Below are 57671 nucleotides of genomic sequence, written 5' to 3'. Positions count from 1 at the left end.
GCGGGTGGGCGGCGCGCGCATCAGCACCCGTCACGCCAACTTCATCACCGTCGCCCCGCAGGCCTCCGCGGCCGACGTCCGCGCCCTGATCCTCCGCGCACAGCGGCGCGTGCACGAGACTGCAGGTGTCCAGCTGCGCACCGAGGTCGTGCTCGCAGGGTTCGATGATGGTCCAGGCCGTGGTGCGCCACCCGGTCCGCCCGCGGAGGTGACGACATGACCGCGACCGCCAAGTCCGGCCACATGGATGCCCGCATCCGCGCCCGCCGCGCGCGGGTGCGTGCCGACGCCGTGCGCCGTCGCCAGCGGCGCACGCTCAGCCTGTTCGTGCTGCTCGTGCTGATCGCCGGCGTCGCGGTCGTTCTGCGGTCGCCGTTGTTCGACATCAGTGGCATCCGCGTCGAGGGCGTCTCCGGCCGACGGGCGCGGACCGTCGAGCGCACGGCGGCGCTCGAGTCCGGGCAGCACCTGCTGACGGCGCCGCTCGACGAGGCCCGCGCGCGTGTCGAGGACCTGCCGTGGGTCAACGAGGCCGTGGTCCGGCGGTCTCCGCCGTCGACCGTCGCGATCGAGGTGACGCCCCGCACGCCGCTGCTGACCGTCGAGACCGACGGCGCGTCGTGGAAGGTCGACGACGAAGCCGTGCTGGTCGACGGCGGTCGCGTGAAGGACGCGCCGGTGATCGTGCTGGACGACACGGCGCTGCCGGAGCTCGGCCGGCCGATCGACGACCCGTACGTGCGTGACGCAGTCGAGGTGCACACCCATCTGCCCGGCTGGCTGCGTCGCAAGGTCACCGCGTACGAGGTGACCGACGACCACAGGCTGGTCCTGCAGCTGCGCGTACCTCCACGTGACCCGGACGACGGTGAGCCGATCACGGTCGGGGTGCGGTTCGGCACAGCGCGGGACCTCGCGCTGAAGGTCGAGGTGATCCGCGTCCTGCTGCCCGAAGCGGTCGAGGGCGGCGGATCCCTGGACGTCCGGGCACCCGCCAACCCCGTCGTAGTTCCCTCGACGTGATTCGCGGTCGAGGTTCCTTGCAACCAGGGAGGTGCTTACGTATGGTCTCGGCCAATCGATAGGTTGACATAACACTAACCCTTTACCTCAGGGTGAGCGTTCTAAGGACGGACCCGCGCACCTGACAGGACCGGAAGGAGCTGCCGTGGCGGCACCTCAGAACTACCTCGCGGTGATCAAGGTCGTCGGCATCGGCGGCGGCGGCGTCAACGCGGTCAACCGCATGATCGAGGCGGGACTCAAGGGCGTCGAGTTCATCGCGATCAACACCGATGCCCAGGCACTGCTGATGTCCGATGCCGACGTCAAACTCGACGTCGGCCGGGAGCTGACCCGCGGGCTGGGAGCGGGCAGCGACCCCGATATCGGCCGCAAGGCGGCCGAGGAGCACCGTGACGACCTTGAGGAGGTGCTCAAGGGCGCCGACATGGTCTTCGTCACCGCCGGAGAGGGAGGTGGCACCGGCACCGGCGGCGCACCGATCGTGGCGGACGTCGCCAAGGGCGTCGGCGCGCTGACGATCGGCGTGGTGACCCGGCCGTTCGCGTTCGAGGGGCGGCGGCGCAGCCTCCAGGCCGAGCAGGGGATCGACAACCTGCGCGAGGCCGTCGACACGCTGATCGTGATCCCAAACGACCGTCTGCTCGAGATCTCCGACGCGCAGACCACCATGCTCCAGGCGTTCCGGCTTGCAGACGATGTGCTGCTGCAGGGCGTCGCGGGCATCACCGACCTGATCACAACACCGGGGCTGATCAACACCGACTTCGCCGACGTCAAGGCGATCATGCAGGATGCCGGCAGCGCGCTGATGGGCATCGGCCATGCGCGCGGTGACCACCGATCGTCGGAGGCCGCCAAGATGGCGGTCAGCTCGCCGCTGCTCGAGGCGTCGATCGAGGGCGCGCACGGTGTGCTGCTGACGATCGCCGGCGGCAGCGACCTCGGGCTGCACGAGGTCAACGAGGCGGCGGAGATCATCGCTGACGCGGCCGACGACGACGCGAACATCATCTTCGGCACCGTCATCGACGACGCGCTCGGCGACGAGGTGAAGGTCACGGTGATCGCCGCCGGCTTCGCGGGGGAGAACGCGCGCCGTCACGAGCTCGTCCGCCCGGTCCCCGCCTCGGCGTCGAACCGCAACGAACACCGGGCAGCCCAGGTCGGGTCGACGCCCGAGCGGTCCGCATCGCAGCCGGTGTCGGAGCGCGACGCCGAGCCCTCGCCGGCGACCAACGGCGTCGCCCGCGGCACGATCGGCGGCGATGCCCAGGGCCGTCCGCGGTCGCGGCCGCCGATCGTGATCGACGCCGACGACGACCTCGACATCCCCAGCTTCCTCAAGCGCTGAGGGGAAGGCGTTGTCGTGCCGTCCACGCTGACCGGGGTGACCAGAGCGGATCCGTCGATCCGCTTCGCGTTCTCCGCTGCGCCCGACGGCAACGTCTCGCTGGCGGTCGGAGCGCCGGACGCCGCGGCACGCCCCCGGCTGGCGGACGCGGTCGGCGCGGCGCCCGACGACTTGGTGTTCATGCAGCAGGTGCACGACTCGGCTGTCGCCGTCGTGGATGTGGACGACCGCGGACGCGGGCTGCACGCCCACGACGACAGCCTGCCGTCGGTCGACGCGCTGGTGACGACCGATGAAGGTGTCGCGCTGGTCGTGCAGGTGGCCGACTGCGTGCCGGTGCTGCTGGCCGACCCGGGCCACGCCGTCGGCGCGGTGCACGCGGGCCGCGGTGGTGTGACCAGCGGCGTCGTGGGTGCGGCGGTGACCGCCATGGCACCGGCCGACCCGACGCGCCTCGAGGCCGTGGTGGGTCCCGCGATCGGCGGGTGCTGCTACGAGGTTGAGCAGGAGCTCGCCGACGACGTGACGGCGCTGGTGCCGGAGGCCGCGGCGACCACGACGTGGGGCACGCCGTCGCTGGACCTTCCGGCGGCCGTCGCGGCGCAGCTCGCCGCGATGGGCGTCGGCACCGTGCGGCGCTTCGGCGGCTGCACGCGGTGCACGCCCTGCCGCTGGTACAGCCATCGCCGGGAGCCGGGCGCCGGCCGGCAGGCGGGCATCGTCGTCCGTGGGCAGCGACATGCATGATGACGAGCGCGATGGGCGCCGTCGGCGACGATGGACGGGTGGCGGCGCGGCTTGCGGCGGTGCGACGGCGCATCGCGACCGCGGCGCGCGCCGCGGGGCGGCTGCCCGACGACGTCCGGCTTGTGGCGGTCAGCAAGTTCCACCCCCTCGACCGGATCCGGGCCGCCTTCGACGCGGGACAGCTCGAGTTCGGCGAGAGCCGGGCGCAGGAGCTCGACGCGAAGCTGGCAGAGGACCCACCGGCCGAGCTCCGCTGGCACTTCGTCGGCCGGCTGCAGCGCAACAAGGTGCGGCTGGTAGCGGGGCGCGTCGTACTCGTCCACTCAGTGGACCGGATCAGGCTGGCCGACGCGATCGCGGACCACATGGCGTCGGTGGGTGGGAACCAGGACGTGCTGATCCAGGTCAACGTCACGGGCGAGCAGCGCAAGGATGGCTGCCGTCCAGAGGACATCGAGGACCTTGCCGAACGGATCGCCGAGCTGCCCGGGGTCACGGCGACGGGGCTGATGGCGATCCCGCCGCTCGACGTGGACCCCGACGCGGTGTTCGCCCGCCTGCGAGCGCTTCGTGCGCAGGTCGCGAGCGGCCACCCGGAGGTCGTGGAGCTGTCCATGGGCATGTCGGGCGATCTCGAGGTTGCGATCGCCAACGGCGCGACCATCGTGCGTGTGGGCACGGACGTGTTCGGCCCACGATCACGCACTGAGTGATTGGGAAAGCGGGAGGATCATGGCGACGATGTTGCGCAACGCGATGGTTTGGCTCGGCCTGGCTGAGGACTACGAGGACGAGTACGCCGACGAGATCGATGCGACCGCGCCCGGGTCGCTCGACGAGCTCGACGGCGAAACCAACGTGCGACGGCTGTCGACGGCCCGCGGGGGTGGTGCGATCACCACCCGGGCGCGCACGATGGACGATCTGCGCACGGAGCGTTTGGCACAGCGCGCGCACCCCGTGTCCAACACGACCGTGCACTACACGGCGCCGATGACATTCAACGAGGTGGAGGAGGTCGGCGACCGTTTCCGCAACGACATCCCCGTGATCATGAACCTCGCCGGGGCCAGCGAGAGCGTGGCCAAGCGGGTCCTCGATTTTGCGTCCGGCCTCATCTACGGGTTGGATGGGCGGATCGAACGGGTAGGCGATCGAGTGTTCCTCCTGACACCGCGAGGTGTCGAGTTCTCGACCGAGGAGCGTCGTAAGCTGAGTGAGCGCGGGTTCTTCAACCAGGCGTGAGAACGTGACGGTCCGTAGACAGGAGGGCGGGTGAGCCTGCTCCGGGACATCCTGTGCTTCGTCCTGCAGGTCTACTACGTGATCCTGATCGTACGGATCGTGCTTTCGTGGGTACCCTCGGTGCCTGAACCCGTCCGACCCATCGCTCGGGCTGTCCACGCGGTCACGGATCCACTGTTGACACCGTTGCGTGGCCTGATCCCAAGCATAAGGATGGGCGCAATGGCCCTTGACGTATCGCCTATCTTGTTGTTCGTTGCGATCGTCGTCCTGCAGAGTTTGGTGTGCTGATGAGCCTGACCCCCCAAGATATTCAGCGAGACTTCAAGGAGCGGTTCCGGGGCTACGACCCAGATGAGGTCGACGACCACCTGTCGCGTCTCGCTGACCGCGTCGTCTCGCTCCAAGACGAGCGTGACCGCGCGCTCGAGCAGCTCCGTGAGATGGAGCGCTCGGGAGGTGGGAGCAAGGCAGGGGGCAGCACCGGCACCCTGGAATCGGAGCGGCTGCTGAAGCGGACGCTCATTGCGGCCGAACAGACGGCCGACCGGGTCGTCAGCGAGGCCGAGAGCGAGGCCGAGCGCGTCGTGAGCGACGCGCGCCGACGCGCCGACGAGCTGCTGGCCAGTGCGCGGTCGGCGGCTGACCGCGAGTGGCGCGAGGCTCGCGATGGTGCCGACCGCGTGCGTCGGGCGGTTGCCCACCTGCGGGCATTCCGTGATGACTACACCGAGCGCGTGCGCAGCGCGATCGCCGAGCAGCTCGCCGTCCTCGACCGCGTCGGCGACCTGCCCGAGATCCCGTCGTCGGTCGAGCGGCTCGGCACGCTGTCGGTCGAGGAACCGCAGCGGTTGCCGTCGGACACCGGAGACAGCGACTCCAGGCGGTCACGTCAGCCGAGCTCCCCCGCAGCGCAGCGCAGCGGCGACGACGGCACGCCCCGGCGATCGGCGTGGAATGCCAAGCCGGTCGGCGATGCGGGCGACAACCGCAGCGGGCCGCCCTGGTCCCCTCGCCCGGAGGGCGTCTGGAGCGCGCAGAACGGACGCCAGACCGGTGAGGGCACGGGCGACGATGTCGCCGCTCGCCGTGCGGCGACGGGCTCACGGTCGCACAACGAGGGCGAGAACCGCGACACCGCGTGATCGCGCTCGGCCTGGCGATCGAGCTGATCGCCGCCGTGCTGGTCCTCATCGGCCTGCTCCTCGGTGCGGAAGGCACCGGAATGCTGTGGTCCAGCATCGCCGTCGTCCTCGTCGGCCTGCTCATCGCGGGCGCCGGCGTGCGTCGCGCCCGCCCGCCGTCGCAACGCTGGACGTCATCGTCGGCCACGCCGCACGACACGTCCAGACCCTAGGCGACGTCGGAACCGGGAGCCGCCGCCGCGTAGGCCGCACGCTCGAACGGGTTGCGCCGATAACCGTAGCGGAGCAGCCCGGCGACGTAGAGCGGTACGAACAGCGGTCCCCATCGTTCGGCCTGGCGGACGTGTACCAGTTCGTGACGCAGCAGTCGTTCGGTGGGCACTCGCGCGGTGATCACGGCGTGCCCGAGTGTGGCTGCCCCGAACCCGCGCCAGCGCAGCATGCGTCCGCCCAGGCCGCGGGCCTCGGTGAACAGCAGCACGCCGTCACGGACCTGCGGCCGTGAGCCGGACAGCGCGCCGAGCAGCAGCCCCGCGGCCGTGAGCGGTGCGGCCCAAACATAGCCCGCCAGCCGACCAGCGCGTGACAACGGTCGCGAAGGCGCCCAGGTCGCGAGACGTGCGACCACGCGCGGTTCGTCTCCGACCGGTGCGTCGCCCTCACCGGCGGATCCGGGCCGCAGCCGCCACAGCAGGATCGCCGCCGTCGCCGCGGCGGCCACCAGCCCCGCACGTCGCAGGTTCACGGCGCCGCCCGACGCAGGGCCAGCCGCGCCGGCGCGTCATTGAGCGGGACGGGCACCCCGTCCTCGGTCAGTCCCAGTTCGATGCGCGTGGCGAGCACGTGGTCGGCGATCGTCCTGCGGTGCGTCTCGACCGCCGCCCCGACCTCGGCGTCGGCGTCGATGCGCACGGTGATGGGGTCGCCGTCGTCCACGCCCCGGTGCACCCGCAGCTCGTTCACGGCGCGGATGACGTCGCGAGCCAGGCGCATCCCCTGATCGCGGTCGGCGTGCATGGATCGGCGCAGGTCGTCGTCGCGTGCCGCGGCGTGGGGGACCGGGTAGCGCAGCAGGTGGACGCTGTCGGGTGCCACCGGCTCGCTGGACCGCACGAGCCGTTCGAACAGCTCGTCGCTCAGGAACGGGGTGAACGGTGCCAGCAGCGCAGCGACCGTCACGAGGCACTCGTGGAACGTCGCGAGGGAGGACGCCCCGTCCCGCTCGGCCGTCGCACCGGCGTCCGCAGCGCGATGCGAGCGCCACAGCCCGACGGCCGTCACGAACGACTGGATGCGCCGGCCCGCACCGGCCAGGTCGAGGTCGTCCAGGCGGTGACGGACCACCGCCACGGTGTCGGCGAGCTCGGCGAGGATCCAGCGGTCCCAGACCGGCCGCGTGACGACGTCAGCGACGCCCGCGACATCCGCCGGTGACCAGGGGGCGTCAGCAGCCGCCTTCTCGAATGAGGTGCAGGCGTCCAGCAGCGGGGTGACGATGGCATCCACCGCCGCAGCGGCGAGTTCCTCGCCCACATGCCGGTCGAGCCACTCCGCGGGGGCGGTCACGGAGGCCCACCTGACCGCGTCCGCGCCGTGTCGCGCGCACAGGCCGTCCACGTCGACGTCGTCTCCCGCCGAGTGCCCGCCGGTCGTCAGCACCGCGTCGTGGCTGCCGGCGTCCCACAGCAGGCTCGCGACGATCAGCATGGCGTCGGCGGCCCCATCCGACCGGTCGACCACGAGGTCGGCGTGGCAGTTCCGTGCGACGCGGACGTCGCTGCCCGGCAACGCGGGGAACCCGAACCGTGCGAAGGGCATCGCGCCCGCGACGAAGCGCGTGTCGACCACGAGGCGCACACGCCGCGCGATGCCGTCGCTACAGGCTCGGCACACGAAGGTCGCCGTGTCGACAGACCCGTCCCAGGGGTCGAGCGCGTCGACCTCGCACCCGACCAGGGCCGCGAGCCGCGCCCGCCCGCTGACGGCGGTGACCTCATGGCACACCTCGCACCGCCACAACGGCATGGGGATCCCGTGCCCGGCCGACCGCGAGATGATCCAGTCCCGGCCGTCGTCGGGGGTCGGCGCCGGCGTGCCCGTGGCGCTGTGGCGGGTGACGCCCGCCCGTTCCGCGGCGAGCTGGTCGGCGACCTGCGACGTCGTCACGGCCCACACGCCACCGTCCCGCCGGACCACCGCACCGCCGCAGGCCACGCACTGCGTGACTGTGCGCCGTCGCTCGTCGACGCGCAGCAGCAGGCCGCGGTCGCGCAGCACGTCGAGGAGTGCGGTGTCCGTGCCGGCACCTGCCATCGGCGCGGCCGCCACCGGAACCGTGAAGCCGGTCGCCGTCGCCGCGGCGTCGCCGTCCGATATGGACACCTCGACGGCGCGGGACGTCGAAGGGTGGCGGCAGTGCTGGCCGGCGACCTCGTCGACCGCAACGTCGCGGTGGACCGTTGCGTCGGGCCCGAGCGCCGCCGGGACCGCGTCGCGCGCGATGACCACCGGGTAGGCGTCGCCTGCCGCCTGCGCGAGCACGAGGTCGCGGCCGGCCGGGGTGGTGACGACGTCGATGGACGGCAGCGCAGCGACCTGCTCGACGGCGACCAGCACCGACGCACCGACCGTGCACAGCGCGGTGTCGCCGCGCACTGGGAATCGGACGAGCGCGGTCGCCGAGGCCACCTCCGAAGCGTTGACGCCGTCGTCGTCGACATCGCGTCCACAGGCTCCGCACCACCACGCCGTGGTCGTCGCCTCCTGCACCAGGCCCGCCTCCCACAGCTGTGCAATCGCCCACCACACGCTGTCCACGTAGGTCGGCTCCATCGTCTGCGCGGTCCCGGCCGTGTCGTCGCACCCCAGCGTGCGCCGCATCCGCTCGTCGCGCCCGATGTGCCACGACACGGTCTGCTCCACGCCGTCCGCCGGCACGGCGGGGTCATGGCAATCCCATCCGAGCACGTGCTCGACCCGCGTCCCGCACATCGCCCGATGGCGTGCGAGCACGTCGACCGACGCGTGCAGTGTCACGCGTGCCGCATCGATCGGACCGGCTGCGCGTAGCGGCGCAACGTGGAGGGCGTAGCGGGGTGCCCCTGCGTCGCGGGCTGCGTCCGGCCGACCGGTGAGACGCCGGTCACGCCACCGACGTCTCACGCCGCGGTCGAGGTCGGCGGCGTCCGGCGGCGTGTCGGCCGGCTGGCGGATCGTGAGCGTGCTGACCACCTCCCGCGGCACCTGGGGCACCCGTGTCGCCGTTGGACGTCGCGGCATCGGTCGACGGCGTTGGGGCCACTGGTCCGCGGCGCGCCGGGCCGGTGTCGGACGATCGCGGGTCACGATATACCGCACCGCCCCGGAAGCGGTGGAGCCTATCCTGTCCGTGTGCCGCAGCGGTCCGCGATCCCCCCGTCCGCGGTCGACGCCGCCTGTCGGGCGGCCGGCGAGGACGTCCTGCTCGCCGTGCACGCGCAGCCCGGCGCCAGCCGCGAGGGCCCGGTCGAGGTGCGGTCGATGCCGAGCCGTCACGGCGGCCCCGCCCGCGCCGTGATCGTGTGGAGGGTCCGCGTACCGGCCGCTGACGGCCGGGCGAACGCGGCACTGTGCCACTCGGTCGCGCGCGCGGTCGGCGTCGCGCCCTCCGCGGTCGTCCTCGAGCATGGTGCGACGGGGCGCGCCAAGACGCTGCGCATCGCCGGGCGCGCGCCGGCGCAGGTCGTGGCCGCGATCGCCGGTGCGCCGTCGGGCGGGGGCGGGCCCGCTGGCGGTGCGTAGACTCGGCCGTGTGACAGCGGCGCGACCGGCGGATGACCCAGGTGACAGACGAGACGCGGACGACCCCGGACGGCACGGATCCGGGCGACGTGCAGCCCGACGCCACGGCCGCGACCCCCGCCGCCGATGACGGCTCGGAGCCGGCGTCGCGACGGGCGTTGCCGGGACGGCTCGTGTGGGTCGTGTGGGCGGCCGTCGCCGCCGCGATCCTCGTGTGCGACCAGGCCACGAAGGGCATCGCGGTCGCCGAGCTGTCCGCCCGCGTGATCGACCTCGGGTTGATGGACCTGCGTCTGGTCCGCAACCCCAACGCAGCGTTCGGCATCCCAGGGTTCTCCGGCATGTTCCCGATCGTGGCGGTCGTCGTCGTCATCATGATCGTGCGCGCCCTCCCCGACACCGACCGCCTCTCATCTGCCGCCGGCTACGGCCTGCTGACCGGTGGTGCGCTGGGCAACGCGATCGACCGCGTCGCCAGGTACCCGGGGCTTCCCAACGGGTACGTCGTCGACTTCTTCGATCTCCGGTGGTTCCCGGTGTTCAACATCGCGGACTCGGCGATCGTGTGCGGCGCCCTCGCGCTCGGGGTGCTGCTGATGCGCGCCGAGCGCGAGGAGCGCCGTCTGGCGAACGCCCCGCGGCGCCCGTCGGTCCGTCCCGACACCTCGACCCCACGGCGCTGATGGGGCCGGCCCGGCTGGTCGTGCCGGCCGAGGCCCGGGGCGACCGCATCGACCGGGTCGTCGCCGCGTTGCTCGACGAGCCGCGTGCGCAGGCACAGGCGCGCGTGGGCCGAGGTGAGGTGACCGTCGACGGCGCCGTCGTCCGCAAGTCCTACCGCGTGCGCGGAGGCGAGCACGTCGAGGTGGCCGACGCGCCGGCCGGTGCGGTCGCGGCGCCACCCCCGGTGCCGGTCCGCTACGCCGATGAGCACGTCGTGGTCGTCGCCAAGCCGGCGGGCATGGTCGTGCATCCCGGCGCGGGCGTGGGTGACGGCACGCTCGTCGACGCGCTCCGCGCGATGGGGGTGACGCTGGCACCCGGCGACGACCCTGCGCGCCCCGGGATCGTGCACCGTCTCGACCGGGGCACGTCGGGGTTGCTCGTCGTCGCGCGGACCGGCGAGGCCCTGCGCGGCCTGCGGGAGCAGTTCGACGTGCACAGCATCACCCGCCACTACTGGGCGCTGGTCGAGGGATCGCCCGCGCACGCCCGGGCGACGGTCGACGCGCCCATCGCACGGCACCCCGGTGACCGCACGCGCTTCCGCACGGCGGCCGACGGGCGCCCCGCGGTGAGCCACTACGAGGTCAAGCGCTCGTGGGGCCGGGCCACCAGCCTCCACGTGACGCTCGAGACCGGTCGGACGCACCAGGTGCGGGTCCACATGGCGGCGCTAGGCCACCCGGTCGTGGGGGACCGGGCCTACGGTGCGTCGGCGGAGCTGGCGTCCGACCTGGAGCTGGACCGCCCGGCGTTGCATGCCGCACACCTCGGCTTCGCACACCCCGTGACCGGCGCCCACGTGGCCCTCGACGAGCCGTGCCCCGACGATCTGCGGCGCGCCGTGCGCCGCCTGGACGCGGTCGGCGGCGGACCCGCGACGGATCCCGCCGGCGGTGTGGGATCGGGGGGCGATGGCCCGGGCGTGTGCTAGCGTTCGGGGTCACACGGATGTCGTTTCCGACGGTCCCACGGCGGTGCGGCGACGGCTCGCGCACGGTCCGGTCGCCGCGCGATGGAGCGCGGAGCGCGTGTCCGTGACATGCCGCGCTGTCCGGACGGCATGTCAACCCCGGAAGGCCTGACGGCGCGAGGAGGAGCGTGACCGACTCGTTCGTCCATCTACACGTGCACACCGAGTACTCGATGCTCGACGGCGCGAGTCGGGTCGACGATCTCATGCGCACCGCCGCCGCGCAGGGCATGCCCGCGATGGCCATGACCGACCACGGCAACATGTTCGGGGCGCTTGACTTCTACAAGGCGGGCCTGCGCCACGGTGTGAAGCCGATCATCGGCGTCGAGCTCTACATGGCCCCGGGCAGTCGCTTCTCCAAGGGCACCCGCGGTCCCGCCGGCGACGAGACGATGTTCGCAGGTGGCGGTCGCCCCGGAAGGGTCGAGCCGTACTACCACCTCATCGTGCTCGCGCAGAACGAACAGGGCTACCGCAACCTCATGCGGCTGTCGTCACGGGCCTACCTCGAGGGCTACTGGTACAAGCCGCGCGCGGACAAGGAGCTGCTCGCCGAGTACGCCGAGGGCCTGATCTGCCTCTCCGGTTGCCTGGGCTCGGAGGTCAACCAGCTGCTGCTCGCCGGCGACCGCGACGCCGCGCTGGCGGCCGCCGCCAGCCACCGCGACATCTTCGGTGCCGAGAACTACTTCATCGAGGTCCAGGACCACGGCATCGACGGGCAGCTCCAGACCAACCCCGAGCTGATCAAGATCGCCCAGGACCTCGGCGTCGGGCTCGTGGCGACGAACGACAGCCACTACACGACCCGGGCCGATCACGACGCCCACGACGTGCTGTTGTGCATCCAGACCGGGTCGCTCAGGGCCGACACCGACCGCTTCAAGTTCCACGGCGACCAGCACTACGTCAAGACCGCCGAGGAGATGCGGGCGCTGTTCCCCGACCACCCCGAGACGTGGCGCAACACCGTCGAGATCGCCGAGCGGTGCGAACTGGAGATCGACTTCGGGACCCACCACCTGCCGCGCTTTCCGGTGCCCGGCGACCGCACTGAGGCCGACGTCCTGCGCGAGCAGGTCTTCGCCGGTGCACGCGAGCGGTACCGCACCGGGGAGGACGGCACGCTGCGGCCCGACGTGGTCGAGCGACTCGAGCACGAGCTCGGCGTCATCGAGCAGATGGGCTACCCGGCGTACTTCCTGATCGTTGCCGACTTCTGCAACCATGCGCGCGAGGTCGGCATCCGCGTGGGGCCGGGCCGTGGATCGGCCGCCGGCTGCGCCGTGTCGTACTGCATGGGCATCACCGACCTCGACCCCATCGCACACGGCCTGATCTTCGAGCGCTTCCTCAACCCCCACCGCGTGTCGATGCCCGACATCGACATCGACTTCGACGAGCGCCGGCGTGGCGAGATGATCCGCTACGTCACCGAGCGCTACGGCGACGACCACGTCGCCCAGATCATCACCTTCTCGACGATCAAAGCCAAACAGGCGATCAAGGACGCCGCCCGTGTGCTCGGCCACCCCTACGGCTTCGGCGAGCGGCTGACCAAGATGCTGCCGCCGGCCGTCATGGGCCGGGAGTATCCGCTGGACCAGGCACGGGAGCTGTCGGCGGAGCTGCGGGAGGCGTGGGAGAACGAGCCCGACGCCAAGCAGGTGCTCGACACGGCGCACAGCCTCGAGGGGCTGCGCCGCCAGCACTCGATCCACGCGGCCGGTGTCGTGATCGGCGCCGAGCCCATCACCAACCATGCCCCGATCCTGCGCGTCGAGGCCGACGGCGAGATCGTCACGCAGTACGACGGGGCGATGGTCGAGGCCATCGGCCTGCTCAAGATGGACTTCCTCGGCCTGCGCAACCTGACGGTCATCTCCGACGCGCTCGAGCACATCGAGGCGACGACCGGCGAGCGGGTCGAGATCGAGGACATCCCGCTCGACGACGAGCCCACCTACCGGATGCTGTCCGAGGGTGATTCCGACGGCGTGTTCCAACTCGACTCGGCCGGCATGAAGGCGCTGGTGCGCCAGCTCAAGCCGGACTGCTTCGACGACATCGTCGCCCTGCTCGCCCTCTACCGGCCGGGCCCGATGAAGGCCGAGCTGCACACCGAATACGCCCGCCGCAAGCACGGCAGGTCCAAGGTCACGCTGCTGCACGACGACCTCGGCGAGTTCCTCGACCCCACCTACGGCATCCTCGTCTACCAGGAGCAGGTGCTGCAGATCGCGCAGAAGGTCGCCGGGTTCTCGCTCGGTGAGGCCGACATGCTGCGCCGTGCCATCGGCAAGAAGAACCGCTCCGAGATGGAGGCGCAGAAGGCGAAGTTCCTGGCGGGCATCGTCGAGTGCGGCTACGAGGAGTCATTCGGCACGGGGCTGTGGGACCTTATCGAGGGGTTCGCGGACTACGCGTTCAACAAGTCCCACTCCGCCGGGTACGGCCTGGTCAGCTACCAGACCGCGTGGCTCAAGGCCAACTACCCGGTCGAGTACATGGCCGCCCTGCTGACGTCGGTCAAGGGCAACAAGGACCGCCTGCCGCTCTACCTGCACACCTGCAGGATGATGGGCATTGACGTCCTCCAACCAGACGTCAACGCCAGCAAGCTTGACTTCGCGCCGGCGGACGGCAGGATCCGCTTCGGCCTGTCGGCGGTCCGCAACGTCGGCGAGCAGGTCGTGGAGGCGATCATCGAGGCCCGCCAGCGCCAGGGCGCATTCGCGAGCTTCGCCGACTTCTGCGCCAAGGTCGACGCCGGGTGCCTGAACCGGCGGACGCTGGAGTCGCTCATCAAGGCCGGCGGGTTCGAGTCGCTCGGACATCCCCGCAAGGGCCTGCTGCTGTCGTTCGCACCCATCGCGGACGAGGCGATCGCCCGCAAGCGCGCCGAGGCCGAGGGGCAGTTCTCGTTGTTCGACGGTGCAGGCGGAGACGGCGATGACGAGGTCCCGCTGATCGACCACGTCGTGATCGCCGACGTCGAGTTCGAGCGCCGTGAGAAGCTCGCGCATGAGCGTGAGATGCTGGGGCTGTACGTCTCGGACCACCCGCTGCTCGGCATGCAGGGCCTGCTGTCGGCGCTGTCGTCGGTGTCGATCGGTGAACTGCTCGAGGCCGGCGGCGGACGCGACGACATCAAGGTCGCGGGAATCCTGACCGGACTGCAGAAGAAGTTCACCCGCAAGGGCGAGCCGTACGTGGTCGGGACGCTTGAGGACCTGCGCGGCAGCATCGACTGCATCTTCTTCCCGAGCGTCTACCAGTCGGCGGCGGATCTGCTCACCGACGACGCGTTGCTCTGTGTGACCGGGCGGCTCGACAACGCCGACCCGCCCAAGATCATCGCACTGGACGTCATCGCCCCCGACACGTCCGACGCTGACGGCCGGCCACTGGTGCTCCAAGTGGCACCACAGCAGTGCACCGACAGCGTCGTCGGCCGCCTCCGAACGATCCTGTCGGACCACCCCGGCCCGGTGCCTGTGCACCTGCAGCTCGGCCTGTCGGCGCGCGAGAACCCGACGACGTTGCAGTTGCCCTCGGACTTCAGCATCAACCGCAACCCCGGCCTGTTCGCGGAGCTGTCCGAGATCCTCGGCCCCGAAGCCGTCGCGTGAGGCGCCACCCGGTCGCCACCGCTCGCGGCCCACAGCGACGTCCAGGCACCTGCCCGCGGGCTGTGCGGATACGTCGGACTCGGCCAATCGCCACGACGTCGCAGATGCCCTCAATTGGGGATGCGCGGGCCGCTCGATCCCGTACGGTGCCGTCATCCATCAGGGCCCGGCGGGACCCGGGATCGCGGCGACACATGCGGCGCATCACGCCTGCTCGACGGAGTGCGGGGGCCGTCGGCGCACGTGGCCGCTGCATCCACGAGCCGGCTGATCGTGCGGCGGGACAACGGAAGGCAGATAGATGGGACAGGTGGGCAGACCTCGGAGGACGGCGGGTCTCCGGACGCTGGCGGTGGGCGTGGTCGTGGCGCTGTGGGGCACGGTGGCGACGGGCGCCGGTACGCCGCGCGCGGCAGCGGCGGCGCCGGTCCGGCCGTCCCACGACGCGCAGGAGGTCCAGACGGTCTGGACCGGCGAGCTCGGTGTGGCCCACCCCGTGGGCCTGGCCTACGATCCGTCGCGACGTCAGTTCCTCGTGGCAGCGGACGACGGGACCGTGACGCCGGTCCTCCGGCTGGACGCGGACGGGAAGGGCCGAGGGACCCTCACCCTGCCCGAGCTATCCGACCCGGAGACGCTCGCGTTCAACGCCGCGCGGGACGAGCTGACCGTCATCGATGGCGGTGACGCGGTGCAGGTACCCGACAGCGCCCTCGATGGGCGGACGCCGCGGACCGAGCGCGCACCGATCGATGGCCTGCAGCTCGAGGAACCGGACAGCGCGACGTTCGATCCGCAGACCGACACGTGGTTCGTCCTCGATGAGCGCGACGATGCGGTCACGGTCGTCGAGGACGATCGCTCCAGCCCGTCGGCTCAGCTTCCGTTGGACCAGAGCGATGACCGGCTGATCGCGTTCAACGCCGAGGACGACCTGCTGTATGTCCTCGACCCCAGCAGCGAGCGGATCGACGCGGTGGACCGCGACGGTGATGTCCGGGACAGCATCGACCTCGCGTCGACGGCGCTGTCGGAGCCTGTCGCGATGACGTTCGCGCCCAGCACGGACTCGACGGATGACCCGGACAACCTCAACCTGTACGTTGCCGACGCCGGTGGTGCCGGATCGCTCGGTGGCGTCACCGAGCTGTCCCTGGCGGCCGTCACCGCGGCCGCGGCGCCGACCGACACCGCGACGCTGGTGCGGACCGTGCAGACGTCGGCGTGGAGCCCGGGGTCACCGGACCCCGCCGGGGTCGTCTGGACTGCGGCCGCCGATGAGCTCGTCGTCGTCGATTCCGAGGTCGACGAGACGACGGGAGCCGGCTGGCACAACGTCAACCTGTGGCGCTCGTCACGGACCGGCACCGTGCGTGGCGTCGGTGCCCTGTGGGGTCCCGGTGCGTCCGGCAACCACTCGAGGGAGCCGACCGGCCTCGGCCACGATGACGCCACCAGGACGCTGTTCGTGTCCGACGACAGCGCCAGGGCGATCTTCGCGGTCAGGCGCGGCGCCGACGGCGTGTTCGGCACCGGAGACGATGACGTCAGGTCGATCGACACGTCGGCGAACGGTGGAACGGACACCGAGGACCCCGAGTTCGACCCTCGGTCGGGGGACCTGTTCTACGTCGACGGCGTCGGCATGGAGATCTACCGGGTCGACCCGGTGGACGGTACGTTCGCGAACGGCAACGACGCCGTGACCCACTTCGACATCAGCCACCTCGGCCCGGTGGACTTCGAGGGGCTGTCCTCGGACCCCGATCGCGGCACCCTGTACGTCGGCGCGCGGAAGACCAGGCAGATCTTCGAGATCACCCGCGACGGGACGTTGGTCCGGACGATCTCTGCGTCCGCCGTCGCCGGTCTGCGGCACATCTCGGGGTTGGCCGTCGCGCCCGCGAGCGACGGGAGCGGCAGGATGAACCTGTGGATCGTGGACCGGGCGACCGACAACGGGACCGATCCCACGGAGAACGACGGGAGGATGTTCGAGATCAGCGCGCCCAACATCGGCGGCGGGAAGCCGGCCAACCGTCCGCCGGTGGCCTCGGACGACGCGGCATCGACGGCTGCGGTCAAACCGGTCACCATCCCGCTCCTGGCCAACGACTCGGATCCCGACGGGGACCAGTTGACGGTGCACAACCTGACGCAGCCAGCGCACGGGTCGGTGCAGGTCCGTGCTGATCAGACCGTCGTGTACACGCCGGACCTGAAGTTCGCCGGCACCGATACGTTCACGTACCGTGCGAACGACGGACGGGCCGACTCCAACGTGGCGACCGTCACCGTGACCGTCACCAGTCGTCCCAAGATCGAGCTCTACCGCATCGCGTACAACCCTCCCGGCAGGGACACCCGGACCAACGCGAAACTCAATGAGGAGATGGTCGTCCTGCGCAACATCGGCTCGGAGGGTCGCGGGATCGGCGGCTGGACCGTCAGGGACCGGGCCGGCAACCTGTACAAGGTGCCGGGTGGGTTCTTCCTGAAACGGGGTGGCTATGTCCGCGTCCACACCGGCAAGGGCACCAACGACGGCAACGACCTGTATTGGAGGCGCACCAGGTATGTCTGGAACAACGGCGGCGATCGTGCCACGTTGAAGAACGCGAGGGGTCAGGTCAGGGACCGCTGCGAGTACTCGGGCGGAGGATGGAGTGTCCGCTGTTGATGTGACGTCGACGGCCGACGGGCCCGGAGTCGGCCGGCATCCTCCGGCCCTGCGCCGCGGCGACACGGTGGCGCTCGTCAGTCCGTGTGGTCCCGTGCTCGACCATGCGCTGCTCGATGACGGCATCGCGCTGCTCGGGTCATGGGGACTGGACGTCGTCGAAGGCGCGCACGTCCGCGGGTCGGCGGGACACCTGGCCGGCAGTGACGCGCAGCGCGCCGCGGATCTGAACACGGCGATCGCCCATCCCGACGTTCGAGCGGTGTGGGCCGCACGCGGCGGCTACGGGCTGACGCGCATCCTCGACCGCATCGACTGGGATGCGCTGACGGCCGATCCGCCCCTCATCGTGGGCTTCAGCGACGTCTCCGCGCTGCTCGTCGCGGCGTGGCGGCGGGCCGGTCTGGTCACCGTCCATGGCCACGTCATCGGCCGGCTGCCGCTCCAGCCGCCTGCTGCCGTCGCACAGCTGCGGGCGCTGCTGTTCGGGCACGGCGGCACGGAGCCGCTGACCGGCGTGCCACTGGACGGTGCCGCGCGCGACGTCGTCCACGGTCCGCTCATCGGTGGAAACCTCACCGTCCTGGCCGCGCTGGCCGGCACGCGGGACCAGGTCGACGCGACCGGATGCGTGCTGCTGCTCGAGGAGGTTGCGGAGGCGCCGTACCGCGTCGACCGGCTGCTGACGCAGCTGCGCCACAGCGGCGCGTTCGACGGTGTCGCCGGCGTCGCGGTCGGTGCACCCGTGCAGTGTGACCCGCCGGCCGCGCGGCCGTCGGGCACGTTTGCCGACGTGCTCGCCGATCGCCTCGGCGACCTGGAGGTCCCTGTCGTCACCGACGTGCCCATAGGTCACATGCCCGACCAACGGGCCGTGCTCCATGGCGGTGAGGTCACGCTCGACGGCCGCGACGGCACACTGCTGTCACATGCCCGGCTGCCTGTGGTCGACGCGCGGTGACCGTCAACCGGCGGCGAAGTGGAAGCGCGTCACGTACGCAGGGAAGTCGTACCATGCCAGGCCGGTGTGCTCGCCCCGTGCGCTGCCCTCGAGGACCACGACGTCGGTGCCGCCCTCGAAGTGAGCGCGCAGGACGGAGTGTCGCCAGGTTGCGCGCATGACGCGTCATGGGGAGCCGTCGGAGAAGAACCACATCAGCCGTGTTGGAAGCTTCAGCATGGCTGCCGCACGTCGGGTGCCAAGCACGCCTCCGCCCGCTCCGTTTCGCTGCCGTGCCCTCGGGGACAACGGGCGCGAACGACCACGCTCCAGTTGAAGGACGAGCAGACCGTGCAGGCCATCGTGATCCACGAGTACGGCGGACCCCACACCTTGGCATTCGAGGAGGCGCCCGACCCGAGGCCAGGTCCCGACATGGTCGTGGTCGAACTGCGGGCCGCCGGCGTCAACCCGGTCGACTGGAAGATCCGGGAGGGGTATCTGCACGACGTGTTTCCCTCGTATCTGCCCCTCATCCCGGGTTGGGACGCCGCCGGCGTCGTGCGGGCCATTGGTCCCGCCGTGCAGGAGTTCCACGTCGGCGACGCGGTCGTCGGCTACGTCCGCAAGGACTACATCCAACACGGCACCTATGCGGAGCTGGTGGCGGGAACACCGCGGCACTTCGCACCGAAGCCGTCAAGCGTGGACTTCACCGCGGCGGCCGGCCTGCCGCTCGCTGGCCTGACCGCTGTGCAGTCATTGCGACTCGCGGGGGTGGGCGCTGGTGACACCGTGCTTGTCCATGCTGCCGCCGGCGGGGTCGGGTCGTTCGCGGTCCAGTGGGCACAGGTGCTCGGTGCACAGGTCGTCGGCACGGCGAGCGCGGCCAACCAGGACTACTTGCGCGAGCTCGGCGCGAGGCCGGTCACCTACGGCGACGGGCTGGCTGAGCGGGTGCAACAGGCCGCGCCAGACGGCATCACCGCGTCGGTCGACTACATCGGCACCAAGGAGGCGCTCGCCGCGTCCGCGGAGCTGGTCGGCGACCCGCAACGGATCGTGTCGAACGTCAACTCGCGGGGCGTCGCCGCGGTCGGCGGCCGGTACAGCTTCGTCCGGCCGCAGGCCGAGGACCTGGCGGAGCTGTCGCGGCAGGTCGATGCCGGTGCGGTGCGCATCGTGGTCCAGGAGGCCTTTCCGTTCTCGGACGTCGCGCGCGCCCACGAGATCAGCCGGGACGGGCACGTACGGGGGAAGCTGGTCCTCGAACTCTGACGGTGGACGGGTCAGGCCCCTCCTGCGCGCGACGTCCACGACGGCTCGGCCGTCGCAGCCGACGAGGTGGTCGTTGACCATCCACTCGCCACGAGGCGGCACGACGGCGTCTAGGGAGAAGACCAGCGGGTTGCGTCACAGCTACGCGATGATCTCGCTGCGCGCCGGGGTACCGGCAAGGTCGTGTCCGACGTCTCGGGCACGCGAACACGACGGTGACCCTCGACGTCGACGGTCACTCATACCAGGCATGGACGCCGAGGCCGCAACGCGGGTCACTGACATCATCCGGGGTGGTTGTGAGCGAATCGTCCGCGCGTACGCCATGTGTGCGCGATTCGCGCCGCGCGCGCCTCGGCGGGGTAGTGCTTTGTCGGCGTTCGTGCTGGTCAGACGGGTACTTCGCTGCGGAGCGCGTCTCCAGCCTCACAGCCGAGGAGGTGGTCGTTGACCATCCCGGCGGCCTGCATGAGGGCATAGCAGGTCGTCGGGCCCACGAAGCGGAAGCCGCGCTGCTTGAGCGCCGCGGCCATGGCCCCGGACTCGTCGGTGGACGCCGGCACCTGATCGAACGACGACGGCGCCGGACCCGGATCCGACGGTGCGAATGACCACAGCAGGTCCACGAGGGACCCACCGCGTTCACGCAGCTCCATCGCGGCGACCGCGTTGCTCACGGTCGCATTGATCTTCGCCTGGTTGCGCACGATCCGAGCATCGGACATCAGGCGAGCGCGATCATCGTCGTCGAACTCGGCCACCGCGGCGATGTCGAAGTCGGCGAACGCCTCCCGGAACGCGGGCCGCTTACGGAGGATGATCAGCCAGGACAGGCCGGACTGGAACGCCTCGAGCGTGATGCGCTCGAACAGGCGCCGGTCGTCGCGGACAGGCCGTCCCCATTCCTCGTCGTGGTAGCGCTCGTACAGCGCGGTGCCGTGCGCCCACGCGCAGCGTGTGACGCCGTCGTCACCCGTCGTCAGACCGATCACTGGCCGGCGCGCGAGCTCGGAGACCGTACGTCCTCGGCGTCGCCTCGTACCGGCGGGGGAGCGGAAGCATCGGCCCCCTCATCCGGTCCCGCCGCGGCATCGTCGCCGGTGGTCGAGGGGACAGCGGCGTCGTCGGCGTCGGTGTCCTCGATGGGCGTGCCGACCAGGCGGTCGGGACCACGCCGCTGCCACCACCACAGGCCCGCCAGGCCACCGAGGAAGACCGCCAGTGCGATCCAGTTGTTCCGCGACAGCCCTAGGAGGCGAAAGGTCGTGTCGGTGCGCAGCAGCTCGACGCAGAAGCGGATGAACCCGTAGCCCGCGAGGTAGACGAAGATCAGCGAGCCCTGCCGCAGGCGCCGCCTGGCGCCGAGCCACAGCAGCACGGCGAACAGCAGGAGGTCCAGCAACGACTCGTACAGGAACGTTGGGTGGAACGTCGCGAACTCGGTGTACGGCTCGACGCGTCGCGACGGATCGACCTCCAGCGCCCAGGGCAGGTCGGTGGGCGTGCCGTACAGCTCCTGGTTGAAGTAGTTGCCCCAGCGACCGATCGCCTGCGCGAGCGGCAGGCCGGGGATGATCGCGTCGACGGCGGCGGGCACGGGCATGCCCAGCCGACGCGCCTGCCAGATGCCGACCAGGATGCCGACCGTCAGCCCCCCGAAGATGGCCAGGCCGCCCTCCCACAGGAACAGGACAGCCCATGGCCGGTCGGCGAAGCGGTCCAGGTGGGTGATGACGTAGCCGGTCCGCCCGCCGAGCAGCCCGGCGAGCACCGCGACGAGGCCCACGCGGTCGACGAGGTCGGGGTCACCACCCAGCGCCGCCCAGCGCCGGCGACCGACCGCGATCGCCAGCAGCGCGCCGATGCCGATCACCACGCCGTAGTAGTGGATCGACAGCGGACCGACCGTGATCAGCTGGCCCGGCGGGGGTGGGATCGTGGCGAGGGTCATGGGCACAGACGGTACCGCCGCACCACACGCCAGGCGAACCGACGCCCACCTCCCAGATCGAAGCGACCCACAGTGTCGCCGGTCGTCAGTTGAGCGTGGCTCCGGCCGGGCCCTGCGGGCGCATCACCGTGACGTGTCCCAGCCGGCGCAGCAGGCTGTGCTCGCGGCGCAGGAACGTCATGGTGGCGCGGAGGCGCTCGGCCAGCGAGTCGATCTCGAGCAGCTCTTGCTGCTCGGACAGGTGCAGCTCCGCCGCGCATGCCGCCAGCCACGCCAGCGCTGCGGGCTTGGACGGTAGACGCCCGGCGAGCTGCTCGCCCGCGCCGATCGCCTGCAGGTACAGCTCGAGCTGGGCGCGCAGCGCCGCCACGAGCGGTGCCACCGTGGCGTCGGCCGGCTGCTCGGCGAGCATGTCGACCTCGGCGCGCAGGTACGAGCCGTCCCGCAGCAGCCGCCTGATGCGGAAGCGCTCGGCGCCACGGGTGACGATGTTGGAGCGGCCGTCGTCGAGCCGTTCGACGCGGACGATCTCGGCGACCGTGCCGACGTCGTAGACGTGCGCGCCACCCGCCTCCGCCCGGCCATAGCGCAGCGCGATGACGCCGAAGCGGCGGTCGCCGGCCAGGGAGTCATCGAGGAGCTCGCGGTACCGCGGCTCGAAGATGTGCAGTGGGAGGGGGCGACCAGGGAACAGCACGACGTGCAGGGGGAACAGGGGGAGCACGCGGCTCACCGCGTCCCTCCCGCACAACGTGGTTTCGCCATGGTGAAAGGCTACGTGGTCGAGCGCGTCCTCGCCGCCACGGGCGCTAGGCTTTCGACGGTGATGTTGACGCGAGCGGATGTGACCGGCGAGCGCGGCGACCTGATGGACGTCGTCCGCAGCCCCGACGAGGTCGCGGTGACCCGGGTCCGTGACAGCGTCGCCGACACGATCGCCGCGGTACGCGAACGCGGTGATGCGGCCGTCGGCGACCTGACGGCGCGGTTCGACGGCTGGCACGGTAACCGATGGGAGACTCCCGCCGGCGAGCGTGCCGCGGCCCTTGCGGACCTCGATCCCCAGCTCCGGGAGGCGCTGGAGCGCGCAGCCGACCGCGTCCGTTGGTTCCACGAGCGGGCGCTGCCCGCCGACTGGTACGCCGACCACGATGGCGCCCGGCTCGGCGTGGTCTTCCGGCCGTTGCATCGGGTCGGCGTGTACGTGCCGGGCGGCCTGGGTGCGTACCCGTCCACGGTGCTCATGACGGTCGTGCCCGCCCGCGTCGCAGGTGTCGACGAGGTGGTGGTGTGCACGCCGCCCGGTCCGGACGGCACCGTCAACCCGACCATCCTCGCCGCAGCCGAGCTCACCGGAGCGGACCGGGTACTGCGGATCGGTGGTGCACAGGCCATCGCCGCCATGGCGTACGGCACCGAGACCGTCCCCCGGTGCGACAAGGTGGTCGGACCCGGCAACGCGTATGTCGCCGAGGCGAAGATGCAGGTCTCGGCCGCCGGCGCATGTGGCATCGACTCGCAGGCCGGCACGACCGAGGTCGCGATCATCGCCGACGACACGGCGGACCCACGTCTGCTGGCATGCGACCTCGTGGCCCAGGCGGAGCACGACCCCCGCGCGGTGTGCCTGCTCATCACGCCCGACCCCGACCTGATCGACCGGACCGAGCGGGCGCTGGAGGTCGAGGTCAGCCGCACCCGCCACGCTGACCGGGTGCGCGCGGCGCTGCGCGACGGGGGCGTGGCGCTGCTCGTCCGAGACCTGGACCAGGCCGTCGCCGCAGCCGACGCGTTCGCCGCCGAGCACCTGGAGGTCCAGACGGCCGACGCGCCGGCCGTCGCCGCCCGCGTCCGCGCCGCTGGCGCGATCTTCGTCGGACGCGACACCCCTGTGGCGCTCGGCGACTACTGTGCGGGGCCCAACCACACGCTGCCCACCGGTGGCACGGCGCGCTTCAGCGGGGGCCTGTCGACCGGGGACTTCGTCGTGCCGGTCAACTGGGTCGAGTACGGACGCGACGCGCTGGCCGACCTGCTGCCCGTCATCGATGCGCTGGCCGCGGCGGAGGACCTTCCCGCGCATGCCGCCGCGGTGCGCGCCCGGCTGACCGATGGGGCCGACCCGACGGCGGAGCGGGTGACGGCCGCCGGCGGTGGTGCCGACGATGGCTGACGGCGGAGTCGTCGGACGCGTCCCTGTCCGCGACGACCTCATCGGCGTCACGCCGTACGGCGCACCGCAGATGGACGTCGCCGTGCGCCTGAACACCAATGAGACGCCCTACCCACCGCCGCCCGCGTTCTTCGACGAGCTCGCCCGCAGGCTGCACGGCCTCCAGCTGCAGCGCTACCCCGACCGCACGGTCGCCGACCTGCGTGCCGCGCTCGCGGCGCGGTTCTGCGTGCCGCCCGCGCAGATGTGGGCAGCCGCGGGCTCCAACGAGATCCTGCTGCAGCTGTTCCAGGCCTACGGGGGGCCCGGCCGACGCCTGCTGCTGGCGTCGCCCGGCTACTCGGCGCACCCGCTGATCGCCCGCGCGGCGTCGACGGAGGTCGCCGAGGTGCCGCTCGACGACCGGTTCACGTTGGACACCGTCACCGCGACCGAGGCCGCGAAGCGGTCGGGCGCCCATCTGATCTGCGTCGCCAGTCCCCACAATCCCGCCGGGACGCTGGTGTCACATGACGTCGTCCGGGCACTGCACGACGCCAGCGAGGCGCTGGTCGTCGTCGACGAAGCCTACATCGAGTTCGCGGCCGATGGTGCGAGCGCCGTGGCCCTGCTCGACGAGCTCGACCGCCTGGTCGTGTGCCGCACGTTCTCCAAGGCGTGGCGGCTGGCGGGTCTGCGGCTGGGGTACCTGCTGGCGCCGGACTGGGTGATCGACGACGTGCGCAAGGTGCGGCTGCCCTACCACCTCGACGCCATCACACAGGTGGCCGGGCTGGTCGCGCTCGACCTCGAAGAGGCGATGACCGCGCACATCGCCGAGATCGTCGCCGAGCGCGCGTGGCTGACCGGGCAGCTCGCCGCCCTCCCTGGGCTGACCCCGCATCCCTCGCACGGCAACTTCGTCCTGGTTCGCGGCACGGAGAGGTCGTTGTTCGAGCGGCTGCTCGCGCGCGACGTGCTGGTACGTGACTTCTCGTCGGTGCCCGGACTGGCCAACTGCGTGCGGATCACCGTCGGCACGCGCGCCGAGCACGAGGCGCTGCTGACCGCGTTGCGCGACCTGCGCTGACGTCGCGACGGACCTGCGAGCCCAGCGACGCAGCCGTCGAGCGTGGTCGGGACCCCGGAGGGTCAGTCGAACGTGACCGTCACGTCGGTGAAGCCGAGCGACCTCAGCAGGCTGCGCAGCATCGCCTCGGTGTTGCGGTTGGCCAGGTCGACCAGGCCGCTGTCCTGCGCGGCACGCTCCAGCCGGCGCTCGGCGATCTGGTACAGCGGCTGATCGTTGGTCGGTGTGTCGGTGAACAGCCCCGCCAGGCGGTCCAGCAGCCCGCGCTCCCTGCTGAACACGTAGCTGCGGTCCGGGTCCACGGTCGCCTCGGTCAGCTCGGCGCCGGGCAGGCGGATCGCGGCCCGCCGGCGCGCCTCGTCGACCGTCACGGCCTGCTCGTCGAGGTCCGAGAAGTCCACCGCCGCGTCGACGGTGCCCATCGCGACGAACAACGTGCGCTCGCCGGCGATCTGGCGCGGCAGGTTGCGCACCGTGTCCTCGGTGTCGACGATCACCTGGAACTCACCGGTCGCGGCGTGGTACTGCGCGAGGTCCTGCAGGGCGAGCAGCACCGCGGGTTGGGTCCGGTCCACCGTCGTGCGGTCGAACGGGTCGAAGCCGGACACGAGCCGCCCGAGCAGCAGCAGCGCGAACAGCACGACGCTGAGCATCACCACGCCGGTCATGAGCAGCCACCGTCCGAGCCCACCACGCCGCGGCGCCGGTCGCGCGCCGATCGGTTGTTTCCGCTCCGGGCGCGTCCACTCGGTGTCCACGCTCATGGCTACTGCACCGCCCCCCGTTTCGCCTACGCTGTCGACGACATCGACGGTAAGGACTGCTGACCGTGAGCCGCACCGCATCCATCAACCGCAAGACCGGTGAGACCGACGTCCAGGTGGACCTCGACCTCAATGGTACCGGCGCCACGACCGTGCGGACAGGCGTGCCGTTCTTCGACCACATGCTCGCCCAGCTCGGCCGGCACGGCCGGTTCGACCTGGACGTCACGGCGGAGGGCGACCTCGAGGTCGACGCGCACCACACCGTCGAGGACGCCGGCATCGCGCTCGGCGTGGCCATCGCCGAGGCGCTGGGCGACAAGGCCGGCATCGAGCGGTTCGGCGACGCGATCGTCCCGATCGACGAGGCGCTCGTCCGCGTCGCGGTCGACCTGTCGGGACGTCCGTACCTCGTCTACGAGGCCACGACGCCGGTCGAGCTGATCGGCACCTACGAGACGTCGCTGACCAGGCACTTCTTCGAGGCGCTGGTCGCCCATGCGCGGATCACGCTGCACGTCACGAAGCTCGCGGGTGACAACAGCCACCACATCCAGGAGGCGGTGTTCAAGGCGGTCGCCGTCGCGTTGCGCCGGGCCGCCGCCGTGACCGGGGCCGGCGTGCCGTCGACGAAGGGGGTGCTGTGACCTCAAGCAGCGCCAACGGTAGGTCACATGACCGGACCGTGGTCACCGCCGCGGTCCTCAACTACGAGGCCGGCAACGTGCGGTCGGCACAGCGGGCGCTGCTGCGTGCCGGTGCGCAGGCGTTCATCACCGGGGACGGCGACGAGGCCGCAGCGGCCGACCTGCTGGTCGTGCCAGGCGTGGGCCACTTCGGCCAGTGCGTCCGCCACTTCCGCGAGGCCGGATTCGAGGACCTGGTGCGGCGGCGGCTCGCCGAGGGGCGCCCGCTGCTGGGCATCTGCGTCGGCATGCAGATCCTCTATGCGGGCAGCGACGAGGACCCCGGGGCTGAGGGGCTCGCCATGCTGCCCGGCCACGTCCGGCGGCTGCCGGGCGATGTCGTCGTGCCGCACATGGGCTGGGACGTCGTGCGGGTCGTCCGCGACGACCCGGCCGTCGCGGGCCTCGACGGCCGGCGATGCTACTTCACCCACAGCTACTACGCCGACCCTGCCGACGACGCCCATGTGGTCGCCGTTTGCGACTACGGCCCCGGGTTCCCGTGTGTGGTTCGCACGGGGCCGGCACTTGGGCTGCAGTTCCACCCGGAGAAGTCGTCGGACGTCGGCGCGCGGATGCTGCACGACCTGGTCGCAGCGGTGGCCGACGGCCGCGCCGGCGCCGAGGTCACCTCGGTGCGTGCCTCACGGCGCGTGGGCGGTGGGCACACGTCATGAGGGCCTCGTGCAGCGTCGGCGGTGGGCACACGTCATGAGTGCCTCGTGCAGCGCGTGGGCGGTGGGCACACGTCATGAGGGCCTCATGCAGCGTGGGCGGTGGGCACACGTCATGAGGGCCTCATGCAGCGTCGGCGGTGGGCACACGTCATGAGTGCCTCATGCAGCGCCGGCGGTGGGCACACGTCATGAGTGGGCTGCGGCTGCTGCCGGCGGTCGACATCCGCGATGGCCGTGCCGTCCGGCTCGTCCAGGGGCGCGCTGACGCACAGACCGTCTACGACGACGACCCCGTGTCCGCGGCGCGGCGCTGGGTCGACCAGGGCTCCGACTGGCTGCACGTCGTCGACCTCGACGCGGCGTTCGAAGGCGACCCGCGCAACCGCCACCTGATCGCCGACATCTGTGAAGCGACTGGAGCGCAGGTGCAGGCGTCCGGCGGCATCCGCACCCTCGAGGACATCCGGCGGTCGATCGGCTATGGCGCAGCGCGGGTGGTCATCGGCACGATGGCACTGGAGGATCCCACCTTCGTCGCCACGGCGCTCGACGAGTTCGGCGAGCGCGTTGTCGTCGGCCTGGACGCCGACGGCACGACGTTGCGGGCGCGCGGGTGGACCGAGGAGGGCGGCGACCTGTGGTCCGCGCTCGACCGGTTGACGGACCTGGGCGTGCCCCGCTTCGTGTTCACCGACATCGCCCGCGACGGGATGCTGGGTGGGCCCAACCTCGAGCGCCTCGGCGTGGTCGCCGACCGGACCACCGCGCACGTCACGGCCAGCGGCGGCGTGAGCTCGCTCGACGACCTCGAACGGCTGCGTGCGGTGCATCCCCGGGTCGACGAGGCGATCGTCGGCAAGGCGCTGTACGCCGGCCGCTTCTCGGTGGCCGACGCGCTCGCCCTCGTGGAGGACCCGGCATGACGCTGGCGGTCCGCGTCATCCCCTGCCTCGACGTCACCGCCGGGCGGGTCGTCAAGGGCATCAACTTCGTGGACCTGCGTGACGCGGGGGACCCTGTCGAGCTGGCCGCGACCTACGACGCCGAGGGCGCCGACGAGCTGGTCTTCCTCGACATCACGGCGTCGTCGGACGCGCGCGACACCATCTACGACGTGGTGCGGGCCACGGCTGACCAGGTGTTCATCCCGCTGACCGTCGGCGGTGGGGTGCGCAGCGTCGACGACGCACGCCGCCTGCTGCTGGCCGGCGCCGACAAGGTCGCGTTCAACACGGCGGCGATCGCCCGGCCGGCACTGGTCGCCGAGGCTGCCGCCGCCTTCGGCTCGCAGTGCGTGGTGCTGGCGGTCGACGCCCGCCGCCGCGACGGTGGCTGGGAGGTCACCACCCATGGCGGCCGGCGTCCGGTCGACCTGGACGCCGTGGCGTGGGCGACAGAGGCCGCCCGCCTGGGAGCTGGGGAGATCCTGTTGACGTCGATGGACCGCGACGGCACGAAGCAGGGCTTCGACCTGGATCTGCTGGCCGCCGTGACCGGTGCGGTCACGGTCCCCGTCGTGGCCTCGGGTGGTGCGGGGACTGCCGGGCACATGGCCGACGCCGTCACGAAGGGCGGAGCGTCGGCCGTGCTCGCGGCCAGCATCTTCCACTTCGGCGAGCTGCGCATCGACGACGTCAAGCGCGCGATGGCGGCGGCAGGCCTCCCCGTCCGCCTCCGCCGCTGACACCTGCGCTGGTAGCGTTGCGCTCGGTATGGACGTCTCACGACTCCGGTACGACGAGCAGGGCCTCATCCCGGCGGTCGTGCAGCAGCACGACACCGGCGAGGTCCTGATGCTGGCGTGGATGTCCGCCGCGACGGTCCGCGAGTCGCTGGAGCTCGGCGAGACGGTGTTCTGGTCGCGCAGTCGCGCTGAGCGGTGGCACAAGGGCGCGACCAGTGGCAACACACAGAAGATCGTGTCGATCACGGCGGACTGCGACGCTGACGTGCTGCTCGTCGCTGTGGACCAGCAGGGCACCGGGGCCTGCCACACCGGCGCCCGCACGTGCTTCCACCACCACCTACGGGTGAGGGCGATCGTCAGCGGGCCGGTGGGTGGGGACCTGGAGGAGACCGACGATGCCTGAGCTGTACCGGCCCACCCGCGACGAGTTCCTGGCCCTGGCGGCCGGCTCGGGCGTGGTACCGGTCTGGCGCGAGGTGCTCGCCGACCTCTATACGCCGCTGGGCGTCTACGCGCGGCTGCAGGAAGGCGAGGGCCCCACGTTCCTCCTCGAGTCGGTCGAGCACGGCGCGCGGTGGGGCCGCTACTCGTTCATCGGGCTCGATCCGATCCTGTCGCTCCGCGCACGCGACGGCCAGGTCGTCGTGACGGGTGACGTGCCCGACGAGGTGCGTGGCGCTGCGGCGACCGGCGATCCACTCGTGACCGTTGACGCGGTGCTGTGTACGCTCGCGGCGCCGCGCGGCGTCGACGGCCTGCCGCCGCTGTTCGCCGGCCTCGTGGGCTACCTGGGCTACGACGTCGTCCGCTGGATCGAGGACATCCCCGCATCGGGGACCGACGACCTGCGCTTCGACGACGTCCGGCTCGACCTGCCCGGCCGGATGGTGGCGTTCGACCACCTGCGGCAGCGCCTGATCGTCGTCACGAACGTGCTGGTCGGCGACGACCCGGCGGCGCAGTACGACCGGGCGGTCGCGGAGTCCGAGGAGATGGTCGCACGCCTCGACGCGCCGCTCGCGGTGCACCCCGTCGCCCCGCCGGAGGCGGTCACCGTCGACGACGCGACGGCGAACATGACACGTGCCGACTACGAGCAGTCGGTGCGCGTCGCCAAGGAGCACATCTCCGCGGGCGATGCGTTCCAGATCGTGCCGTCGCTGCGCTTCCGCCTCGACACGGGGGCCGGCGCCGAGGCGATCTACCGGGTCCTGCGCGTCATCAACCCGTCGCCATACATGTACCTGCTCGACTGGGGCGACCAGCAGGTCGTCGGCTCGTCGCCGGAGGCGCTGGTCAAACTGACCGGCCGCACCGCCGCGACGTGGCCGATCGCCGGCTCGCGCCCGCGCGGCGCCACGCCGACGCAGGACGCGGACCTCGAGAAGTCGCTGCTCGCCGACGAGAAGGAGCGCGCCGAACACGTGATGCTGGTCGACCTTGCGCGCAACGACCTGGGGCGCGTCTCGGAGATCGGCAGCGTCGCCGTCGAGCCGTTCATGTCGGTCGCCCGCTACAGCCACATCATGCACCTGTGGTCGGGTGTGTCGGGCACGCTCCGCGACGACGTCTCTGCGGTGGACCTGGTCCGGGCCACCTTCCCGGCGGGCACGTTGAGCGGCGCGCCGAAGGTTCGGGCGATGGGGATCATCGACGACCTCGAGCCAACCCGCCGGGGTCCGTACGGCGGCGGCGTCGGCTATCTGTCACTGAGCGGCGACATGGACCTGTGCATCACGATCCGTACGCTGCTGCTGCGCGACGGGCAGGCGTTCGTGCAGGCGGGTGCGGGCATCGTGGCCGACAGCGACCCGGCGCGCGAGTACGAGGAGTGCCGCAACAAGGCCATGGCGCTGCTGGCGGCGGTCCGTGCCGCCGAGCGGTTCGGCGAGGGTGAGGGCGAGCGGAGCGATCCGGCGGGCGGGGATCCGAATGGCACGCCGCCCTGACACCGCGACGCTCGGGCCGTTCCTCGGCGTCGTCGGCTCGCTGGTCCTGCTCGGTGCGGCCGCGGCCTCGTGGATCGACCAGCCGGTCGCGCGCTCGATCGGCGACGTCGCCGTCGCTGGGACGCGGGCCACGCCCGGCGTCGAGATCGCACCGCTGACCGTCGTGACAGCGCTGGCCGGCCTGTTGTGCAGCGTCGGCCTGCTGGCCACGCGCGGCACGGTGCGGCGGACCGTGTCGCTGCTGCTGGTGGTGACGGGCGCCGCGGCCGTCGTGGTCGCCGCGTCGGGCATCACGGCGGTGCGTGGGTCGGACGGCGTCCGCACCGCGGCACCGTGGCTCGCCATCGTGGGCGCGGCGGCGGTCCTGGCTGCCGGGCTGACCGGCGTCCGACGTCCGGGGCGCCGCCTGCCGGCGCGCTACGACGTCGACGTCGCACCGCAGGACGCCGAGTGGCGGATGGCCAGCGTCAGTGACGTGCCCGGTCAGCCCGCGAGCTACCCTTCGTCGTCAGGCGAGTCCGACGCGACCGACGGCGAGGGTGAGCATCCGTGACGACTCCGGACCGCAGGTCCGCCGGACCGTCGGGAGACGAGCACACCGACACGACCGGCTTCCTGGCACGTGTGTGCGCCGAGGCCGTCGAGCGGGTCGCCACGTCCGCGCGCGCCGAGCCGATTGCCGTGCTGCGCGACCGCGCCGCCGCGACCCCGCCGCCTCCGCCATTCGGTGCCGCGCTCGGCGGCGGCATCGTCGCCGAGGTCAAGCGGGCGAGCCCGTCGCGCGGTGTCATCGCCGCGGGTCGGGACGCCGTCGCGCAGGCGCGCTCCTACGTCGACGGTGGTGCCGCCGCGATCAGTGTGCTGACCGAGCCCGTGCACTTCCATGGCACCCTCGAGGACCTTGCCGTCGTCGCTGCGGCCGTGTCGGTGCCGGTGCTGCGCAAGGACTTCGTCGTCGACCCCTATCAGCTGTACGAGGCCCGCGCGGCCGGTGCCGCCGCGGCGCTGCTGCTGGTCGCAGCGCTCGAGCAGGCGCGCCTGGTCGACCTCGTGCACACGGCTGCCGACGCCGGGGTGGAGGCGCTGCTCGAGGCCCACGACGCCGGCGAGGTGGCCCGTGCGGCCGAGGTCATCGCCGAGGTCGGCGACGGGCGCCCGGCGGTCGTGGGCGTCAACGCGCGCGACCTGCGACGCCTGTCGGTGGACAGGTCGCGCTTCGCCGCGCTGTTCGAGGGCCTGCCCCACGGCGTCGTCGTCGTCGCCGAGAGCGGTGTCACGGGCCCTGACGACGTCGTCGCCTACCGGAGGGCGGGTGCTGACGCGGTGCTCGTCGGCGAGCACCTCATGATCGCCGACGATCCGGCCGCGGCGACCCGCACGCTGGTCGCCGCCGCCCGCGGCACCCACCGGCCTTCCACCCTGTCCGACACCACCTGAAGGACCTCGCCGTGCACGACAGCCACTACGGACGCTTCGGCGGACGGTTCGTCCCCGAGGTGCTCACGACGACCCTCGACGAGCTCGAGACGGCGTTTGACAAGGCGCAGGCCGACGAGACGTTCGCCGCCGAGATGGATGCGCTGCGGCGTGACTACGGTGGCCGGCCGACCAGGCTCTACCTGGCGGAGCGTCTCACCCGTCACGCCGGGGGTGCGCGCATCTACCTCAAACGCGAGGATCTCGCGCACACCGGCAGCCACAAGCTGTGCAACGTGCTTGGTCAGGGCCTGTTGGCCCAGCGCATGGGCAAGAACCGCCTGATCGCCGAGACCGGCGCCGGCCAGCACGGGGTCGCGACGGCCACGATCGCCGCACTGCTCGGCATGGAGTGCCGCGTGTACATGGGCGAGGAGGACTGCCGCCGGCAGCGCCTGAACGTCGTGCGCATGCAGCTGATGGGCACCGAGGTCGTGGCCGTCACCACGGGGACGCGCACCCTCAAGGACGCGATCAACGAGACCATGCGTGACTGGGTGACCAACGTCGAGACGACCCACTACCTGCTCGGTTCGGTCGTGGGCCCGCACCCATTCCCCATGATCGTGCGGGAGTTCGTCAAGGTGATCGGTGAGGAGGTGCGCGCCGAGGTGCTGGAGCGCGAGGGGCGCCTGCCCGACGCGGTGATGGCGTGCGTCGGCGGCGGCTCGAACGCGATGGGCATCTTCCACCGGTTCATCACGGACGAGCAGGTCCGCCTGATCGGCGTCGAGGCCGGCGGCCACGGGCTCCACACCGACCAGCACTCCGCTACGCTCGTCGCGGGTACCGAGGGCATTCTCCACGGTGCCCGCTCGTACGTGCTGCAGGACGACTACGGCCAGGTGCACCCGACACACTCGATCTCGGCCGGGCTCGACTACCCTGGGGTCGGCCCGGAGCACGCCTGGCTGCGCGACACGGGCCGTGCGACCTACGTCGCTGCGACCGACGCGCAGGCGTTGGAGGGCTTCCAGCTGCTGTGCGAGCTCGAGGGCATCATCCCGGCGCTCGAGTCGGCCCACGCGGTCGTGCCGGCCGTGGAGGTCGCGCGGGAACTCGGCGCGGACGGCATCGTCGTCGTCAACCTGTCGGGGCGGGGCGACAAGGACGTCGACGAGGTGGCCTCCGTGCTCGAGATGTCGACTTCTGTGGACGCGCCGCCCGATGCCGAGGCTCCGGACCGTCACATAAGTCCCGCGGCTTCGCCGCGCTCCTCACAGCCGAGGGAGTCCTCCGTCACGCCATCGGGCGACCCTCAGACGGCAGCCGGCGCGACGAGCACGGCTGGTGGGCGGGAATGAGCAGGGTCAGCGATGCGATCCGCAAGGCGAACGCTGATGGCCGCGCTGCGCTCATCGTGTACCTGCCCGCCGGCTTCCCGGACATGGACACCTCGCGGGCGTGCCTGGAGGCGGCGGCTGCGGCCGGCGCGGACCTCCTCGAGGTCGGGTTCCCGTACTCCGACCCGTTGATGGACGGGCCCACCATCCAGCAGGCCAACCAGGTCGCGTTGGACGCCGGCTACACGCCTGTCGACGACCTCGAGATGTGCACGCGGCTGACCGCAGCCGTCGACGTGCCAGCGCTGGTCATGACCTACTACAACATCTGCTGGCACTACGGTGCGCCGGCCGGGCTGACGGTCTTCGCGCGCGCAGCGGCCGACGCGGGCCTGGCCGGTGTGATCATCCCCGACCTGCCCGTCGTCGAGAGCGGCGACTGGCTGCGGGCGGCTGCGGCAGTCGACCTGGCCAGTGTGTTCCTTGTGGCGTCGACCTCGGACGACGACCACCTCGCGGCAGCGGCGCGGGTGAGCAACGGGTTCATCTACGCGACCTCGACACTGGGTGTCACGGGCACCCGCACGTCGTTGTCGCAGCGTGCCCAGCCGCTGGTCGAGCGCCTGCGCAGGGTGACCGGCCGGCCCGTCTGCGTCGGCATCGGCGTCTCGACCGCCGAGCAGGCCGAGGCGGTCGCCGGCTTCGCCGACGGTGTCATCGTGGGCTCGGCGGCCGTCCGCGCCGTCGCGGACGACGGACCGGCCGCCGTCGGGCGACTGGTCGGCGAGCTGGCGGATGGATGCCGGCGCGGCTACCGGGTGGCGGGAACCTCGCCCGACAAGGCGCGGTGACCATCGCCGGTCACGCGGAACTCCGGGCCGGGATCGCGTAGGCCTTCGTCGATCGCGAACGCACCCGAGCACGCCAGCAGCCCCTGGGCCGACAGGTCCGCGGCGACGACCTCGACGAGATCCGGCCGGAGCGGCACTCGGGCAGCGATGGCCGCCACGTGCGGGACCTCGTCGGCGGCCTCCGCGGCGGCGACGGCGGCGAGCACCCTGACGTGCTTGCGGGTCAGCGCGACGTTGCGCATGACGTCCTCCATGCAAGACGGCCCTTACAGCCTGCACGAGCCGCGGCGTGGTTGCCAGCAGGCCGGTCGTACAGGTCGTCGCCGCCGCGCGAGGTGCACCGCGGGTGCCTCGTGGTGCCAGAGGGGTTGAGGGGCGTCCGCTGGAAGGGCGGGGCCGCGTGGTGGCATCGCCGGTGAGTGTGTCGGCGCAGTGGAGCGAGCGGCCCGCGACGACCTGTGCGCACGGCCACGGCCCTGCTCGCGACGTGCAGGTGCGCATCATCGGGCGCCCGACGCGCGCTGGCTCACCGCGCTCGTCTGTTCGAACGACGGCGGCTCGGCGGTCGGCGCTGCGGCGATCCTGGCTGGTCGGGGTCTCTCCTGCAACCACCAACCTGACACGTCAGAGGTTCGGTGGTTCGATGCTACGCTTCGCGCCGCGTTGGATTCCGGTCGCGCTGCGATCAGGACGGCCGTGGATCACTCGGTGCTCAGGTGATCCGTCGGCACGTACGTTGGCCTTCCTGGACGTAGCGACAGACGGGACGGCCGGATCGTCAGGAGCAGACCGATGTCGAATCACGATCTGGGATCCGTCGTGTTGGCCCTGCTGCTCCTGCTGGTCAGCGCCAACCTGCTCGGGCACCTGTTCAGCCGGTTCCGTCAGCCCAAGGTGGTGGGCGAGATCGTGGCCGGGATCCTGCTCGGACCCACCCTCCTCGGGCAGCTGGCTCCAGACACGGCCGTGTTGCTCTTCGGCACGGGTGACGGCGATGCGTCGAGCATCGTACTGAGCTTCATGTACCACCTGGGGCTGCTGCTGCTCATGTTCGTGTCGGGATTCTCGGTCCGCCATGTGCTCGGCAAGGAGAATCGCGCCCCGACCGCCTGGATCCTGGGGGTGGGGACCCCCTTGCCGTTCTTCATCGCGCTCGGTCTCAGCCCGTGGCTACCGATCGACGCATTCGTTGGCGAGGTGGGCAGTCGGTCGGCTGTGGTGCTCGTCTTTGCCGTCGCCGCGGCGGTGACGTCGATTCCGGTGATCACGAAGATCTTTCACGACCTCGGCATCCTCCACACCCGCTTCGCAAGCCTGGTGCTTGGCGCAGCCGTCTTCGAGGACATCATGCTCTGGGGTGTGTTGTCCATCGCCACCGCGATCGCCTCCGCCACCTTGGCGGCAGCGCAGGGTGCTCTTGCCGAGACGATCACCAGTCATGTGGCTGTCAACATCGCCTACACGATTTCCGGCCTGTTCGTCGTCCCGCCGCTGTTGCGCCGTCTGGGGAACGCGCGCTGGAACGTTCTCGCTCACCATTCCCCCGCGACGTGGGTCATGACTGTGTTCTTCAGTTACGTGGCAGCTGCCGCTGTCCTGAACGTCACGCTGGTGTTCGGCGCCTTCCTCGCCGGGATCGGAGTCGTCGGCGGCATGAAGGGGACCGACCGTCAGCGTTACCGGCAGGCCCTGGACTCCGTCGAACATCTCGCCGCCGCCGTGTTCGTTCCCATCTACTTCGCGCTCGTCGGCTTTCGCCTGGATCTGCGCACGTCCCTTGATGCCGTGATGCTGCTCGGCTTCCTGGTCGGCACGTCGCTCGTCGTGATCGTCTCCATCGGGCTGGCTGGCCGTCTGGCCGGCTTCCGAGGCCTCGATCTCGTCAACCTGGCACTGACGTGCAACGCTCGCGGCGGACCCGGAATCGTGCTGGCGAGCGTGGCATTCGACGCCGGCATCATCAACGCTCCGTTCTTCACGACTCTGGTTCTCACGGCCGTGTTGTCCTCGCAGGCCTGCGGCTTCTGGCTCGACCACGTACTGCGCAAGGGCTGGCCCCTTCTGTCCGGGACAGACCTGCGGCGGAGGGGCCTCGAGAGCTACGAGGACGAACTCGATGTGGGTGTGACGTAGAAGCTGATCGCCCACCACCGCAGTCGCCGTCTCCGGCCACCCTGAGCCAGAACCCGCGTGGCTCACGCCTCGGCGACGGCGAGAGCGGTGCGCGCGCCGGACTGCAGCGCACCGTTGATCGATGCGTCGTCGCGGTGGTCACCGCAGCAGAACACGCCGTCGAAGTCGATCTGCCGCATCGGCGTCGCCAGCACCGGAGGACGCTGGCGTGGCTGGGCGTGCCTGATGTCGTAGTGGCGAAGCAGGCGCCACGTGTCGACGCGCCGTCCGAACCAGCTCCGGAGCTGGTCGCGCACCGCGGTCTCGAGGCTGTCGTCGCCCGCACCGGGCGCGGCGGACGGGACGTCGCGGGAGGCCGGTGCCCACGCACCCTCCACGGGGGCGTCGAGCACGGAGACCGACACCAGGCTGACTCCGTCAGGTGCGTAGCTGGGAGCGACCACGCTCGGCACACACAGGTTGTTGACGGGTCCGGTGCCCTCGCCGTTGAGCACCAGGATCGGCTCGTCGAGCGGCGGGCGCTCCGCTGCGAAGTACAGGCAGCTGACACGGTTCGACGCCGGTGTCGGCACCGCAGGGATGAGACGGCTGGCGGTCGGACCGTCGACCGCGACGACGACGCGCCGTCCGCGCACGTGCTCGCCGTCCTCGAGCCAGACGCCATCGGTGTCGACGGCAACCACCGTCGTGCCGTAGCGGATCCGTCCCGGGGTGAGCTTCGCCGCGAGCTGGTCGGGGATCGCCTGGATGCCCGCTGCGGGCAGCGCGTTGTCACCGCTGGCCAGCATCTTGATGACGAACTCGAACGCCCGACTGGAGGTGGTCAGCGACGAGTCGAGCTGGATGCCTCCGAGCAGCGGACGCCAGAAGCGCTCGACCATCGTCGTGCTGAACCCGAGGTCGGCCAACGCGTCGCGTGTCGTGCGCTCCGGCCGCCGCCACAGGCGCTCGAGGGGCATCCGGCGCAGCCGGCGCCGCAGACGCGCGATCCGCAGCTTGTCGGCCAGACCGCCGATGGGGGCGCGGAGCGTCGCCAGCGCCTTCGTCGGTCGCCGGAGCGGATCGCTGACCCGGGTGAACCCGTCCGGCAGCCGGACGACCGCGCCGGCCTCGAACGCCCGCAGGTCGAGCGCCTCGTAGTCGAGCGCCGCGCGGGCCTGCGGGTAGGCCGTCAGCAGGACCTGGAAGCCGCGGTCGAGCTGGAACCCGTCGACGTAGTCGGTGCGCACCCGGCCGCCGGGGCCGTCCTGCGACTCGAGCAGCAGCCAGGCGACACCGCGTTCCTCGAGCCTGCCGGCGCAGCGCAGGCCCGCCAGGCCCGCGCCCACGATGATGACCGGGCGATCATTCATGTGCGCAGGCCTCCCGTGCAGCCGCGAGGATCGGGTGAGGGCCGCGGCTACAGGACCGAGCGTAACCCGGCGTCGAGGTCGGGGAACCGGAAGGCGTAGCCGCTCGCCAGCGTCGCCTCCGGCAGCACCCGCGCGCTGACGTAGACGAGCTCGTCGACCATCTCGCCCAGCACCAGCTTCGGGCCGAACCGGGGCACCGGGAGCACAGCGGGACGGCCGAGCACCCGTCCCAGCGTCCTGGTCCACTCACGGTTGGTGACCGGGTGCGGTGCGGTGGCGTTGATCGGTCCGCTGATGTCGTCGTTGGTGACGGCGTGCCTGAGGATGCCTACGACGTCGTCGAGCATCACCCAGCTCCACCACTGCCGCCCCGAGCCGAACGGACCGCCAAGGCCCAGGCGGAACAGGGGCAGCGACCGCTGCAGCGCGCCGTCACGGGGGGTCTGCACGATGCCGATCCGGGGGTGGACGACGCGGAGGCCGGCGGCGCGGGCCGCATCCGCGCTGGCCTCCCACGCGCGGCACACGTCGGACAGGAACAGGTCACCGGGTCGGCTGGCCTCCGTGAGCGTCTCGTCACCGCGGTCGCCGTAGTAGCCGATCGCCGACACCGAGACCATGACGCGAGGTCCGTCGTCCATCGTTGAGATCGTCTCGGCGAGCAACGTCGTGCCCTGCACCCGGCTGCTCAGGATCTCGCGCCTGGTCCTCGGCGTCCAACGGGCGTCGATGATGGCGCGCGGCGTCCAGGAGGTGAAGCCGATCTTCTCGCCCGCCAGGTTGACCACCGCATCGACCCCACGCAGGTCGGCCGGGTCCAGGCGCTGCAGCGCCGGCGACCAGCGGATCTCGTTCGGCCCGGGTTCGGAGCGTGTGATGCCCGTCACCCGATGCCCGTCATCACGCAGCGCCTGGGAGAGGGCGCTGCCCAGCAGGCCGCTGGCACCGGTGATGGCGACGTGCATCTCGCGATTCCTTCGCTGGTGTCGAGCGCACCGTACCGTCGCGCCCTGCGCGGTACACCACAGCCGTGCAGGTCGCCCCGGGCGGCACAGGGTGGCCACATGTGCACGGTATGCTCGCCCCGGGCCCGGGTGATGGAATGGGAGACATGATGGACTCAAAATCCATTGCCCTTCGGGGCGTGCGGGTTCGAATCCCGCCCCGGGCACTGTCGGTGGGCAGCGTCGCCTCCCGTCGCGGCCGCACGTGCGGTCCGGTTTCCACTGGCCGCCCGCAGGATCTGACGTAGACTCGCCCTCCGCGGTTGGCGCCCTGCTGCACCGGCGCGCGCGTCCGCATGTGGACACGTCGCGCAGCCTCGGTTCCACGGGACATGTGCGGGACCGCCTCGCCGGCCGACGAGACACGGCATGGACGGAGGAGCTCTGGCGAACGAAGCACGTGTGGACCAGTCCGTCCGCGTCCTGATCGCAGAGGACGAGGCGCTGATCCGGCTCGACCTCAAGGAGATGCTCAGCGAGGAGGGCTTCGAGGTGGTGGCCGAGGTGTCCGACGGCGCCACCGCGGTCCGCAAGACCCGGGAGCTTCGTCCCGACCTGGCGATCCTGGACGTCAAGATGCCGGTCATGGACGGCATCGATGCGGCCCAGCAGATCACCTCCGAGCGGCTGTCGGCCGTGCTGATGCTCACCGCGTTCAGCCAGCGGGAGCTGGTCGAGCGCGCGCGTGAGGCCGGTGCCCTGGCCTACCTCGTCAAGCCGTTCCAGAAGCAGGACCTCCTGCCGGCGATCGAGATCGCGTGCGGCCGCTTCCGCGATCTGCAGGGCCTCGAGAACGAGGTCGGCACGCTGGCCGACCGCCTGGAGTCGCGCAAGGCGGTCGATCGTGCGAAGGGCCTGCTGCAGGAGCACGAGCACATGACCGAGGCCGCAGCCTTCCGGTGGATCCAGAAGACCGCGATGCAGCGACGCGTCACGATGCGGGTCGTCGCCAACCAGGTGATCGAGCGGTACACGACGACATGACGTGGTCGCACGGTCGCGCCGTGGATGGGTTACGATGCCGCTCGGACGAGGACGCGGTGAGCCGGCTTCGCCGGCTGTGAAGCTGTGTGGGCCATGGTGTTGGCGCCATGGCCGGAGAGGAGCGCACATGCGCGCCAGGTCGGTTCGGGCGCTCGTTGCGGCGGCGTCGACGGTGTTGTTCCTCGCGATGCTGGCAGGGTCGGGCCTCGCGCAGACTCCGGCGGCGTCCGAGGCGTCGGGCGCGCAGGCCTCCGAAGGCGCGACCGAGGCTGGGGTGTCATCGGAGTCGGTGTTCGGGTTCCTACGACAGCCCGGCGAGGAGGGCGAGGACGACGTTCCTGTCGAGGGCGCCCAGATCATCATCCGCTCTGATGGGCAGGAGGTCGGCACAGTTGAGACGGATGCCGAGGGCAGGTTCGAGTTCGGTCTGCCCGGCCCCGGTCAGTACGAGGCCGAACTGGTCCTCGACACGCTGCCGGAGGGCGCGACGCTCACCAGCGAGGCTGAGGACGCCAACATCCTGTCGTTCTCCATCGCGCCAGGGCAATCCCGTCCGCTGCTGTACCGTCTCGGCGAGGGCACCGGGGGCGGTCGCGGACTCCTGCCGGAGTTCCTCCAGCTGTCTGTCGAGGGCATCAAGTTCGGCCTGATCATCGCGATGACGGCGATCGGGCTGTCCCTGGTGTTCGGCACGACAGGGCTGGTCAACTTCGCGCACGGTGAGCTGGTGTCGTACGGCGCGATCCTGACGTGGTTCTTCAACGTGACGCTCGGGCTTCACCTGATTCTCGCTGTCCCGCTGGGGCTCGTCGCGGGGGCGGCGACGAGCGCGCTCATGGACCTGGGACTTTGGCGGCCGCTGCGTCGACAGGGCACGTCGCTCATCGCCATGCTCGTGGTGTCCGTTGGGCTGTCGTTGCTCTGGCGCTACGCCATGCTCTATCAGTTCGGCGGTCGCAGCAGGCAGTACGAGCAGTACGCGATCCAGACGGGTCTTGTGATTGGACCGATCCGGATCGCGCCCAAGGACCTGATCATGGTCGCGGTGTCGATCATCGTGCTGGTCGGCGTGGGACTGATGCTCCAGCGGACCAAGATCGGCAAGGCCATGCGCGCCGTTGCCGACAACCGCGACCTCGCCGAGTCGTCGGGCATCGACGTGCAGCGCGTGATCCTGGTCGTCTGGCTCCTGGCTGGCGCGCTTGCGACGCTCGGTGGTGTCTTCCTGGGCCTCGGTGAGCAGGTCACGTGGGACATGGGCTTCACACTGCTGTTGTTGATGTTCGCCGGCGTGATTCTCGGTGGGCTCGGCACTGCGTACGGGGCGTTGGTCGGCAGCCTCGTCGTCGGGCTCTTCGTCCAGCTGTGGGCGTTGTTCTTCTCACCGGAGTTGAAGAACGTCGGCGCGTTCATCGTGCTGATCGTCGTTCTGCTCGTCCGGCCCCAGGGCATCATGGGCCGCCGGGAACGGGTCGGTTAGGAAGGAACACGCGTGGACCTCAACCTCATCCTCGACCGGTTCCTGGAGGCGGCGCTCGGCACTGACGCCGTGTACTTCGCCGTCGCCGCGATCGGACTGAACCTGCACTTCGGGTACACGGGTCTGCTCAACTTCGGCCACGTCGGCTTCCTGATGGTCGCCGCCTACGGGCTCGCGATCACGGTCACGTCGCTCGGGCTGTCGTTCTGGCCCGGTATCCTCGTGGGGATGATCGCCGCAGTCGTCTACGCGCTGCTGCTCGGGATCCCGACACTTCGGCTACGGGCGGACTACCTCGCCATCGTCACCATCGTCGCCGCGGAGATCATGCGGTTCCTGTTCCGAGCAGTGGTCTTTCGCGACGTCACCGGCGGGTCGTTCGGCCTCCAGGGGTTCGCGAGCGATTTCTATGCGATCAACCCGTTCCCACCTGGTGACTATGGCATCTGGGTGATCGACTTCAGCGAACGCCAGACGTGGCTGCTGACCGTGAGCTGGGCCCTGGCAGTGCTGATGACCGTCGCGCTGTGGTTGTTGGCGCGCAGCCCGTGGGGTCGCGTCCTGAAGGCGATCCGCGAGGACGAGGATGCCGCCCGCAGCCTGGGCAAGGACGTCTTCGTCTACAAGATGCAGAGCCTCGTACTTGGTGGAGTCATCGGCGGGTTCGGCGGGTTCATCCTCGCGACCAGCCAGCAGGCGGTGCAGCCCGACACCTACTCGCCGCCGGTCACCTTCTTCATCTTCACCGCGCTCATCCTGGGCGGCGCGGCAACCATCATCGGGCCGGTGATCGGCGCGATGCTGTTCTGGGGGCTGCTCTCGGCGACCGACGCGGTCCTGCGTCAGGGTGTCTCGTCCGGGACCATCCCGGCATCGATCATGGATGGTGTGCAGGTCGGGTCGGTGCGCTTCATGCTGGTGGGGCTGGGGCTGATGGTGTTGATGATCTTCAGACCTCAGGGCATCTTCGGCGATCGAAGGGAGATCGCACTTGAACGGTGACGCCGCCGTAGGAGGTCCGTTGACCGACATCGCACCCGAACCCGGTGCGGCCAAGCCCGACCCTGTCCTGAAGGTCGACGACATCTCGAAGAGCTTCGGCGGCCTCAAGGCGGTCGACGTCCGGCATCTCGAGGTGCAGCGGGATGTCATCACCGCGCTCATCGGTCCGAACGGCGCGGGCAAGACGACCTTCTTCAACCTCATCAGTGGGTTCGACACGCCCGACACCGGTGAATGGAGCTTCAACGACACGCTGCTGTCGGGGATGCGCGCCCATGCGATCGCCCGGCGCGGCATGGTGCGGACGTTTCAGCTGACCAAGGCGCTGGGGCGGCTGTCGGTCATGGAGAACATGAAGCTCGGGGCCACCGGGCAGAAGGGCGAGAACATCTTCCGTGCACTGGTTCCCCCGATCTGGCGTGCGCAGGAGCGCGCGATCGAGGAGCGGGCGGACCACCTGCTCGAGCGGTTCAACATGGCGCATATGCGCGACGACTTCGCCGGCGAGCTGTCCGGCGGGCAGCGGAAGCTCCTGGAGATGGCGCGTGCGCTGATGAGCAGGCCCGAGATGGTGCTGCTCGACGAGCCGACCGCAGGGGTCAACCCCGCACTCAAGCAGTCATTGCTCGGCCACGTCCGTGAGGTGGTCGAGGAGGGCACCACCGTGATGTTCGTGGAGCACGACATGGACATGGTGCGCGACATCAGCGACTGGGTGGTGGTCATGGGCGAGGGCGCGATCATCGCGGAGGGCCCACACGATGCGATCGGGCGCAATCCGACGGTCATCGACGCGTACCTGGGCAGCCACCACGATCAGCCCCTGTCCTTCGAGGAGCAGGAGGCGGTGCTCGAGCGGGCCGACCAGGAGCTCGACGAGATATCGCACGCTGACCGTGAGGCAAAGGACGCAGGATGAGCGACCATGACACGCCGACGTCATCGACCGACGAGCACACGGTCGAGGATGCCGACGCCCTCGAGGTTGGCGCGCGCCCCTCAGAGCCGGCCGAGGGTGTCCTGATCGCCGACAACGTCGTCGCCGGCTACGTCCCTGGCGTGCCGATCCTGCGTGGGTGCACGTTGGTCCTTGGCCAAGGCGAACTGGTCGGGATCGTCGGTCCCAACGGCGCGGGCAAGTCGACGCTGGTCAAGGCCATCTTCGGCCTGGTCGGCGTGACCGAGGGCACGATCACCCTCGAGGGCGAGGACATCACGGCGCACTCGGCGCACACGTTGGTGTCGATGGGTGTCGGCTACGTGCCCCAGACCGAGAACGTGTTCCCCAGCCTCACCGTCGAGGAGAACATGGAGATGGGGCTGTACCTGGAGTCGAAGAAGTTCAAGGAGCGCTTCGACTTCGTCCTCGATCTGTTCCCCAAGCTGGGGGAGCGGCGCAGTCAGCGCGCCGGCTCGCTGTCGGGCGGCGAACGACAGATGGTCGCGATGGGCCGGGCGTTGATGATGGAGCCGAAGGTGCTCCTGCTCGACGAGCCGTCCGCCGGCCTGTCGCCGGTCCTGCAGGACCAGGTGTTCATCCGCGCCAAGCGGATCAACGAGGCGGGTGTGTCGATCATCATGGTTGAGCAGAACGCCAGGCGCTGTCTGCAGATCTGCGACCGTGGCTACGTGCTCGATCAGGGCCGCAACGCCTACACCAACACCGGCGCGCAGCTGCTCAACGACCCCAAGGTGATCGAGCTCTACCTCGGCACCCTTGGCAAGGTCTCGTAGCGCGCAACCAGTCGAAGAACGCGATGGGCCCGGCATCATGTGCCGGGCCCAACGCGTTCTCGGTATCCGCCTGGGCGGTCAGCGTGCTAGATGGACGCTTCCTTGACCTCGTCGACCGACACGGTGTTGTCCGCGTCGTAGATCAGGATCTGGAAGTTCGCCTGCTGCGGGTCACCCTCGTCGGACAGTTCGATCGGACCGGACTGCCCGTCGTAGTCGATGTCCTCGCCGTCCTCGATGAGCTGCTTGCACTCCTCGAACGACGTGCACTTGGTGCCATCACGGGTGACGCCCACGAGCTCGGCACCGATCGCGGTGCCCTCGTCGGATTCGGCGACCTCCGCGGCGAGCGCGCTCACGATGATGGTGTCGTAGGTCTCACCGGCGTACGAATAGTCCTTCAGGTTCGGGTCGACCTCGCCCAGACGGTTCTGGAACTCGTCCGAGGCGACCGAACCCGGCAACGTGCCCTTGATGCCCTCCATCGACGCATCGATCTGCTCGCCCAGCGCGTTGCCGACGTTGCCGTCCACCAGGTAGATCTGCTTCTGGTCGGGGCCGAGCCCCTGCTCGAACATGGTGGACAGGATCAGGGCGCTCTCCTCGAACCCGATGACGACGATGCAGTCGGGGTCACTGGACACCAGTCCCTGCACCTCGGAGTCGAAGTTCGGCGCCTGGGGGTCGTACACGATCTCGTCGGTCACCTCGCCGCCGGAGCTCGAGAAGGTCTCCGACGCGTTGTTGAGCAGTCCTTCGCCGTAGGGGTCCTGCAGCGCCAACATGCCGACCGTTGCGCACCCCTCTTCGAGCATCAACTCACCGAGCACGCGACCCTGCAGCACGTCGCTGGGCGCCGTGCGGAAGTACAGGTCACGGTCGTCGTAGTCGGTGAAGTCCGGCGAGGTGTTCGCCGGGGAGAACATCACCAGGCCCGCACCCGTCACCTTGTCGATGAAGGTGAACGACACGGCCGAAGATGCGGCACCCACGATCACGTCGGCGCCCTGCTCGATGTGACGATCGACGGTCTGGTTGGCGATGTCTGTGGTCGTGTCGCCAGAGTCACCCTGGTTCAGGACGACGTCATTGCCGAGCACGCCGCCGGCGTCGTTGATGTCCTGGACGGCGAGCTCAGCCCCGGCGAACTCAGGGGGCCCGAGGAACGCCAGGCTGCCGGTCTCCGGGAGAACGGTGCCGACGGTCAGGGTGCCATCGCCGGCCCCTGTGGCCTCGGGGACCTCCTCGGTGCCCGCCTCACTCGTGGCTTCGCTGGTCGCGGGCTCACTCGCCGCCGCCTCGGTCTCCCCAGCCTCCTCGGTTGCGCCGCCGCCGCAGGCGGCAAGGAGCAGGGCGAGCGTGGCCAGCAGGGCGAACAGCCGTGCTGTCTTCTTGCTCATGCGTTCTCCTCATGGGATGGGAACTGGTGCACGTCGCCACGCGGCGTGTCCGCCACGTGGCGCTGCGGACCCGGGTCTGCCCGCATGCCCATGCACTCTACTATGCCTACCGTAGAGGAGGACGCGCCCGGTGTCACGATGTCAACCGGCCAGTCCACTCGCATCCGTGGCGCGCACGTACGTTCGCGAGGCGTCTCCTCGGCCGTTGAGAGCGCGAGGCGTCTCCTCGGCCGTTGAGAGCGCAGTGAGCGTGCGGTCCCTGGCCGTTGGGAAGGCAGCGGGGTCTGCTGCCTGACTAAGATGACCGCCGGGGAAGGCAGCGGCAGCGGGTAGTCATGATGCGAGCTGGGACGACGACTACGGTTGACGACCGATGACCTCATGCAGCGACGCGGCGGGTCCGTGACGTGTCCGACCCCCGACCGACCCTCGCGCTGCTCGACGGCCACAGCCTGGCCTACCGGGCGTTCTACGCGCTGCCGGAGGACCTGCGGACCACGACGGGCCAGGTGACCAACGCGGTCTACGGATTCACGAGCATGCTCATCAAGCTGCTCGCCGACCATGCACCCGACCGGATCGCCGTCATGTTCGACCGCGGACGCCCTGCGCAGCGGCTCGCGCTGCTGCCGACCTACAAGGCGAACCGTTCGGAGAGCCCGGACGCCTTCCGGTCGCAGATCCCGCTGATCTTCGAGGTCCTCGACGCGCTTGCGATCCCACGGATCATGCTCGAGGGGACCGAGGCCGACGACCTGATCGCCACGTACACCTCGGCGGCCGTCGCCGAGGGCATGGACGTGCTGATCGTCAGCGGCGACCGGGATGTGTTCCAGCTGGTCGACGACCAGGTCTCGGTCGTCTACACGCGCCGCGGCATCAGCGACACGGTGCTGATGGACACCGCAGCCATCGTCGCCAAGTACGGCGTCGAACCGTCCCGTTACGCTCAGCTTGCCGCGCTGCGCGGGGATCCGAGCGACAACATCCCCGGCGTGCCGGGGGTCGGCGACAAGACCGCGGCCAGGCTGCTGAACGACTTCGGTGACCTCGACGGGATCTTCTCCCACCTGGCCGAGATCCGGGGCAGGAAACTGCCCGCGACGCTGGCCGAGCACGAGGAGTCGGTGCGCAAGGGCCATCAGGTCGCGCTTCTCGATCGTGACGTCGACCTGCCCGAGCCACTCGAGGCGCTGCGCATGGGTGTCGTCGACCTCGAGGTCGTCCGCAAGCTGTTCGCAACGCTGGAGTTCCGCAGCCTCTGGGAGCGTCTGTATCCGGTGCTCGACACAGAGGCCGAGGCCGAGGCGACGAGCTTCGGGCTCGAGCCGGAGCGGATCGCGCCCGGCAGCCTCGCCGCGTGGCTCGACGACCTCGACACCGACGCGCTGCTCGCCGTGCTGCCCCGGGTCAGTGGGCGGCTGCCCGACATCGCCTTCGACGCCGTCGCGCTTGCCGCGCCCGACCGGCAGCCGGCGTACCTGGTGCTGGACGACGCCGGCCCGGGCGACGTCGACGCGCTTGCCGCGGTGCTCGCCGACCCCCACCGGCCGCTGTGCTGCCACGACGCCAAGCAGCTGCTGCACGCCGCCGGCGGCCGGGGCTGGCCGGTCGACGGCATCCGGCTCGACACAGCCCTCGCGGCATACCTGATCCGACCCGACCAGCGCAGCTACGACCTCGAGCGACTTGCGCTCGACCACCTGCGCAAGCAGATCGACGCACCCGAGGAGGCGCCCGCCGACGGGCAGCTGGCCATGGCGGTCGACGACCGGTGGCAGGTCCACGCACTGCGCGCGCAGGCCGTGCTGGAGTTGGTCGAGCCGCTGGAGACCGAGCTGGCCGAACGCGACCAGCGCAGGCTGCTCGAGCAGATCGAGCTGCCGCTGGTCCCAGTGCTTGCCGCGCTCGAGCACACGGGCATCGCTGTCGACCTCGACGTGCTCACCGAGATCGGTGACACGCTGGGCGACCGGATCACGTCGCTGCGCGAGGAGATCTACGGTCACGCGGGCGAGGAGTTCAACCTCGACTCCCCGAAGCAGCTGCAGCAGGTCCTGTTCGAGCAGCTGGCGCTGCCCAAGACCAAGCGCATCAAGAGCGGCTACTCGACCGACGCCCAGGCGTTGTCGTCGTTGCTCGACACCCACCCCATCATCGAGCCGCTGCTCGCGTACCGGGAGATGTCCAAGCTCAAGGGCACCTACGTCGACGCGCTGCCGCCACTGGTCAACCCGCGCACGGGGCGCATCCACGCCGAGTTCAACCAGACGGTCGCGGTGACCGGCCGGCTGTCCTCGCAGAACCCGAACCTGCAGAACATCCCGATCCGCTCCGTTACGGGCCGCGAGATCCGCCGGGCGTTCGTGCCGGGGCCGGGTTACGACCGGCTCGTCGTCGCCGACTACTCGCAGATCGAGCTCCGCGTCATGGCGCACCTGTCGGGCGACGAGGGGCTCATCGAGGCGTTCACGTCCGGCGAGGACATCCACGCCACGACGGCGGCCATGGTCTGGGACATGCCGATCGACGCGGTCGACAACACCCTGCGCAGCCGCATCAAGGGCATGACCTACGGCCTGGCGTACGGTCTGTCGGCCTTCGGGCTCAGCCAGCAGCTGGGCATCCCGCCCGACGAGGCACGCGAGCTGATGGACGCATACTTCGAGCGGTTCCCCAAGGTGCGGAGCTACCTGCAGGGCGTGGTCGAGCAGGCACGGCTCGACGGGTTCACTGCCACCCTGTTCGACCGCCGGCGCTACCTGCCCGACCTCATGAGCGACCAGCGCCAGCGGCGCCAGATGGCCGAACGCATGGCGCTCAACGCGCCTATCCAGGGCACGGCCGCCGACATCATCAAGCTCGCGATGATCGCGGTCGCCGACGAGCTCTCGCGCTCGGGCCTGCGCGCACAGCTGCTGCTGCAGGTGCACGACGAGCTCGTCAGCGAGACGGTCGACGAGGACGTCGACGCGCTGCGCGCGCTGCTGAGCCATCGGATGGGCGCCGTGGTCGACCTGGCCGTCTCGCTGGACGTCGACACCGCCGTCGGCAGCTCCTGGTTCGACGCGGAGAAGCACTGACCCAGGCAGCGCAGGACGAGGTCGCCGACCCCCCATGTCGGCTGCGCAGTTGAGAGCGGTTCCGGCGTCGACCGGCGATGCTGGCGCGTTGACAGTACCGTGTGACTACGTGAGACTGGGGCGGCCGGTGTCCGTCGGGCGCCCTATCCTGAAATCCGTGCACCGGAACTCATACCTTCCTGCCCTCGATGGAGACCGACGACCAGCTATGACCGACCGCCCCGACGACGCACCTGCGACCGCACCCTCACCACAGACGACCCTGACTGCAGCGCCGGCCACCGAGCGTGAACGCGGCGAGGAGATCGTGCTCCAGGAGTTCGGTTCGCAGGAAGAGTTCGAGCGGGCGCTCGAAGCCACCATCAAGGAGTTCGACGACGGTGACATCGTCGAGGGCGTGGTCGTGAAGGTCGACCCCGAAGAGGTCCTGCTCGACATCGGTTACAAGTCCGAGGGCGTCATCCCCTTGCGCGAGCTGTCGATCAAGCATGACGTGGACCCGTTCGAGGTCGTCCAGGTCGGCGACGTCACCGAGGCCCTGGTCCTGCAGAAGGAGGACAAGGAGGGCCGCCTGGTCCTGTCCAAGAAGCGTGCGCAGTACGAGCGCGCATGGGGCAAGATCGACGAGATCTACCGGAACGACTCCACCGTCACGGGCACGGTCATCGAGGTCGTCAAGGGCGGCCTGATCGTCGACATCGGGCTGCGGGGGTTCCTGCCGGCCTCGCTGGTGGAGATGCGCCGGGTGCGCGACCTGCACCCGTTCGTCGGCCGGGAGCTCGAGGCGAAGGTCATCGAGCTCGACAAGAACCGCAACAACGTCGTGCTGTCGCGCCGGAAGTTCCTCGAGGAGACGCAGAGCGAGTTCCGCCGCGAGTTCCTCGAGACGTTGCAGAAGGGCGAGGTTCGCAAGGGCACGGTCAGCTCGATCGTCCAGTTCGGCGCCTTCGTGGACCTCGGTGGCGTGGACGGCCTGGTGCACGTCTCCGAGCTGTCGTGGAAGCACATCGATCACCCGAGCGAGGTCGTCGACGTCGGCGACGAGGTCGAGGTCGAGGTGCTCGATGTCGACCTCGACCGCGAGCGTGTCAGTCTGTCGCTGAAGGCGACGCAGGAGGACCCGTGGCGACAGTTCGCCCGCCAGCACTACGTGGGCGAGTTCATCGAGGGCAAGGTCACCAAGCTGGTGCCGTTCGGCTCGTTCGTGAAGGTCGCCGAAGGCATCGAGGGCCTCGTGCACATCTCGGAGCTGGCCGAGGCGCACGTCGAGCTGCCGGAGCAGGTCGTCAAGGTCAACGACGCCATCACGGTGCGCATCATCGACATCGATGACATCCGCCGCCGGATCTCACTGTCGCTCAAGCAGGCGATCAAGGCCGGGTACGGCGAGGAGCCCGAGCTCGACGGGGCCCCCGCGCCGGCGGCGCCCAGCGCGCCGTCGTCCGCGCCGGACAGGTCGTCGGCTCCCTCGTCGACCATGGGGGCCGCGCTCGAGGATGCGCTGCGTCAGCGCGGTGGGGGCGACGACGACACCGGCGGAGGCCTGTCGCTGACCGACGTGATCGCCGACCTGCAGTCACAGACCAGCGGCAGTGATGACGATGACGCCGCGGACGAGGACGCCGGCTGACGCCGGGGGGTCGCAGCCGTGTTCCTCATCGGCCTGACCGGCGGTATCGCTTCGGGCAAGAGCACCGTTGCCGAGCGCTTCGTCAAGCACGGCGCCGAGCTGATCGACGCGGACGCGATCTCCCGGGAGGTGACGCAACCGGGCACCCGGACGTACCACGAGATCGTCGAGCATTTCGGTCATGAGATCCTCGATGACGACGGCTTCATCGACCGGGCCGCGTTGGGTGCGATCGTCTTCGACGACGAGCGGCAGCGGGCCGTGCTCAACGAGATCACGCACCCGCCGATCCTCGCCGAGATCGCGGACCAGCTCGAGCTGCTCGTCGCGTTCGACGGCTGCGTCGTGCTCGATGTGCCACTGCTTGTCGAATCCGAGGTCGACCGGCGCTACGACGCGATCATCGTGGTCGCGACACGCGCCGAGACGCAGGTCCGGCGGCTCATGCGCTACCGCGGGATGACCGAGCGCGAGGCACGGCAACGCGTGCGTGCGCAGGCACCGTTGGAGGCCAAGCTCGCGCGCGCCACCCACGTGCTGTGGAACGAGGACGGCCCCGACGATCTGGTCGAGCGCGCCGACGAGATGGCCGACACGTTGTGCAGGATGGCGTCCGGCCACAGTTGACCACACTCCACGCCGGATCGCCGGCCCTTCGGCGTGCGCGTTGCGGAACGCGGCGGGCGTGGGAGCCGAATGACTAAGATTGGCGTGTGCCAGACAACCGCCAGCGACCGCTCGACCGTCTGCGTCGGCCGCTGCGTGATCTTCGGGTCTCGATCACCGACCGGTGCAACTTCCGCTGCACCTACTGCATGCCGCGTGAGCTGTTCGGACCGGAGCACCAGTTCCTGCCCCGGGTCGAGCTGCTGACGTTCGAGGAGATCGCCCGCGCCGTGCGGGTGCTCGCGGGTCTCGGCGTGCGCAAGGTGCGTCTGACCGGTGGCGAGCCACTGGTGCGCCGCGACGTGCCGGACCTGGTGGGCATGCTGGCCGCCGTCGGCGGCATCGACGATCTTGCGATGACGACGAACGCGTCACTGCTGGCTCCCGTCGCCGCGGACCTTCGAGCGGCGGGCTTGTCGCGGCTGACGGTCAGCCTCGACGCGCTCGACGACGATGTGTTCCGCGCCATGAGCGACACGAAGATCAGCGTGCGACGCGTCCTCGACGGCATCGCCGCGGCGCAGGACGTGGGCTTCGCGCCGATCAAGGTCAACGTCGTGGTGCGCCGAGGGGTCAACGAGGACCAGATCGTGCCGCTCGCGCGGTACGGGCGTGAGCACGGGCTGATCGTGCGCTTCATCGAGTTCATGGACGTCGGCACGACGAACGGCTGGAAGCTGGACGAGGTCGTGCCCGGTGCCGACGTCATAGCCCGCATCGACGCCGTGTACCCCGTCGAGCCCCTCGATCCGAACTACACCGGCGAGGTGGCGGAGCGCTGGCGCTATCGCGATGGTGCGGGTGAGGTCGGCGTGATCTCGTCCGTGTCCCAGCCATTCTGCTCGACCTGCACCCGGGCGCGGCTGTCGGCGATCGGCGAGCTGTACACCTGCTTGTTCGCCGCTGCGGGCACCGACGTGCGCGCGTGGCTGCGCGACGACGCGGTCGACGACGGCGAGCTTCGCGACCGCCTCGCCGGCGTCTGGCTGCGGCGCACCGACCGTTACTCCGAGCTGCGCACCGAGGAGACCGCCGCGAGCGCTGCGAAGGTCGAGATGTCCTACATCGGCGGCTGATCCACCGTCGGGACAATCGCGCCCGGCAGTGGTCGCATCCCCAGATCGCGCGGTGGCACCGGGTGTAAGGATTGCGCACTGGGCGGCGGTGCGTCCCCAGGTCGGTCAGGCCGACGCGGCGGCCAGCTCGCGAAGCACGGCATCCACCGCGGCGTCCTCATCCGGATAGTCGTGGGCGAACAGGGCAACTCCGTCGACCACGATCGCGCCGTTGCGCACGCCGGCGTTGACCTGACGCCACAGCTCGCCCCCGCGCAGTCCCCGGCGGTGACCGTCACGCAGGATCGTGGGGATCAACCACACCATGTTGCGCGGGTCGACGACGGTGATCTCCACGCGCTCGCGGGGCAGCTCTCTGCGCAGAGCGCGGTAGATCGCGCCCATCGCCTCCATCAGCGGTCGGCTGTGGGCGAACGTGTCGGGATGCCCCACGTCACAGTGCTCGCCGCCCAACCGCCCGCAGCAGCCCGACCCGCTTGTCTGGCTGTCCCACTCGCGCACCAGCATGACCCGGTGCGGCGGCCGTTGCCCGGTCGCCATCAGGACCTGTCGGCCGGGGCGGTGACTTCGCGCGCCTCCGTCCGTGCGTTGCGGATCGCGACGACGGCCTCGACGATCAGCCACCCGGCCAGCATCAGGATGGCGAGGTCGAGGGGCGCCAGCAGCCAGTCCCGGTTGGTGACGAACTCGCGCAGGTTGATGATCAGCGCCCAGACCGTCATGAACAGCAGGAAGGTCAGGGGCACGATCTGCGCCATCGCGTTGCGTCGGGCCTGGGTGACGAAGACTGCGATGACGGCCAGCGCCAGCCCGGCGGTCAGCTGGTTGGTGGTGCCGAACAGCGTCCAGAGGCGCCCGAACGCGAGGGTGTCGTTCTCGCCCGCTGGTGCGAGTGCCAGGCCCAGCGGCAGCAGCACGGCGAGCGTGGTGGACAGGTTGAGGTTCCGGCTGAGCGGGCGGCTGCCGACGATCTCGCCGATCTCCTGGATGATGTAGCGCTGCAGCCGGACGCCGGTGTCGAGCGTGGTGGCGGCGAAGGAGACCACGACGACCGCGGCGAACGCCGTCCCGTAGCTGATGGGTATACCGATGTTGCTCGCGAACCCGGCCACGCCCTGCACGAAGTTGCCCAGCGCCGTGTCCGACGCGGTCGCGAAGTCAGCGTACTGCGCACCCCAGTCGACGCCGACGACTGCAATGCCCGCGGTGGTCGCGAGCACCGCGCCCAGCGCGAGCGATCCCTCACCCAGCGCGCCCATGTAACCCACGTACCGCGCGTCGGTGTCCCTGTCGAGCTGCTTCGAGGTCGTACCGCTCGACACCAGGCTGTGGAAGCCGCTGACCGCGCCGCAGGCGATGGTGACGAACAGGAACGGGAACCAGTTCCGCGGCCCCTCGACCGGGTTGAACGCCGGTGCGGCCATCGCGTCCATGCCGATCAGGACGCCGAGGAAGATGACCGTCAGGGCGATGAACAACTGGTGGGAGTTGATGTAGTCGCGGGGTTGCAACAGCACCCACACCGGGATGCGCGACGCGATCCAGGTGTAGATGAACAGGATGATGATCCACAGCGTCCGGGCGCTCATGCCCATCGCCTCGGCGATGCCGCTGATGTCGATCGGGAAGGCGATGCCCACGGCGATGAGCGCGTAGAGGACGGCGACGCCCACGAGGGAGGGGACCAGGGCGCCGGTGTTCGTGCGGTGGATGTATTGCCCGATGAAGATCGCCAGGGGAATCTCGACGAAGATCGGGATGACAGCCTCGGGGTTGGCGTCGAACAAGGTGCCGATGACGATGGCGAACACCGCGTTGACCAGCGTCAGCAGGAAGAAGATGATCGCCAGGAACAGGTTGCGTGACCGCGGGTTGATCACCGTCTGCGCCAGCGTGCCGATGTTGGTGGCCTTGTTGCGGACCGACACGACCAGCGATCCCGTGTCGTGGACACCGGCAGCGAACACTGTGCCCATCACGATCCACAGCAGCGCGGGCACCCAGCCCCACACCACGGCGATGGCCGGCCCGACGATCGGGGCCGCGCCCGCGACCGAGGTGAAGTGGTGGCCGAACAGGACGTGCCTGTTGGTGGGCACGTAGTCGACGCCGTCCTCGAACTCATGCGCCGGCGTCACGAAGTCCGGATCGAGTGCATAGACGCGCTCAGCCAGATACACGGAGTAGTACCGGTAGGCGAGCGCGAAGATCACCATGACTGCCACGAATACGACGACTGCGGGCATGTGGCGCGCCTTTCACGATGAACGCTCTCGGGCTTGGGTCTACGCTTCCACTCAGAACAGCTGTCAAACGTTTGTTTACGGTCTGGTTGGGGACCATGCGGACGGATGTGACGACGGTCGCAGCCGGCGCAGCCCGCGCCGAGCTCGGTTGGCGTGATGCGGCTGGCAGACTGCATGCCACCGCGGTCATTCCCCTGGTGATCGATGACGCGGTCGTTGCGGCGCTGTCCTTCGCGCGGACCGCGACAGCGCGGCGCCTCGACCGCGCCACGGCCGCCACGCTCGTGTTCTCCGATTCGCGCATGGCTTGGAAGGGCTGGTCTGCATGCGCCGTGTCGGCCCGTGTGACAGTGACGCCGGACCGGTCGGGGGAGTGGACGTGGACGGGTGCGCTGGACCAGGAGGTGCGCAAGTACCCGCCATCCCGGCTGCTCATCGACACGGCCATCCAGCGACGGGAGCACTGGTGGTACGTGCCGCGGTGGATCGTCCGGCTGGAGCCCACCGGGCCGCTCCGTCAGGTGGCGCGCCGAGCGGGACCCGACGACGGCGTGCTGTTCACCGTCGGTGCTGAGGGGATGACCGTCGATACCGTGGCGGTGGACGACTGGGACGCCGAACGGGTGCGGGTGCTGCTACTCGCCGGGGATGGCGGCGGCCGTCGCCAGGGTCCGGCAGTGCTCTTCACGCACGACTTCTCGATCCCCGACCAGGAGCGGTCGACCGAGCTGGTCGTCTCCGGCGTCGTGGACGCCTCTGAGCTGGCCGTTGTGGATCGCACGGGCGAGCGACACCTGGCGCCACCGCGGCTGTTGCACCGGCTGCGCGCCCACTACCGTCTGGAGCGCGCGTGCAGCCGTGCGCTGGCAGCTTACGACGCGTCGCCGTCAGCGGCGGCGACGTAGCTGCGGTAGACGGAGATCAGCGCTTCCTTCTGGGACTCGGTCAGCCGCGGGTCGATGCGGATGGCACGCTCGGTCGGCGGTGTGGCCTGTGCCGCCTGGGTGCCATTGGCATGCTCGAGGAGGCCGGCCTGCTCCAGCAGTGTCTCGGCGCTGAGGTCCAGCGCCTCTGCGATCGACCGCAGCACCCGCACCGAGGGCGCGTGGAGCCCCCGCTCGATCTGGCTGAGGTACGGGTTCGACACCTTCGCGATGTCCGCCAGTTGACGCAGCGACAGGTTCGCCAGCTTGCGCTGGCTGCGGATGTACGAACCCAGCGCCGCGCGCTGGCGTTCCCAAGGATCGTCGATCATGTCGACACCAGACTACGCTGTGGGTGGGCACGACCTCATGCCGCGCCGGTCAGACGCATCTGGACATGAACGGGGCACCGCCGTGATGGCGGTGCCCCGTGATCGTGCGGCGAAGGTCGGGTCAGGGACTACTTCTCGGCCTTCTTATTCTCGGCCTTCTTCATGGCCTCGACGGCGGCGCTGGTGGCCTTCTGGCTCTCCTGCGGAGCGGTCTGGCTCTCCTGCGCGGCGGTCTGCTCACCCTGCGCCCACACGGTGGACGCGGTGCGGACCACGTTGTGCGCGAACTCGCGCTGCGCGCTCAGCAGCGCCTCGGCGAAGTCGAAGACCTGGTCGAGGACCTCATCGGGCTTGGGCAGCTCGCTGACGGTGGCCGTCCGCTCCTGGGTGGTGCCCACGAGGCGGTTCAGGCTGTCGGACCACACCTGCATGGCCTCGACGAACGCGTCCTGGCTCTGGCGCACGAAGTCCAGCGTCTGGTTCTGTGCGGTCTGCGTCATCTCTCGCGTATCGGTCATTGTGTGGATCACTCCATTGTCGGAGGTTGCGGACATGGGGGTTGATTTACCGTGCACTGCTAACTATACCAAGCGCTTGCTGGTTGTCAACCCCTGCGAGCAGTTGCTCGCAGTCTGCCGATGCCGTGCTGCGGTCGCTCGTGGAACCATGACCGTCCCCGCAGCAGGCCCCTGCTAATCGGCGGTCGCCCTGACGTACTGGCCGGGTGCCAGATCGATCGGTGGGTGCGCCTCGGATCCGACCGGACGCGCATCGACCATCCTGCCGGCGCGGTCGTCGATCCACTCCGCCCAGTCCTCCCACCACGACCGGCCCGACTCCGTCGCGTTCTCCCACCAGACATCCGGATCCGGTGGCGTGTCCGACGACAGCCAGATCCTGGCCTTTGGGCTCGGCGGGTTGACGACGCCGGCGATGTGTCCGCGCGAGCTGAGGCAGAACCGCACGTCGCCACCGAGCAGCTGGGTCGACATGTACGACGAGCGCCACGGGGCGATGTGGTCGTTCTGCGCGGCGACGATGTAGGCGTCGCAGTCGACCGACTTGAGCGACAGGTGCTGGCCCGCGAGCTCCATCTCATCCTCGGCGAGCTCGTTGCCGATGTAGCACGAACGCAGGTACCACGAGTGCATCTCGGCGGGCATGTTGGTCGAGTCGGCGTTCCACGCGAGGATGTCGAACGGCGGTGGGTCCTCGCCCTTCAGCCAGTTGTTGACGACGTAGTTGAAGATCAGGTCGTTGGCGCGGAGGGCGTCGAACGTGCCGCGCATCTCACTGGCCGGCAAGTAGCCCGTCTTCTCCATCTTTGCCTCGAGGCGCTCGATGGTCGCCATGTCGGTGAACACGCCCAGCTCGCCCGGCTCGCGGTAGTCCAGCAGGGTGTTGAGCAGCGTGATCGCGTTGACGCGGTCCTCACCGGTCGCCTTCAGGTAGGCGACCAGCATCGCCGTGAGCGCGCCGCCCAGGCACAGCCCGATCATGTTGACCGTCCGCTGGCCCGTGATCTCGGCGACCACGTCCATGGCCGTGTGCGGTCCGTGGATCAGGTAGTCCTCCATCGATGTGTCGCGCATCGACGCGTCGGGGTTTCGGTAGCTGATCATGAACACGGTGTGGCCGTGCTGGACGGCCCACTCGATCAGGCTCTTTCCGGGCGCGAGGTCCATGATGTAGTACTTGTTGATCCACGGCGGGCTGCACAGGATCGGGATCTCGTGGACCTGGTCGGTCTGCGGCTCGTACTGCATGAGCTCCATCAGCTCGTTGCGGAACACGACCTTGCCGGGGGTCGCGGCCAGGTTCTCGCCGAGCGCGAACGGCGAGGGGTCGACCTGCCGGGGCCGTCCGTGGTTGTGGGCCATGTCGTCGAGCATGTTGCGCATGCCTCTGAGCACGCTGATCCCACCGGTCTCGAACGCGCGCTTCAGCGCGTCGGGGTTGGTGGCCAGCGCGTTGGTCGGTGCGATGGTGTCGAGCAGGTAGTTGAGGGCGAACTCGGCCTTGCCTCGGCTCGCGCGGTCGAGCGGTGCGGAGTCAAGCAGGTCGCGGAGGTACCGCGCGCCGGCCGCATAGACCTGGTGCAGGGCGAAGAACGCCGGGTTCTCGCTCCACGTGGCGTCCGCGAACCTGCGGTCGCCCTGGGCCGGCACGGGCGGCTCGACCGTACGCCCGACCGCCACGCCGGCGGTGGCCCGGCCCGCCTGCACCAGCGTGCCCAGGAATGACAAGGTGGCGCGGGACGTGGCGGCCGGGTTGGCCATCGCGGCCATGCCTGCGCGGGCCAGCGCGCGACCGAACAGCACCGGGTCGGCGGAGGCGATCAGCCCCGCCTCCGGTGTGAGGATGTCAGCGAGCTGCTCCGTGTACTCACTGGCGTTGTTGCTCATGCTCGGCCCCTTGCCTCGTGTTCGGCACCCTGCTCATGCTCAGGATACCTAGCGGATGCTATCGGTACTTCGCGGAACCGGATCGTGTCGGGCCCGACACAGACCGTCGCGGATCGCACCGACGGTGCGATC

At 70.3% G+C, this 57671-nt stretch carries 54 protein-coding genes and 1 tRNA gene (1 of these 55 running past the window's edge); 39 read left to right on the top strand and 16 right to left on the bottom strand.

Annotated features, from left to right (window positions below):
* From murB to VK923_09620, 8 genes are all read left to right on the top strand, one after another.
* Positions 1-220: the 3' end of a UDP-N-acetylmuramate dehydrogenase gene (murB, locus tag VK923_09655; protein HSJ44932.1), read on the top strand. Its footprint begins 746 nt before the window's first position; only the last 220 of its 966 coding nucleotides appear in the window; its start codon lies off the left edge, out of view; its stop codon occupies positions 218-220.
* Positions 217-1023: an FtsQ-type POTRA domain-containing protein gene (locus VK923_09650; protein ID HSJ44931.1), complete on the top strand. Its 807-nt coding sequence runs from the start codon at positions 217-219 to the stop codon at positions 1021-1023. Before murB ends, VK923_09650 begins: the two co-directional genes overlap by 4 nt.
* A 145-nt stretch (positions 1024-1168) precedes the next feature.
* Entirely contained in the window at positions 1169-2377 is a 1209-nt protein-coding gene (gene ftsZ, locus VK923_09645) for a cell division protein FtsZ (GenBank protein HSJ44930.1), read from the top strand.
* 15 nt (positions 2378-2392) lie between these two features.
* On the top strand, positions 2393-3124 hold the full coding sequence (locus VK923_09640; protein ID HSJ44929.1) for a polyphenol oxidase family protein: 732 nt from the start codon (positions 2393-2395) through the stop codon (positions 3122-3124).
* Positions 3125-3135: 11 nt separating this feature from the next.
* On the top strand, positions 3136-3837 hold the full coding sequence (locus VK923_09635) for a YggS family pyridoxal phosphate-dependent enzyme (protein ID HSJ44928.1): 702 nt from the start codon (positions 3136-3138) through the stop codon (positions 3835-3837).
* 19 nt (positions 3838-3856) lie between these two features.
* The gene (locus tag VK923_09630) at positions 3857-4369 is read left to right on the top strand and encodes a cell division protein SepF (GenBank protein HSJ44927.1); all 513 of its coding nucleotides are present in this window, start codon (positions 3857-3859) and stop codon (positions 4367-4369) included.
* A 290-nt stretch (positions 4370-4659) separates the two neighbouring features.
* Positions 4660-5514: a DivIVA domain-containing protein gene (locus VK923_09625; GenBank protein ID HSJ44926.1), complete on the top strand. Its 855-nt coding sequence runs from the start codon at positions 4660-4662 to the stop codon at positions 5512-5514.
* Positions 5511-5726, top strand: coding sequence for a hypothetical protein (locus VK923_09620; GenBank protein HSJ44925.1), 216 nt, complete (start codon positions 5511-5513; stop codon positions 5724-5726). The genes VK923_09625 and VK923_09620 overlap by 4 nt, the downstream gene beginning before the upstream one ends.
* Here the strand turns inward: VK923_09620 and VK923_09615 are convergent.
* Both VK923_09615 and VK923_09610 read right to left on the bottom strand, forming a co-directional pair.
* Complete coding sequence (locus tag VK923_09615) at positions 5723-6259, bottom strand: hypothetical protein (GenBank protein HSJ44924.1); 537 nt, start codon at positions 6257-6259, stop codon at positions 5723-5725. The genes VK923_09620 and VK923_09615 overlap by 4 nt on opposite strands.
* On the bottom strand, positions 6256-8745 hold the full coding sequence (locus VK923_09610) for a class I tRNA ligase family protein (protein HSJ44923.1): 2490 nt from the start codon (positions 8743-8745) through the stop codon (positions 6256-6258). The genes VK923_09615 and VK923_09610 overlap by 4 nt, the downstream gene beginning before the upstream one ends.
* A 159-nt stretch (positions 8746-8904) precedes the next feature.
* On the opposite strand from VK923_09610, the gene VK923_09605 reads away from it, so the two are divergent.
* The 6 genes from VK923_09605 (at position 8905) to VK923_09580 (ending at position 18266) form a co-directional block, all read left to right on the top strand.
* Positions 8905-9294: a DUF167 domain-containing protein gene (locus VK923_09605; protein ID HSJ44922.1), complete on the top strand. Its 390-nt coding sequence runs from the start codon at positions 8905-8907 to the stop codon at positions 9292-9294.
* 41 nt (positions 9295-9335) lie between these two features.
* The gene (locus VK923_09600; GenBank protein HSJ44921.1) at positions 9336-9977 is read left to right on the top strand and encodes a signal peptidase II; all 642 of its coding nucleotides are present in this window, start codon (positions 9336-9338) and stop codon (positions 9975-9977) included.
* Positions 9977-10951: an RluA family pseudouridine synthase gene (locus VK923_09595; protein ID HSJ44920.1), complete on the top strand. Its 975-nt coding sequence runs from the start codon at positions 9977-9979 to the stop codon at positions 10949-10951. The genes VK923_09600 and VK923_09595 overlap by 1 nt, the downstream gene beginning before the upstream one ends.
* Before the next feature lie 167 nt (positions 10952-11118).
* Positions 11119-14625, top strand: a complete 3507-nt coding sequence (gene dnaE / locus VK923_09590) for a DNA polymerase III subunit alpha (GenBank protein HSJ44919.1) — start codon at positions 11119-11121, stop codon at positions 14623-14625.
* A gap of 352 nt (positions 14626-14977) precedes the next feature.
* Positions 14978-17305: an Ig-like domain-containing protein gene (locus tag VK923_09585; protein ID HSJ44918.1), complete on the top strand. Its 2328-nt coding sequence runs from the start codon at positions 14978-14980 to the stop codon at positions 17303-17305.
* Positions 17292-18266 carry an LD-carboxypeptidase gene (locus VK923_09580; GenBank protein HSJ44917.1) on the top strand — a complete coding sequence of 325 codons (975 nt, stop codon included), beginning with the start codon at positions 17292-17294 and terminating at the stop codon, positions 18264-18266. The genes VK923_09585 and VK923_09580 overlap by 14 nt, the downstream gene beginning before the upstream one ends.
* 3 nt (positions 18267-18269) lie before the next feature.
* On the opposite strand, the gene VK923_09575 is transcribed toward VK923_09580, so the two are convergent.
* Positions 18270-18425 (bottom strand): hypothetical protein, encoded by a 156-nt coding sequence (locus VK923_09575; protein ID HSJ44916.1) that lies wholly within the window; start codon positions 18423-18425, stop codon positions 18270-18272.
* A gap of 171 nt (positions 18426-18596) precedes the next feature.
* Between VK923_09575 and VK923_09570 the strand changes: the two genes are divergently transcribed.
* Positions 18597-19523: an NADP-dependent oxidoreductase gene (locus tag VK923_09570; GenBank protein HSJ44915.1), complete on the top strand. Its 927-nt coding sequence runs from the start codon at positions 18597-18599 to the stop codon at positions 19521-19523.
* Positions 19524-19912: 389 nt separating this feature from the next.
* Here the strand turns inward: VK923_09570 and VK923_09565 are convergent, their stop codons facing one another.
* From VK923_09565 to VK923_09555, 3 genes are all read right to left on the bottom strand, one after another.
* Positions 19913-20515, bottom strand: a complete 603-nt coding sequence (locus VK923_09565) for a DNA-3-methyladenine glycosylase I (protein ID HSJ44914.1) — start codon at positions 20513-20515, stop codon at positions 19913-19915.
* Complete coding sequence (gene lgt, locus VK923_09560; protein ID HSJ44913.1) at positions 20512-21474, bottom strand: prolipoprotein diacylglyceryl transferase; 963 nt, start codon at positions 21472-21474, stop codon at positions 20512-20514. Before lgt ends, VK923_09565 begins: the two co-directional genes overlap by 4 nt.
* Positions 21475-21559: 85 nt before the next feature.
* A complete protein-coding gene (locus VK923_09555) occupies positions 21560-22207 on the bottom strand; it encodes an LON peptidase substrate-binding domain-containing protein (GenBank protein HSJ44912.1) in 648 nt (215 codons plus the stop codon).
* A gap of 93 nt (positions 22208-22300) precedes the next feature.
* Here VK923_09555 and hisD point away from each other — a divergent pair, with 93 nt between their 5' ends.
* Together hisD and hisC are read left to right on the top strand one after the other, a co-directional pair.
* Positions 22301-23647 carry a histidinol dehydrogenase gene (gene hisD, locus VK923_09550; GenBank protein ID HSJ44911.1) on the top strand — a complete coding sequence of 449 codons (1347 nt, stop codon included), beginning with the start codon at positions 22301-22303 and terminating at the stop codon, positions 23645-23647.
* On the top strand, positions 23640-24716 hold the full coding sequence (gene hisC / locus VK923_09545; GenBank protein HSJ44910.1) for a histidinol-phosphate transaminase: 1077 nt from the start codon (positions 23640-23642) through the stop codon (positions 24714-24716). The genes hisD and hisC overlap by 8 nt, the downstream gene beginning before the upstream one ends.
* A 62-nt stretch (positions 24717-24778) precedes the next feature.
* On the opposite strand, the gene VK923_09540 is transcribed toward hisC, so the two are convergent.
* Entirely contained in the window at positions 24779-25480 is a 702-nt protein-coding gene (locus VK923_09540; GenBank protein HSJ44909.1) for a DUF4230 domain-containing protein, read from the bottom strand.
* Between the two features lie 65 nt (positions 25481-25545).
* On the opposite strand from VK923_09540, the gene hisB reads away from it, so the two are divergent.
* The 10 genes from hisB to trpA all read left to right on the top strand — a co-directional run bounded on the left by hisB (position 25546) and on the right by trpA (position 34089).
* Positions 25546-26127 (top strand): imidazoleglycerol-phosphate dehydratase HisB, encoded by a 582-nt coding sequence (gene hisB / locus VK923_09535; GenBank protein HSJ44908.1) that lies wholly within the window; start codon positions 25546-25548, stop codon positions 26125-26127.
* Positions 26124-26843 carry an imidazole glycerol phosphate synthase subunit HisH gene (hisH, locus tag VK923_09530; GenBank protein ID HSJ44907.1) on the top strand — a complete coding sequence of 240 codons (720 nt, stop codon included), beginning with the start codon at positions 26124-26126 and terminating at the stop codon, positions 26841-26843. The genes hisB and hisH overlap by 4 nt, the downstream gene beginning before the upstream one ends.
* A 161-nt stretch (positions 26844-27004) precedes the next feature.
* A complete protein-coding gene (hisA, locus tag VK923_09525) occupies positions 27005-27766 on the top strand; it encodes a 1-(5-phosphoribosyl)-5-[(5-phosphoribosylamino)methylideneamino]imidazole-4-carboxamide isomerase (protein ID HSJ44906.1) in 762 nt (253 codons plus the stop codon).
* Positions 27763-28527, top strand: coding sequence for an imidazole glycerol phosphate synthase subunit HisF (gene hisF, locus VK923_09520; GenBank protein ID HSJ44905.1), 765 nt, complete (start codon positions 27763-27765; stop codon positions 28525-28527). Before hisA ends, hisF begins: the two co-directional genes overlap by 4 nt.
* 28 nt (positions 28528-28555) lie before the next feature.
* The gene (hisI, locus tag VK923_09515) at positions 28556-28933 is read left to right on the top strand and encodes a phosphoribosyl-AMP cyclohydrolase (protein ID HSJ44904.1); all 378 of its coding nucleotides are present in this window, start codon (positions 28556-28558) and stop codon (positions 28931-28933) included.
* On the top strand, positions 28926-30479 hold the full coding sequence (gene trpE / locus VK923_09510) for an anthranilate synthase component I (GenBank protein HSJ44903.1): 1554 nt from the start codon (positions 28926-28928) through the stop codon (positions 30477-30479). The genes hisI and trpE overlap by 8 nt, the downstream gene beginning before the upstream one ends.
* Positions 30463-31032: a Trp biosynthesis-associated membrane protein gene (locus VK923_09505; protein HSJ44902.1), complete on the top strand. Its 570-nt coding sequence runs from the start codon at positions 30463-30465 to the stop codon at positions 31030-31032. Before trpE ends, VK923_09505 begins: the two co-directional genes overlap by 17 nt.
* Positions 31029-31916, top strand: a complete 888-nt coding sequence (locus tag VK923_09500) for an indole-3-glycerol-phosphate synthase (GenBank protein HSJ44901.1) — start codon at positions 31029-31031, stop codon at positions 31914-31916. Before VK923_09505 ends, VK923_09500 begins: the two co-directional genes overlap by 4 nt.
* An 11-nt stretch (positions 31917-31927) precedes the next feature.
* The gene (trpB, locus tag VK923_09495) at positions 31928-33259 is read left to right on the top strand and encodes a tryptophan synthase subunit beta (protein HSJ44900.1); all 1332 of its coding nucleotides are present in this window, start codon (positions 31928-31930) and stop codon (positions 33257-33259) included.
* Positions 33256-34089 (top strand): tryptophan synthase subunit alpha, encoded by an 834-nt coding sequence (gene trpA / locus VK923_09490; GenBank protein ID HSJ44899.1) that lies wholly within the window; start codon positions 33256-33258, stop codon positions 34087-34089. The genes trpB and trpA overlap by 4 nt, the downstream gene beginning before the upstream one ends.
* Here the strand turns inward: trpA and VK923_09485 are convergent.
* On the bottom strand, positions 34050-34331 hold the full coding sequence (locus VK923_09485; GenBank protein HSJ44898.1) for a hypothetical protein: 282 nt from the start codon (positions 34329-34331) through the stop codon (positions 34050-34052). The genes trpA and VK923_09485 overlap by 40 nt on opposite strands.
* A gap of 550 nt (positions 34332-34881) precedes the next feature.
* Between VK923_09485 and VK923_09480 the strand changes: the two genes are divergently transcribed.
* Entirely contained in the window at positions 34882-36222 is a 1341-nt protein-coding gene (locus VK923_09480; protein ID HSJ44897.1) for a cation:proton antiporter, read from the top strand.
* 62 nt (positions 36223-36284) lie between these two features.
* Here VK923_09480 and VK923_09475 read toward each other — a convergent pair whose 3' ends face one another.
* Both VK923_09475 and VK923_09470 read right to left on the bottom strand, forming a co-directional pair.
* Positions 36285-37574, bottom strand: a complete 1290-nt coding sequence (locus tag VK923_09475; protein ID HSJ44896.1) for an FAD-dependent oxidoreductase — start codon at positions 37572-37574, stop codon at positions 36285-36287.
* A 47-nt stretch (positions 37575-37621) separates the two neighbouring features.
* Positions 37622-38539: a TIGR01777 family oxidoreductase gene (locus tag VK923_09470; GenBank protein ID HSJ44895.1), complete on the bottom strand. Its 918-nt coding sequence runs from the start codon at positions 38537-38539 to the stop codon at positions 37622-37624.
* A 123-nt stretch (positions 38540-38662) separates the two neighbouring features.
* Here VK923_09470 and VK923_09465 point away from each other — a divergent pair.
* The 6 genes from VK923_09465 (at position 38663) to VK923_09440 (ending at position 43778) form a co-directional block, all read left to right on the top strand.
* Positions 38663-38745: transfer RNA gene (locus tag VK923_09465), tRNA-Leu, on the top strand.
* A 202-nt stretch (positions 38746-38947) separates the two neighbouring features.
* Positions 38948-39562 (top strand): response regulator, encoded by a 615-nt coding sequence (locus tag VK923_09460; GenBank protein ID HSJ44894.1) that lies wholly within the window; start codon positions 38948-38950, stop codon positions 39560-39562.
* Between the two features lie 127 nt (positions 39563-39689).
* The gene (locus VK923_09455; GenBank protein ID HSJ44893.1) at positions 39690-41042 is read left to right on the top strand and encodes a hypothetical protein; all 1353 of its coding nucleotides are present in this window, start codon (positions 39690-39692) and stop codon (positions 41040-41042) included.
* Positions 41043-41054: 12 nt separating this feature from the next.
* A complete protein-coding gene (locus tag VK923_09450; GenBank protein HSJ44892.1) occupies positions 41055-42044 on the top strand; it encodes a branched-chain amino acid ABC transporter permease in 990 nt (329 codons plus the stop codon).
* A 19-nt stretch (positions 42045-42063) separates the two neighbouring features.
* On the top strand, positions 42064-42963 hold the full coding sequence (locus tag VK923_09445) for an ABC transporter ATP-binding protein (protein ID HSJ44891.1): 900 nt from the start codon (positions 42064-42066) through the stop codon (positions 42961-42963).
* Positions 42960-43778 (top strand): ABC transporter ATP-binding protein, encoded by an 819-nt coding sequence (locus VK923_09440; GenBank protein ID HSJ44890.1) that lies wholly within the window; start codon positions 42960-42962, stop codon positions 43776-43778. Before VK923_09445 ends, VK923_09440 begins: the two co-directional genes overlap by 4 nt.
* An 86-nt stretch (positions 43779-43864) precedes the next feature.
* Here the strand turns inward: VK923_09440 and VK923_09435 are convergent, their stop codons facing one another.
* Positions 43865-45178, bottom strand: coding sequence for an ABC transporter substrate-binding protein (locus tag VK923_09435; GenBank protein HSJ44889.1), 1314 nt, complete (start codon positions 45176-45178; stop codon positions 43865-43867).
* Between the two features lie 407 nt (positions 45179-45585).
* Between VK923_09435 and polA the strand changes: the two genes are divergently transcribed.
* From polA to moaA, 4 genes are all read left to right on the top strand, one after another.
* A complete protein-coding gene (gene polA / locus VK923_09430; protein ID HSJ44888.1) occupies positions 45586-48261 on the top strand; it encodes a DNA polymerase I in 2676 nt (891 codons plus the stop codon).
* Between the two features lie 208 nt (positions 48262-48469).
* A complete protein-coding gene (gene rpsA / locus VK923_09425; protein HSJ44887.1) occupies positions 48470-49891 on the top strand; it encodes a 30S ribosomal protein S1 in 1422 nt (473 codons plus the stop codon).
* An 18-nt stretch (positions 49892-49909) separates the two neighbouring features.
* Positions 49910-50518 (top strand): dephospho-CoA kinase, encoded by a 609-nt coding sequence (gene coaE / locus VK923_09420; GenBank protein HSJ44886.1) that lies wholly within the window; start codon positions 49910-49912, stop codon positions 50516-50518.
* Between the two features lie 86 nt (positions 50519-50604).
* The gene (gene moaA, locus VK923_09415) at positions 50605-51633 is read left to right on the top strand and encodes a GTP 3',8-cyclase MoaA (protein HSJ44885.1); all 1029 of its coding nucleotides are present in this window, start codon (positions 50605-50607) and stop codon (positions 51631-51633) included.
* 105 nt (positions 51634-51738) lie between these two features.
* Here the strand turns inward: moaA and VK923_09410 are convergent, their stop codons facing one another.
* Complete coding sequence (locus VK923_09410) at positions 51739-52173, bottom strand: hypothetical protein (protein HSJ44884.1); 435 nt, start codon at positions 52171-52173, stop codon at positions 51739-51741.
* A complete protein-coding gene (locus tag VK923_09405) occupies positions 52173-53879 on the bottom strand; it encodes a carbon starvation protein A (protein ID HSJ44883.1) in 1707 nt (568 codons plus the stop codon). The genes VK923_09410 and VK923_09405 overlap by 1 nt, the downstream gene beginning before the upstream one ends.
* 95 nt (positions 53880-53974) lie before the next feature.
* Between VK923_09405 and VK923_09400 the strand changes: the two genes are divergently transcribed.
* Positions 53975-54784: a hypothetical protein gene (locus VK923_09400; GenBank protein HSJ44882.1), complete on the top strand. Its 810-nt coding sequence runs from the start codon at positions 53975-53977 to the stop codon at positions 54782-54784.
* On the opposite strand, the gene VK923_09395 is transcribed toward VK923_09400, so the two are convergent.
* The 3 genes from VK923_09395 to VK923_09385 form a co-directional block, all read right to left on the bottom strand.
* Positions 54751-55134, bottom strand: coding sequence for a helix-turn-helix transcriptional regulator (locus tag VK923_09395; protein HSJ44881.1), 384 nt, complete (start codon positions 55132-55134; stop codon positions 54751-54753). The two genes, VK923_09400 and VK923_09395, sit on opposite strands and share 34 nt — an antisense overlap.
* Before the next feature lie 128 nt (positions 55135-55262).
* Entirely contained in the window at positions 55263-55652 is a 390-nt protein-coding gene (locus tag VK923_09390; GenBank protein HSJ44880.1) for a hypothetical protein, read from the bottom strand.
* A gap of 174 nt (positions 55653-55826) precedes the next feature.
* Complete coding sequence (locus tag VK923_09385; protein HSJ44879.1) at positions 55827-57539, bottom strand: alpha/beta fold hydrolase; 1713 nt, start codon at positions 57537-57539, stop codon at positions 55827-55829.
* Positions 57540-57671: the final 132 nt, after the last annotated feature.

The sequence above is a fragment of the Euzebyales bacterium genome (assembly GCA_035461305.1).
Taxonomy (GTDB): Bacteria; Actinomycetota; Nitriliruptoria; order Euzebyales; family JAHELV01; genus JAHELV01.
Note: the sequence above shows the minus strand (reverse complement) of the source record. Positions and strands in the feature narration are given on the sequence as shown.

Bases quoted from the DNA above. Each gene is read 5' to 3' on its own strand.
- VK923_09650 (HSJ44931.1), top strand. From the start codon at position 217: ATGACCGCGACCGCCAAGTCCGGCCACATGGATGCCCGCATCCGCGCC.
- VK923_09635 (HSJ44928.1), top strand. From the start codon at position 3,136: ATGGGCGCCGTCGGCGACGATGGACGGGTGGCGGCGCGGCTTGCGGCG.
- VK923_09630 (HSJ44927.1), top strand. From the start codon at position 3,857: ATGGCGACGATGTTGCGCAACGCGATGGTTTGGCTCGGCCTGGCTGAG.
- VK923_09625 (HSJ44926.1), top strand. From the start codon at position 4,660: ATGAGCCTGACCCCCCAAGATATTCAGCGAGACTTCAAGGAGCGGTTC.
- VK923_09595 (HSJ44920.1), top strand. From the start codon at position 9,977: ATGGGGCCGGCCCGGCTGGTCGTGCCGGCCGAGGCCCGGGGCGACCGC.
- VK923_09575 (HSJ44916.1), bottom strand. From the start codon at position 18,425: ATGCGCGCAACCTGGCGACACTCCGTCCTGCGCGCTCACTTCGAGGGC.
- lgt (HSJ44913.1), bottom strand. From the start codon at position 21,474: ATGACCCTCGCCACGATCCCACCCCCGCCGGGCCAGCTGATCACGGTC.
- hisD (HSJ44911.1), top strand. From the start codon at position 22,301: ATGTTGACGCGAGCGGATGTGACCGGCGAGCGCGGCGACCTGATGGAC.
- hisC (HSJ44910.1), top strand. From the start codon at position 23,640: ATGGCTGACGGCGGAGTCGTCGGACGCGTCCCTGTCCGCGACGACCTC.
- VK923_09540 (HSJ44909.1), bottom strand. From the start codon at position 25,480: ATGAGCGTGGACACCGAGTGGACGCGCCCGGAGCGGAAACAACCGATC.
- hisA (HSJ44906.1), top strand. From the start codon at position 27,005: ATGCAGCGCCGGCGGTGGGCACACGTCATGAGTGGGCTGCGGCTGCTG.
- hisF (HSJ44905.1), top strand. From the start codon at position 27,763: ATGACGCTGGCGGTCCGCGTCATCCCCTGCCTCGACGTCACCGCCGGG.
- hisI (HSJ44904.1), top strand. From the start codon at position 28,556: ATGGACGTCTCACGACTCCGGTACGACGAGCAGGGCCTCATCCCGGCG.
- trpE (HSJ44903.1), top strand. From the start codon at position 28,926: ATGCCTGAGCTGTACCGGCCCACCCGCGACGAGTTCCTGGCCCTGGCG.
- VK923_09505 (HSJ44902.1), top strand. From the start codon at position 30,463: ATGGCACGCCGCCCTGACACCGCGACGCTCGGGCCGTTCCTCGGCGTC.
- trpA (HSJ44899.1), top strand. From the start codon at position 33,256: ATGAGCAGGGTCAGCGATGCGATCCGCAAGGCGAACGCTGATGGCCGC.
- VK923_09485 (HSJ44898.1), bottom strand. From the start codon at position 34,331: ATGCGCAACGTCGCGCTGACCCGCAAGCACGTCAGGGTGCTCGCCGCC.
- VK923_09480 (HSJ44897.1), top strand. From the start codon at position 34,882: ATGTCGAATCACGATCTGGGATCCGTCGTGTTGGCCCTGCTGCTCCTG.
- VK923_09475 (HSJ44896.1), bottom strand. From the start codon at position 37,574: ATGAATGATCGCCCGGTCATCATCGTGGGCGCGGGCCTGGCGGGCCTG.
- VK923_09470 (HSJ44895.1), bottom strand. From the start codon at position 38,539: ATGCACGTCGCCATCACCGGTGCCAGCGGCCTGCTGGGCAGCGCCCTC.
- VK923_09460 (HSJ44894.1), top strand. From the start codon at position 38,948: ATGGACGGAGGAGCTCTGGCGAACGAAGCACGTGTGGACCAGTCCGTC.
- VK923_09455 (HSJ44893.1), top strand. From the start codon at position 39,690: ATGCGCGCCAGGTCGGTTCGGGCGCTCGTTGCGGCGGCGTCGACGGTG.
- VK923_09440 (HSJ44890.1), top strand. From the start codon at position 42,960: ATGAGCGACCATGACACGCCGACGTCATCGACCGACGAGCACACGGTC.
- VK923_09435 (HSJ44889.1), bottom strand. From the start codon at position 45,178: ATGAGCAAGAAGACAGCACGGCTGTTCGCCCTGCTGGCCACGCTCGCC.
- rpsA (HSJ44887.1), top strand. From the start codon at position 48,470: ATGACCGACCGCCCCGACGACGCACCTGCGACCGCACCCTCACCACAG.
- VK923_09410 (HSJ44884.1), bottom strand. From the start codon at position 52,173: ATGGCGACCGGGCAACGGCCGCCGCACCGGGTCATGCTGGTGCGCGAG.
- VK923_09405 (HSJ44883.1), bottom strand. From the start codon at position 53,879: ATGCCCGCAGTCGTCGTATTCGTGGCAGTCATGGTGATCTTCGCGCTC.
- VK923_09400 (HSJ44882.1), top strand. From the start codon at position 53,975: ATGCGGACGGATGTGACGACGGTCGCAGCCGGCGCAGCCCGCGCCGAG.
- VK923_09395 (HSJ44881.1), bottom strand. From the start codon at position 55,134: ATGATCGACGATCCTTGGGAACGCCAGCGCGCGGCGCTGGGTTCGTAC.
- VK923_09390 (HSJ44880.1), bottom strand. From the start codon at position 55,652: ATGACCGATACGCGAGAGATGACGCAGACCGCACAGAACCAGACGCTG.
- VK923_09385 (HSJ44879.1), bottom strand. From the start codon at position 57,539: ATGAGCAACAACGCCAGTGAGTACACGGAGCAGCTCGCTGACATCCTC.